General features: G+C 33.7%; 56 protein-coding genes and 1 pseudogene (2 of these 57 cut by a window edge). 16 read left to right on the plus strand and 41 right to left on the minus strand.

Annotated elements, in window-relative coordinates:
- The 9 genes and pseudogenes from kdpC to ACLL8X_RS02015 form a co-directional block, all read right to left on the minus strand.
- On the minus strand, window positions 1-404 hold the 5' portion of the coding sequence (gene kdpC / locus ACLL8X_RS01975) for a potassium-transporting ATPase subunit KdpC (protein ID WP_411989281.1). 205 nt of this gene lie to the left of the window's left edge; the window shows 404 of its 609 coding nt (coding positions 1-404); the start codon lies at window positions 402-404; the stop codon falls past the left edge of the window.
- Between the two features lies 1 nt (window position 405).
- Window positions 406-2,451 carry a potassium-transporting ATPase subunit KdpB gene (kdpB, locus tag ACLL8X_RS01980; protein ID WP_411989282.1) on the minus strand — a complete coding sequence of 682 codons (2,046 nt, stop codon included), beginning with the start codon at window positions 2,449-2,451 and terminating at the stop codon, window positions 406-408.
- Complete coding sequence (gene kdpA, locus ACLL8X_RS01985) at window positions 2,444-4,153, minus strand: potassium-transporting ATPase subunit KdpA (RefSeq protein WP_411989283.1); 1,710 nt, start codon at window positions 4,151-4,153, stop codon at window positions 2,444-2,446. Before kdpA ends, kdpB begins: the two co-directional genes overlap by 8 nt.
- Window positions 4,154-4,162: 9 nt before the next feature.
- Window positions 4,163-4,350, minus strand: a pseudogene (locus tag ACLL8X_RS01990) (potassium-transporting ATPase subunit F).
- A 139-nt stretch (window positions 4,351-4,489) separates the two neighbouring features.
- Window positions 4,490-5,914: an anaerobic C4-dicarboxylate transporter gene (locus ACLL8X_RS01995; protein WP_411989284.1), complete on the minus strand. Its 1,425-nt coding sequence runs from the start codon at window positions 5,912-5,914 to the stop codon at window positions 4,490-4,492.
- 160 nt (window positions 5,915-6,074) lie between these two features.
- Window positions 6,075-7,325, minus strand: a complete 1,251-nt coding sequence (locus tag ACLL8X_RS02000) for an RNA polymerase factor sigma-54 (protein WP_411989285.1) — start codon at window positions 7,323-7,325, stop codon at window positions 6,075-6,077.
- Window positions 7,325-8,053 (minus strand): LPS export ABC transporter ATP-binding protein, encoded by a 729-nt coding sequence (gene lptB, locus ACLL8X_RS02005; protein ID WP_411989286.1) that lies wholly within the window; start codon window positions 8,051-8,053, stop codon window positions 7,325-7,327. The genes ACLL8X_RS02000 and lptB overlap by 1 nt, the downstream gene beginning before the upstream one ends.
- Window positions 8,046-8,453 (minus strand): tRNA (adenosine(37)-N6)-threonylcarbamoyltransferase complex ATPase subunit type 1 TsaE, encoded by a 408-nt coding sequence (gene tsaE / locus ACLL8X_RS02010; RefSeq protein WP_411989287.1) that lies wholly within the window; start codon window positions 8,451-8,453, stop codon window positions 8,046-8,048. Before tsaE ends, lptB begins: the two co-directional genes overlap by 8 nt.
- A complete protein-coding gene (locus tag ACLL8X_RS02015; protein ID WP_411989288.1) occupies window positions 8,450-8,695 on the minus strand; it encodes an RNA-binding S4 domain-containing protein in 246 nt (81 codons plus the stop codon). Before ACLL8X_RS02015 ends, tsaE begins: the two co-directional genes overlap by 4 nt.
- Before the next feature lie 153 nt (window positions 8,696-8,848).
- On the opposite strand from ACLL8X_RS02015, the gene ACLL8X_RS02020 reads away from it, so the two are divergent.
- The 9 genes from ACLL8X_RS02020 to ACLL8X_RS02060 all read left to right on the plus strand — a co-directional run bounded on the left by ACLL8X_RS02020 (window position 8,849) and on the right by ACLL8X_RS02060 (window position 18,275).
- On the plus strand, window positions 8,849-10,069 hold the full coding sequence (locus ACLL8X_RS02020; RefSeq protein WP_411989289.1) for an argininosuccinate synthase: 1,221 nt from the start codon (window positions 8,849-8,851) through the stop codon (window positions 10,067-10,069).
- A 15-nt stretch (window positions 10,070-10,084) separates the two neighbouring features.
- On the plus strand, window positions 10,085-10,528 hold the full coding sequence (gene rplI, locus ACLL8X_RS02025; protein WP_411989290.1) for a 50S ribosomal protein L9: 444 nt from the start codon (window positions 10,085-10,087) through the stop codon (window positions 10,526-10,528).
- Window positions 10,528-11,070, plus strand: a complete 543-nt coding sequence (gene hslV / locus ACLL8X_RS02030; RefSeq protein WP_411989291.1) for an ATP-dependent protease subunit HslV — start codon at window positions 10,528-10,530, stop codon at window positions 11,068-11,070. Before rplI ends, hslV begins: the two co-directional genes overlap by 1 nt.
- The gene (hslU, locus tag ACLL8X_RS02035; RefSeq protein WP_411989292.1) at window positions 11,067-12,386 is read left to right on the plus strand and encodes an ATP-dependent protease ATPase subunit HslU; all 1,320 of its coding nucleotides are present in this window, start codon (window positions 11,067-11,069) and stop codon (window positions 12,384-12,386) included. The genes hslV and hslU overlap by 4 nt, the downstream gene beginning before the upstream one ends.
- Complete coding sequence (gene era, locus ACLL8X_RS02040; RefSeq protein WP_411989293.1) at window positions 12,383-13,258, plus strand: GTPase Era; 876 nt, start codon at window positions 12,383-12,385, stop codon at window positions 13,256-13,258. Before hslU ends, era begins: the two co-directional genes overlap by 4 nt.
- The gene (locus ACLL8X_RS02045) at window positions 13,248-14,339 is read left to right on the plus strand and encodes a hypothetical protein (protein WP_411989294.1); all 1,092 of its coding nucleotides are present in this window, start codon (window positions 13,248-13,250) and stop codon (window positions 14,337-14,339) included. The genes era and ACLL8X_RS02045 overlap by 11 nt, the downstream gene beginning before the upstream one ends.
- The gene (locus ACLL8X_RS02050) at window positions 14,332-14,874 is read left to right on the plus strand and encodes a hypothetical protein (protein ID WP_411989295.1); all 543 of its coding nucleotides are present in this window, start codon (window positions 14,332-14,334) and stop codon (window positions 14,872-14,874) included. The genes ACLL8X_RS02045 and ACLL8X_RS02050 overlap by 8 nt, the downstream gene beginning before the upstream one ends.
- 93 nt (window positions 14,875-14,967) lie before the next feature.
- Window positions 14,968-16,482: a peptide MFS transporter gene (locus ACLL8X_RS02055; RefSeq protein ID WP_411989296.1), complete on the plus strand. Its 1,515-nt coding sequence runs from the start codon at window positions 14,968-14,970 to the stop codon at window positions 16,480-16,482.
- A gap of 2 nt (window positions 16,483-16,484) precedes the next feature.
- Window positions 16,485-18,275 (plus strand): aminopeptidase P family protein, encoded by a 1,791-nt coding sequence (locus tag ACLL8X_RS02060; RefSeq protein ID WP_411989297.1) that lies wholly within the window; start codon window positions 16,485-16,487, stop codon window positions 18,273-18,275.
- 12 nt (window positions 18,276-18,287) lie between these two features.
- On the opposite strand, the gene mrdA is transcribed toward ACLL8X_RS02060, so the two are convergent.
- The 12 genes from mrdA to ACLL8X_RS02120 form a co-directional block, all read right to left on the minus strand.
- Window positions 18,288-20,093 carry a penicillin-binding protein 2 gene (mrdA, locus tag ACLL8X_RS02065; RefSeq protein WP_411989298.1) on the minus strand — a complete coding sequence of 602 codons (1,806 nt, stop codon included), beginning with the start codon at window positions 20,091-20,093 and terminating at the stop codon, window positions 18,288-18,290.
- Window positions 20,093-20,587, minus strand: coding sequence for a hypothetical protein (locus ACLL8X_RS02070; RefSeq protein ID WP_411989299.1), 495 nt, complete (start codon window positions 20,585-20,587; stop codon window positions 20,093-20,095). The genes mrdA and ACLL8X_RS02070 overlap by 1 nt, the downstream gene beginning before the upstream one ends.
- Entirely contained in the window at window positions 20,584-21,180 is a 597-nt protein-coding gene (yihA, locus tag ACLL8X_RS02075; RefSeq protein WP_411989300.1) for a ribosome biogenesis GTP-binding protein YihA/YsxC, read from the minus strand. Before yihA ends, ACLL8X_RS02070 begins: the two co-directional genes overlap by 4 nt.
- Window positions 21,177-21,638 carry a lipopolysaccharide transport periplasmic protein LptA gene (gene lptA, locus ACLL8X_RS02080; RefSeq protein ID WP_411989301.1) on the minus strand — a complete coding sequence of 154 codons (462 nt, stop codon included), beginning with the start codon at window positions 21,636-21,638 and terminating at the stop codon, window positions 21,177-21,179. Before lptA ends, yihA begins: the two co-directional genes overlap by 4 nt.
- A complete protein-coding gene (locus tag ACLL8X_RS02085) occupies window positions 21,620-22,135 on the minus strand; it encodes a hypothetical protein (protein WP_411989302.1) in 516 nt (171 codons plus the stop codon). Before ACLL8X_RS02085 ends, lptA begins: the two co-directional genes overlap by 19 nt.
- Window positions 22,126-22,614: an HAD-IIIA family hydrolase gene (locus tag ACLL8X_RS02090; RefSeq protein WP_411989303.1), complete on the minus strand. Its 489-nt coding sequence runs from the start codon at window positions 22,612-22,614 to the stop codon at window positions 22,126-22,128. Before ACLL8X_RS02090 ends, ACLL8X_RS02085 begins: the two co-directional genes overlap by 10 nt.
- A gap of 2 nt (window positions 22,615-22,616) precedes the next feature.
- Window positions 22,617-23,444: a septal ring lytic transglycosylase RlpA family protein gene (locus tag ACLL8X_RS02095; RefSeq protein WP_411989304.1), complete on the minus strand. Its 828-nt coding sequence runs from the start codon at window positions 23,442-23,444 to the stop codon at window positions 22,617-22,619.
- A complete protein-coding gene (locus tag ACLL8X_RS02100) occupies window positions 23,404-24,522 on the minus strand; it encodes a lytic transglycosylase domain-containing protein (protein WP_411989305.1) in 1,119 nt (372 codons plus the stop codon). The genes ACLL8X_RS02095 and ACLL8X_RS02100 overlap by 41 nt, the downstream gene beginning before the upstream one ends.
- On the minus strand, window positions 24,522-25,337 hold the full coding sequence (locus tag ACLL8X_RS02105) for a TatD family hydrolase (RefSeq protein ID WP_411989306.1): 816 nt from the start codon (window positions 25,335-25,337) through the stop codon (window positions 24,522-24,524). The genes ACLL8X_RS02100 and ACLL8X_RS02105 overlap by 1 nt, the downstream gene beginning before the upstream one ends.
- Window positions 25,328-26,572 carry a bile resistance response regulator CbrR gene (gene cbrR, locus ACLL8X_RS02110; protein WP_411989307.1) on the minus strand — a complete coding sequence of 415 codons (1,245 nt, stop codon included), beginning with the start codon at window positions 26,570-26,572 and terminating at the stop codon, window positions 25,328-25,330. The genes ACLL8X_RS02105 and cbrR overlap by 10 nt, the downstream gene beginning before the upstream one ends.
- Before the next feature lie 91 nt (window positions 26,573-26,663).
- On the minus strand, window positions 26,664-28,187 hold the full coding sequence (locus ACLL8X_RS02115; RefSeq protein WP_411989308.1) for a DNA repair protein RecN: 1,524 nt from the start codon (window positions 28,185-28,187) through the stop codon (window positions 26,664-26,666).
- Window positions 28,187-29,047, minus strand: a complete 861-nt coding sequence (locus ACLL8X_RS02120; protein WP_411989309.1) for an NAD(+) kinase — start codon at window positions 29,045-29,047, stop codon at window positions 28,187-28,189. The genes ACLL8X_RS02115 and ACLL8X_RS02120 overlap by 1 nt, the downstream gene beginning before the upstream one ends.
- Before the next feature lie 90 nt (window positions 29,048-29,137).
- Here ACLL8X_RS02120 and aspS point away from each other — a divergent pair, with 90 nt between their 5' ends.
- Genes aspS through msrA form a run of 5 tightly spaced genes read left to right on the plus strand, consistent with a single transcriptional unit; the run spans window position 29,138 to window position 33,008 of the window.
- Window positions 29,138-30,889, plus strand: coding sequence for an aspartate--tRNA ligase (aspS, locus tag ACLL8X_RS02125; RefSeq protein ID WP_411989310.1), 1,752 nt, complete (start codon window positions 29,138-29,140; stop codon window positions 30,887-30,889).
- Window positions 30,886-31,464 (plus strand): adenylate kinase, encoded by a 579-nt coding sequence (locus ACLL8X_RS02130; protein WP_411989311.1) that lies wholly within the window; start codon window positions 30,886-30,888, stop codon window positions 31,462-31,464. Before aspS ends, ACLL8X_RS02130 begins: the two co-directional genes overlap by 4 nt.
- A gap of 46 nt (window positions 31,465-31,510) precedes the next feature.
- Window positions 31,511-31,948 (plus strand): DUF4410 domain-containing protein, encoded by a 438-nt coding sequence (locus ACLL8X_RS02135; RefSeq protein WP_411989312.1) that lies wholly within the window; start codon window positions 31,511-31,513, stop codon window positions 31,946-31,948.
- Window positions 31,949-31,958: 10 nt separating this feature from the next.
- The gene (ppa, locus tag ACLL8X_RS02140; RefSeq protein WP_411989313.1) at window positions 31,959-32,477 is read left to right on the plus strand and encodes an inorganic diphosphatase; all 519 of its coding nucleotides are present in this window, start codon (window positions 31,959-31,961) and stop codon (window positions 32,475-32,477) included.
- A 33-nt stretch (window positions 32,478-32,510) separates the two neighbouring features.
- On the plus strand, window positions 32,511-33,008 hold the full coding sequence (gene msrA / locus ACLL8X_RS02145) for a peptide-methionine (S)-S-oxide reductase MsrA (RefSeq protein WP_411989314.1): 498 nt from the start codon (window positions 32,511-32,513) through the stop codon (window positions 33,006-33,008).
- 174 nt (window positions 33,009-33,182) lie between these two features.
- Here msrA and ACLL8X_RS02150 read toward each other — a convergent pair whose 3' ends face one another.
- From ACLL8X_RS02150 to ilvC, 5 genes are read right to left on the minus strand one after another with little or no spacing between them, the layout of a single operon-like run.
- Window positions 33,183-34,061 (minus strand): RsmB/NOP family class I SAM-dependent RNA methyltransferase, encoded by an 879-nt coding sequence (locus tag ACLL8X_RS02150; protein WP_411989315.1) that lies wholly within the window; start codon window positions 34,059-34,061, stop codon window positions 33,183-33,185.
- Window positions 34,051-34,431, minus strand: coding sequence for a Holliday junction resolvase RuvX (gene ruvX, locus ACLL8X_RS02155; protein ID WP_411989316.1), 381 nt, complete (start codon window positions 34,429-34,431; stop codon window positions 34,051-34,053). Before ruvX ends, ACLL8X_RS02150 begins: the two co-directional genes overlap by 11 nt.
- Window positions 34,428-35,201, minus strand: coding sequence for a DNA-processing protein DprA (locus ACLL8X_RS02160; protein WP_411989317.1), 774 nt, complete (start codon window positions 35,199-35,201; stop codon window positions 34,428-34,430). The genes ruvX and ACLL8X_RS02160 overlap by 4 nt, the downstream gene beginning before the upstream one ends.
- The gene (locus ACLL8X_RS02165) at window positions 35,191-36,243 is read right to left on the minus strand and encodes a divergent polysaccharide deacetylase family protein (RefSeq protein WP_411989318.1); all 1,053 of its coding nucleotides are present in this window, start codon (window positions 36,241-36,243) and stop codon (window positions 35,191-35,193) included. The genes ACLL8X_RS02160 and ACLL8X_RS02165 overlap by 11 nt, the downstream gene beginning before the upstream one ends.
- Before the next feature lie 3 nt (window positions 36,244-36,246).
- Window positions 36,247-37,269, minus strand: coding sequence for a ketol-acid reductoisomerase (ilvC, locus tag ACLL8X_RS02170; protein ID WP_411989319.1), 1,023 nt, complete (start codon window positions 37,267-37,269; stop codon window positions 36,247-36,249).
- Between the two features lie 118 nt (window positions 37,270-37,387).
- Between ilvC and ACLL8X_RS02175 the strand changes: the two genes are divergently transcribed.
- Both ACLL8X_RS02175 and ACLL8X_RS02180 read left to right on the plus strand, forming a co-directional pair.
- The gene (locus ACLL8X_RS02175) at window positions 37,388-39,322 is read left to right on the plus strand and encodes an RNB domain-containing ribonuclease (RefSeq protein WP_411989320.1); all 1,935 of its coding nucleotides are present in this window, start codon (window positions 37,388-37,390) and stop codon (window positions 39,320-39,322) included.
- Entirely contained in the window at window positions 39,315-40,280 is a 966-nt protein-coding gene (locus tag ACLL8X_RS02180) for a DNA polymerase III subunit delta (protein WP_411989321.1), read from the plus strand. The genes ACLL8X_RS02175 and ACLL8X_RS02180 overlap by 8 nt, the downstream gene beginning before the upstream one ends.
- Before the next feature lie 2 nt (window positions 40,281-40,282).
- Here the strand turns inward: ACLL8X_RS02180 and ACLL8X_RS02185 are convergent, their stop codons facing one another.
- The 15 genes from ACLL8X_RS02185 to ACLL8X_RS02255 form a co-directional block, all read right to left on the minus strand.
- Window positions 40,283-42,838: a DEAD/DEAH box helicase family protein gene (locus ACLL8X_RS02185; protein ID WP_411989322.1), complete on the minus strand. Its 2,556-nt coding sequence runs from the start codon at window positions 42,836-42,838 to the stop codon at window positions 40,283-40,285.
- Window positions 42,831-44,786: a site-specific DNA-methyltransferase gene (locus ACLL8X_RS02190; RefSeq protein WP_411989323.1), complete on the minus strand. Its 1,956-nt coding sequence runs from the start codon at window positions 44,784-44,786 to the stop codon at window positions 42,831-42,833. The genes ACLL8X_RS02185 and ACLL8X_RS02190 overlap by 8 nt, the downstream gene beginning before the upstream one ends.
- 9 nt (window positions 44,787-44,795) lie before the next feature.
- Window positions 44,796-45,140 (minus strand): hydrogenase maturation nickel metallochaperone HypA, encoded by a 345-nt coding sequence (gene hypA, locus ACLL8X_RS02195; RefSeq protein ID WP_411989324.1) that lies wholly within the window; start codon window positions 45,138-45,140, stop codon window positions 44,796-44,798.
- Window positions 45,140-46,114: a hydrogenase expression/formation protein HypE gene (gene hypE / locus ACLL8X_RS02200; RefSeq protein ID WP_411989325.1), complete on the minus strand. Its 975-nt coding sequence runs from the start codon at window positions 46,112-46,114 to the stop codon at window positions 45,140-45,142. Before hypE ends, hypA begins: the two co-directional genes overlap by 1 nt.
- The gene (gene hypD, locus ACLL8X_RS02205) at window positions 46,111-47,202 is read right to left on the minus strand and encodes a hydrogenase formation protein HypD (RefSeq protein ID WP_411989326.1); all 1,092 of its coding nucleotides are present in this window, start codon (window positions 47,200-47,202) and stop codon (window positions 46,111-46,113) included. The genes hypE and hypD overlap by 4 nt, the downstream gene beginning before the upstream one ends.
- Window positions 47,186-47,467, minus strand: coding sequence for a HypC/HybG/HupF family hydrogenase formation chaperone (locus ACLL8X_RS02210; protein WP_411989327.1), 282 nt, complete (start codon window positions 47,465-47,467; stop codon window positions 47,186-47,188). Before ACLL8X_RS02210 ends, hypD begins: the two co-directional genes overlap by 17 nt.
- A complete protein-coding gene (gene hypB, locus ACLL8X_RS02215) occupies window positions 47,467-48,207 on the minus strand; it encodes a hydrogenase nickel incorporation protein HypB (protein ID WP_411989328.1) in 741 nt (246 codons plus the stop codon). The genes ACLL8X_RS02210 and hypB overlap by 1 nt, the downstream gene beginning before the upstream one ends.
- A gap of 64 nt (window positions 48,208-48,271) precedes the next feature.
- A complete protein-coding gene (gene hypF / locus ACLL8X_RS02220) occupies window positions 48,272-50,458 on the minus strand; it encodes a carbamoyltransferase HypF (RefSeq protein ID WP_411989329.1) in 2,187 nt (728 codons plus the stop codon).
- Entirely contained in the window at window positions 50,439-51,959 is a 1,521-nt protein-coding gene (locus tag ACLL8X_RS02225; protein ID WP_411989330.1) for a hypothetical protein, read from the minus strand. Before ACLL8X_RS02225 ends, hypF begins: the two co-directional genes overlap by 20 nt.
- 90 nt (window positions 51,960-52,049) lie before the next feature.
- Window positions 52,050-52,694 (minus strand): M48 family metallopeptidase, encoded by a 645-nt coding sequence (locus tag ACLL8X_RS02230; RefSeq protein WP_411989331.1) that lies wholly within the window; start codon window positions 52,692-52,694, stop codon window positions 52,050-52,052.
- On the minus strand, window positions 52,670-53,986 hold the full coding sequence (locus ACLL8X_RS02235) for an MATE family efflux transporter (protein WP_411989332.1): 1,317 nt from the start codon (window positions 53,984-53,986) through the stop codon (window positions 52,670-52,672). The genes ACLL8X_RS02230 and ACLL8X_RS02235 overlap by 25 nt, the downstream gene beginning before the upstream one ends.
- A gap of 477 nt (window positions 53,987-54,463) precedes the next feature.
- Window positions 54,464-55,204 (minus strand): phosphate ABC transporter ATP-binding protein PstB, encoded by a 741-nt coding sequence (gene pstB / locus ACLL8X_RS02240; RefSeq protein WP_411989333.1) that lies wholly within the window; start codon window positions 55,202-55,204, stop codon window positions 54,464-54,466.
- Window positions 55,201-56,289 carry a phosphate ABC transporter permease PstA gene (pstA, locus tag ACLL8X_RS02245; RefSeq protein WP_411989334.1) on the minus strand — a complete coding sequence of 363 codons (1,089 nt, stop codon included), beginning with the start codon at window positions 56,287-56,289 and terminating at the stop codon, window positions 55,201-55,203. The genes pstB and pstA overlap by 4 nt, the downstream gene beginning before the upstream one ends.
- Window positions 56,286-57,200 carry a phosphate ABC transporter permease subunit PstC gene (gene pstC / locus ACLL8X_RS02250; protein ID WP_411989335.1) on the minus strand — a complete coding sequence of 305 codons (915 nt, stop codon included), beginning with the start codon at window positions 57,198-57,200 and terminating at the stop codon, window positions 56,286-56,288. The genes pstA and pstC overlap by 4 nt, the downstream gene beginning before the upstream one ends.
- Window positions 57,201-57,209: 9 nt before the next feature.
- Window positions 57,210-57,671, minus strand: the final stretch of a protein-coding gene (locus tag ACLL8X_RS02255; RefSeq protein WP_411989336.1) for a substrate-binding domain-containing protein. It continues 534 nt past the right edge of the window; 462 of the gene's 996 nt are visible here — the last part of the coding sequence; its start codon lies beyond the right edge, outside the window; the stop codon is at window positions 57,210-57,212.

The following is a 57,671-nucleotide window of genomic DNA, read 5'->3' on the forward strand; positions in this document are numbered from 1 at the left end:
CCTGAAGCACTTAATAAATCCAAAGGGATTTGCTCTTTTGAAATTTGGGAATTTTCATCTAAAAATTTTTGCAAATCTTTTTGTATGCGTTCTTTTAGAGCAGGATTTGACATAGCATAATTAAATCCACCTGAGCTTACACTGCTTTGATTTATTTCGCTTGTGTTATAATTTACAGCAGAAATTCTAGAATGTAAAAAATAAGGCTTAGTAAATTCCTGCCCCAAAAGCTTTGAACCTACTGCTTTACTTATATCTAAAGTTACATGACCTTCTTTATCCACTAAACTTCCACTTGATTGATAAGGAAAAATAAATTTTGCAAACGTATTTAAAGCAAAAGGATAAACAAGAGCACACAATATCAACATTACCACAAAAAAACTAAGCAAAGTTCTAAGCATATCACACTCCTAAAATTCCAAGTATCCAAGCTGTAGGAATATCAATTATTTTTATCCCTATAAAAGGTGCTATCATACCACCTAAACCATAAATGCTCAAATTTCTTAAAAGCAAATGTTCGCTTTTCATAGGCTTAAATTTCACTCCACGCATAGCAATAGGTATAAGCAAAGGTATGATAATAGCATTAAAAATAAGTGCCGATAAAATAGCACTTTGCGGGGTAGCTAAATGCATAATATTTAAAATTTGCATTTGGGGCAAAACCACACTAAACATAGCAGGTAAAATAGCAAAATATTTAGCTATATCATTTGCCATACTAAAAGTTGTAAGACTACCTCTAGTGATGAGCAAACCTTTTCCTATCTCAACTACTTCCAAAATTTTAGTAGGATTAGAATCAAGGTCTATCATATTCGCCGCTTCTTTGGCTGCTTGAGTGCCTGAATTCATAGCTATACCCACATCAGCTTGTGCAAGTGCGGGAGCATCATTGGTCCCATCTCCTGTCATAGCCACTATCTTGCCTTGAGCCTGTTCTTTTTTAATCGCTTCTATTTTATCTTCAGGTTTGCATTCTGCTATAAAACCATCAAGACCTGCTTCTTTGGCTATAGTGGCCGCTGTTAAAGGATTATCCCCAGTGCACATTAGGGTTTTTATGCCCATTTTTCTAAGCTCATCAAAGCGTTCTTTAAGACCCGGTTTTATCGTGTCTTTTAGATAAATCACTCCTAAAATTTTTTCATTTTTACATACTACTAAAGGAGTGCCACCAAGATTTGAAATTTCCATCACTTTAGCTTCCAAATCACTAGGAATTTTTCCATTCATTTTACTTACATAGGCTCTTATAGCATCAAAAGCACCTTTGCGAATTTTTGTATCATCTTGCAAATCCACACCGCTCATTCTATTTTGAGCGCTAAATTCGATAAATTCTTTAATATTATTATCTTCTAGTTTATAACCCATTTTTTGAGCCAATGCAACTATGCTTTTACCCTCTGGAGTTTCATCTTTTAAAGAAGACAAAACACAAGCTTGTATCATTTCTTCCTTGCTGGTATTTTGAATTTCATAAAATTCACTTGCTAAACGATTCCCAAAAGTAATTGTTCCTGTTTTATCTAAAATCATAGTATCCACATCACCACAACTTTCAACAGCCTTACCTGAAAGTGCAATAACATTAAAACGTGTAACCCTATCCATACCTGCTATTCCTATAGCTGATAAAAGCCCTCCTATGGTTGTAGGAATGAGACATACAAGCAAGGCTACCAACCAAGAAATAGGCAAATTTACCCCTAAAAACTGCATAAAAGGACATAAGCTTACAACTACTACTAAAAAACTCAAACTAAGAACAATCAAAAGAGTATTTAAAGCGATTTCATTTGGGGTTTTTTGACGTGCAGCACCTTCTACAAGCTTAATCATTTTATCCAAAAAACTTTCTCCAGCTCCAACTAAAATTTTAATTTTTAAAAAATCAGTTAAAACCATAGTCCCACCCGTAACCGAAGAAAAATCACCACCTGCTTCACGCAAAACAGGAGCGCTCTCGCCTGTAATAGCCGACTCATCAACACTTGCAGCACCTTCTATAATTTCTCCATCATTAGGTATAAGCTCTCCTGCTTTAACTAAAACTATATCGCCTATTTTTAACTCGCTAGAGTTAAGCATTTCTTCACTGCCATCGCTTTTTATGCGTCTAGCCTTAGAGTCTTTTTTGCTTTGTCTTAAGGTAGCTGCTTGGGCTTTACCTCTCCCTTCTGCAATACTTTCTGCAAAATTTGCAAAAAGCAAGGTTATAAATAAAATAAAAGTGATTAAAACATTGTAAATTCTTTCATCAGAATTCCCATTAAACAAAGTAGGAAAAATACTTAAAATCAAAGTAAGAATAAACCCAATCTCCACCATAAACATAATAGGATTTTTTACCATAAAGCGTGGGTCAAATTTTAAAAATGCTCCTTTTATGGCATTATGTAAAATTTCTTTTGTAATGAGTTTATTTTGTTTTTTAGACATTGACTCTCCTTAAATGCCATAAAGATAAATACTCCGCAATGCCTGACAAAGTAAGCACAGGAAAAAAAGTAAGTGCGGAAAAAATATAAATAATACAAACAAGCACAAACATAAAGGTTAGGTTATCGGTTTTTAATGAATTTGCAGTGTTTTCTTGAGTGTTTTTAGCCAGAAGCGAACCAGCAATGGCAAGTTGAGCTATTAAAACCCAATAACGCCCACAAAACATAACAAAAGCTGTGCTTAAATTCCAAAATAAACTATCATCTTTTAAACCTTCAAGCCCTGAGCCATTATTTGCAGCTGAAGAGCTAAATTCATACAAAATTTGAGCCAAACCATGAAAGCTAGGATTGCTTATGCTATCTTTTGCAAAAACGACGGCTAACGCACTAAAAACAAGAATTAGCAAAGGATGGATAAGAATAACTAAAGCTATAAGCTTCATTTGTGTGCTTTCTATTTTTTTGCCTAAAAATTCAGGAGTTCTGCCTATCATCAACGCACAAATAAAAACACTTAAAAGCACATAAATCATCATATTCATAAGTCCTACCCCCTCGCCACCAAAAACTACATTTAACATCATATTTAGCAAGGTTACACTCATACTTAAAGGGTTTAAACTATCGTGCATATTATTTACGCTTCCTGTGGTAAAAGCAGTAGTTACAGCACTAAACAAACTTGAACCATCTGTGCCAAATCTTATTTCTTTTCCTTCCAAATTCCCCAAATTTGCATTTAGACCCAAAGAATTCAAATTTGGATTTGACATTTTTTCAGCAAAATAAATTAAAAGTAAAGAAAGAATAAAAATAATACTCATTGCACCAAAAATAACTCCCCCTTCTTTTCCCATAAGAGTAAAACCCTGTCTTTCTTTTTTATGATAAATCATCAATCCAAAAGCTACAACACAAGCACTAGGAATAAGCATCATTGATAAAATTTGTAAAAGATTTGTAAGCGAAGTAGGATTTTCAAAGGGCATACTCGAATTAGCTCCAAAAAAACCGCCCCCATTTGTCCCTAAGTGTTTGATAGACTCAAGAGCTGCAACAGGACCTGTGGCAATACTTTGAAATTTATTTTCCAAAGTAAGCACACTAAAATTCGCATGATAATTTTGCACCACACCTTGAGAAACAAAAATCACAGCCAAAATAAAACTTAAAGGCAACATCAAACGCGTAATAATACGCGTAAAATCTTCATAAAAATTTCCCATACGCATACCACATAAAGCACGACAAAAAGCCATACAAGCAGAATATCCACTCGCACTTGAAACAAACATAGCAAGCAAAATGCCCGTATTTTGCGAAAGCAAACTCAAAGCACTTTCTCCACTATAATGCTGCAAATTTGTATTTGTAATAAAGCTAATTGCGATATTTAAATTTAAGTCCCCTTTTACAGAATCGATAAAATTAGGATTTAAAAAAAGCTTATCTTGCAAATAAAAAAGCATAAAAGAAAAAAGAGCCACCAAAGCATTAAAAGCGATTAAATGCAAAGAATATTTTTGCCAAGTCATATTTTTTCTATCAATTGCACAAATTTTGTAAATTAAATTATCAATAGGATTAAAAATAAAATCAAAAATCGTTTTTTTACCACTTGCAATTTTATAAAGATAATGCCCAAAGATTATAGCCAATACAAAAGCTATAAGCAGCGTTATTAAAATTCCTAGCATATCTTTCCTTTAAAATTTTTCAGGATATAATAGAGCGTAAAATAAATAAAAAGCAAGTATTAAACTCAAAAATAGCAAAAATATCATCCACGTGTCCTAGTTTGATTTTCACAAAAACGGATAAAAAACCATAAGCTACTAAAAGTCAAAAGTAGAAGCAAAGCAAAGACAATATCCATAAAATAGACCTTTTTCATTGATTCGAATGGGATTTATTCTATCCTTGTTAAGCTTATATTTTAATTAATATTAATTTTATAATTTGTTTAAAATTTTTTAGCTTTATTAAATAAAAAGTCAAAAGAAAAACCTAACAGGAAAATTCCTGCTAAGTTTTTAAAGATAGCCAGCGGCCATAGCGATAAAATAACCCGCTATACAAGAAGAAATCACACCAATTAAACCCGGTAAAATGAAGCTATGATTGATGACAAATTGACCTATGCGAGTAGTGCCAGAGCGGTCAAATTGTATAGTTGCTAAGTCGCTTGGGTAAGTTGGTAAAATATAATACCCATAACAAGCCGCTGCAAAAGCCACAATTACGCCCGGTTCAACACCAATTCCTAAAGCCAAAGGCACAAAAGCTGAAATAGCCGCTGCTTGAGAATTTACAAATTTAGAAATTAAAAGAAGCATTACAGCATAAGTCCAAGGATGCTCTTTGACTATATCTCCAAGTGCTGCTTTCATCATAGGAGTATGAACAGCAAACATAGTATCTGCCATCCAAGAAATTCCAAAAACCGCAACAAGTGCTATCATACCGGATTTAAAAATTTCATTAGAGCCGATTTTTTTCGCTTCGGTTTTGGTAAAGATGATAATCAAAGAACCCGCTAAAAGCATAAACATTTGAATAACAGAAACCATAGACAAAACATCTATTTTAGGATTACCCAAAGCATCAACTTGCGGAACACCATTTTTTACAATTTGCCCCCAATTTGGACGCAAAGAATCAAACACACCTAACAAAGCCACCAAAGTAACAGCTCCTAAGAAAATCCACATTGCAATCCAATTGCTTTTTGGAAGCTGAACACCTAAGAGTGTTTTGGTCTCTCCATAAACATATTTTTTAAATTCAGGGTCTTTAAGTTTTTCTTGAAAAATTACATCTTTATCCAAATCTTTCCCCCTAAACCAAGAAAAAATTCCTATACACAACACACCAAACAATGTGCTAGGTATAGTGATTTGAAGAAGATTAATATAACCATCAAATCCAGCTAATTTGTGTTCAGAATTTAAAAGCAAAGCAGTTAAACTTACAACAGCCACAGACACAGGAGAAGCGATAATGCCCATTTGAGAAGACACAGAAGCTGCCGCCATAGGACGCTCAGGACGAATACCATTTTTTATAGCAATATCATAAATAATAGGCATAATTGTATAAACCACATGCCCCGTCCCACAAAGTATAGTCAAAAAGCAGGTTACAAAGGGTGCTAGTATGGTTAAAAATTTAGGATTGCGTCTTAAAATTCTCTCTGCGATTTGAAGCATAACATCCAAACCACCACTTGCTTGCAAAGTTGCACTCGCAACCACCACTGCTAAAATCGTAAGCATAACATCTATGGCAGGTTTTCCCGGTTTTATATGAAAGGCAAATACAAGCATCAAAATACCTATACCACCGAGCAATCCAAGTGCTATACCACCCTTTTTTGCACCATAAAAAAGACAAATTAAAACAATAATGATTTGGATTGCAAACTGCCATCCTTCACTAAGGCTAGTTAAAAAGTCCATTTTAACTCCTTTAAAAAATTAAATATTTAAAAATAGTTATTATTGTATCACATTTTTAAATTAAAAAATAATATTTTTAAAAATAAAATAATAGTTTTTTAAATAATTTAAATTAAAATTAAATGTTAAAATAAAAAAATGAGTGCATTTTAGGCAAAATTTAGCCTTCCAATTCATATAGCTTTTTTCTATCTGTGGAGCTTGCTATGTTAAGATGTTTGCGGTATTTTGTGATGGTTCTGCGTCCTATATCGATTTTAAATTCTTCTTGGATTAATTTAAGAATTTTACTATCGCTTAAAGGCTTGTTGCGGTTTTCGTTTTTTATTAAATTAGCGACAAATTCTTTAACGCCAACATTGGAAGTCTCGCCTTCTTCATCCAAAGCAAAGGCAAAAAAATCACGCAAAGGGATAAGCCCCCTTTCACAGCTTAAATATTTATTTGCCACAGCCCTTGAAATAGTAGAAGCATTGCGTTCTAAGTCAAACGCTAAGTCTTTAAAAGTCATAGGTTTTATATCTTTTCCCATAAAAAAATCATATTGATATTCTACAACCATAAGCCCTATTTTATAAAGAGTTGCCTTTCTCATCGCTAAAGCATCGACTAAATTTTTCGCTTCTTTAATATAATGGCTTAAAAAATCATGTTCTAAACCATCTGTTTGGATTGAAATTTCAGGGTAATAATCATCATTGATTTTGACTTTGATTTCGCCGTTTTCCTTATAAACAAAAATATCAGGGATAATCACACGAGAATCTTCAAAATATTCCAAAAAAGGCGGGGTGCTAAAACGCTTAAGTATCGCCAAAGCTTCTTTATATAAGGGTTCTTTGGTGTAATTTTGTATATTTTCAAAATCCATAATAAGCACCCTACAAAACTCATCAAGTTCTTCATCAAGTTCTACATTTTCAAGGGCAAATAAAAAAGCTTCTTTGTAATCCTTAGCCCCCACGCCCACAGGTTCTAGGAATTTAAACCTTGCTCTTACACGCTCAACCTCTTCTAAAGCATACTCTTTTAAAAATTCTTCATCATACTCAAAATATCCTTCTTCATTTAAACACTCTACAATCTTTTTTGCGAGTTCTTGGGATTTGCTTGTAGGAAAAAGTGGGGGAAGAATTTGCTCCCCTAAAAGCTCATAAACGCTTTTTTTGGCAATTCCTTTGCCATCAACGAGAGCTGAATTGACATTGTGCTTGTAAAACGAATCAAAATAATTTTTACCATTAGCCTGAGTTTGTATAGCGTCCTTGACATTTAAAAAAGGATTTTCTTCTGCAAATTTGTCTAAATTTTCTTTTAAATCTTCTATATTTGCTTGTAAAATCGGCAACCAAGAGCGTAAGGTTTGAGAAATTTTACTCTTGGGTGCTTGGGTAATTTTTTGTTTTAACATCAATCAAGGAGTTTAAACTCCGCTCCTAAATAATACTTTTTCACATCTTTATTATTCGCAATTTCATCAGCATTTCCACTGGCTAACAAAGAGCCTGCCCTTATAACATAAGCCCTGTCGCAAATGGCTAAAGTTTCTCGCACATTGTGGTCTGTAATCAACACCCCAATACCTAGCCTTTTAAGCTCCTTAATCAAGCTTTGAATTTCAGCCACTGCAATAGGATCAACCCCAGCAAAAGGCTCATCAAGAAGTAGAAATTTAGGCTCACACATCAAACTCCTTGCAATCTCACAACGCCTTCTTTCTCCCCCGCTTAAACTCAAACCCTTTCTTAAACGAATAGGCTCTATGCTTAAAAGTTCAAGCATTTGCTCAACTTTATCATGTAAAATTTTTTTATCTTTATAAAAAATTTGAGCCGCCAAAAGCAAATTATCTTCTACACTCAAATCCTTAAAAATACTGCTTTCTTGCGGCAAATATCCTATCCCCGACCTTGCTCTTTTATTCAAAGGGTCTTTTGTTAAATCCAAACCATCTAAAAGAACTTTTCCACTACTTGGAGCAATAAGTCCGCATATCATATAAAAAGTTGTCGTTTTTCCAGCCCCATTTGGACCTAAAAGTCCAACAACTTCTCCGCTATTAAGCTCTAAAGAAATTCCATGTATAAGCTTAGTTTTTTTAATGATTTTTTCTAAATTTATAATTTCTAATTTACTCATCAATCTCATACTTTCTTTTATTGTCTTCAATGCTAATTTTAATTTGAATGCTAGAAATTCCAAATTTCATCAAAGTCTTTTTCAAATTTTCATCCCCCCATTCAACCAAATGCAAAGCTTTTTCAAAAAAATTTTCAAACAAACCATTTTTTAAAAGCCCTTCCAAACCAACTTGATAAATATCATAGTGATAAATACAGATATTTTGATTTTCATATTTTTGCATTATAGAAAAAGTTGGAGAATCCACCTTCTCATCAAGACCAAGAAATTGAACCCAAGCTTGAATTAAGCTTGTCTTTCCACTAGCTAAATCCCCTTGAAGCAAAACAACACCCTCTTTAGGTAGCACTTCAAGCATTATCCTAAGCTCTTCCTTGTTTAAAATAAATTCTTTCATAATTTTATTACATATTCATTTTGTGCGTTTTTAGGAATGCTTTTGGTATTAGGCAAGGCTAACACTTTATATTTTTGAGTGTATTGGGTAAAATGTAAAGTGATAATATCGCCTATTTTAACCTCTTTACTCGCCTTAACAATCACACCATTAATCCCTACCACACCACTTCTACACATATCTTCAGAAATAGCTCTTCTCTTTGTGATATTCACTACATTTAAAAATTTATCCACTCTCATAAAAGCAATTTTAGCAAAAAAAATCAACTTTTGGAACAAAATTTGCTTATAGCTTAACTTTATTTTTTAAGAACTTAGCAAGAAAAACTTTTCTTTAATGAAATTTAGATACAATTTAAAGCTTAAAATCAATTTTAATATAAGGATAGCTCTATGAAAAATGAAGTAAAAAAAGTAGTTTTAGCCTATTCTGGGGGGCTTGATACGAGTATTATTTTAAAATGGCTTCAAGATGAATATAATAGTGAAGTCATAACCTTTACAGCCGATATTGGTCAAGGCGAAGAGCTTGAACCTGCCAGAATCAAAGCCCTTTCTTTAGGCATAAAAGAAGAAAATATTTTCATTAAAGATTTGAAAGATGAATTCGTTAAAGATTATGTATTTCCTATGTTTAGAGCTAATGCTATTTATGAAGGAGAATATCTTTTAGGCACAAGCATAGCACGCCCTTTAATAGCCAAAACTCAAGCACAAATTGCCTTACAAACGGGTGCTAATGCCCTAAGTCACGGCGCCACTGGCAAAGGTAATGACCAAGTGCGTTTTGAGCTTGGCTATCTTGCCTTTGCACCCCACTTAAAAATCATAGCTCCGTGGCGTCAGTGGGATTTAAACAGCCGTGAAAAGCTCCTTACTTATGCACAAAAACACGGCATTGATATTTCTAAGAAAAAAGGCAAATCGCCCTATTCTATGGATGCAAATTTACTTCACATTTCTTATGAAGGACTTGTTTTAGAAGACCCTGCACACGCGCCTGAAGAGGATATGTGGAGATGGAGCAAAAGTCCAAAAGACGCCCCTAATGAAAGTGAAATTATAGAGCTTGATTTTGAAAAAGGGGATTTAGTAGCGATAAACGGAGAAAAACTAAGCCCTGCAGGACTTTTAACTAAACTAAACGAACTAGGTTGCAAACACGGCATAGGACGCCTTGACATAGTAGAAAATCGCTATGTGGGAATGAAAAGCCGTGGTTGTTATGAAACTCCGGGTGGGAGCATACTGCTAAAAGCACACAGAGCGCTTGAAAGCATTACGCTTGATAGGGAAGCAGCACATTTAAAAGATGAGCTTATGCCAAAATACGCTCATTTAATTTACAATGGCTACTGGTTTTCGCCTGAAAGAATGATGCTTCAAGCTTTAATCGATGAATCACAAATTCACGCTAATGGTAGAGTAAAACTCGAACTTTATAAAGGCAATGTGATGGTTATAGGACGCGAAAGTGCCAATGATAGCTTGTTTAATGCAGCTTATTGCACCTTTGAAGAGGATGCAGTGTATAATCAAAAAGACGCAGAAGGCTTTATCAAGCTTAATGCTTTGCGTTTTATCATCGCAGGTAAAAATGGAAGAAAATTTTAATATCAAGGAATATAAATGAAAGTTTTATTAATCAAAGATGTAAAAGCACTTGGAAAAGCAGGTGAAATAAAAGAAGTAAAAGATGGCTATGGTCAAAATTTCTTAATCGCCAAAGGCTTTGCAAAAGCAGCCACTAGTGAGGTTTTAAGAAAATATGAAAGCGATAAGTTAAAAGAGGCTGAAAATTTACGCTTTGAAATCGCAAATTTAGAAAAATTAAAAGAAGAGCTTAGTAAAATCACTCTTGAAATTTCAAAACCTGTGGGTGCTAATGGCAGTTTGTTTGGGGGTGTAACCAAAGATGAAATCGCAAACGCTTTAAAAGAACAAAGCCATATAGAAATTGACAAAAAAAGCTTAGAATGCGATACCTTAAAAAGTCTTGGAATTCACGAAATTAGCGTAAAGCTAGGACACGCCATTCACGCTAAATTTAACATAAACATAAAGGCAGAATAATGTTTCATGCAACAACGATTTTAGCCTACAAGGGCAAGGATAAATCCGTCATTGGAGGTGATGGTCAAGTAAGCTTTGGAAACACGGTATTAAAAGGCAATGCTGTGAAAATTCGCAAACTCCATCACGGCAAGGTTTTAGCAGGTTTTGCAGGTAGCACGGCTGATGCTTTTAATCTTTTTGATATGTTTGAGAATTTGCTCCAAAGTGCAAAGGGCGATTTGCTTAAAGCGGCTATTGATTTTTCAAAAGAATGGCGTAAAGATAAGTATTTAAGAAAGCTTGAAGCGATGATGTTGGTGCTAAATAGAGAGCATATTTTTTTACTTTCAGGCACGGGCGATGTGGTTGAGCCTGAAGATGGAATGATTGCAGCCATAGGAAGCGGGGGTAATTATGCTCTTTCAGCCGCTAGAGCCTTAGCCAAACACGCCAATATGGATACAGAAAAGCTTGTAAAAGAAAGCCTGCAAATCGCTGGTGAAATTTGCATTTATACCAATACCAATATCAAAACTTATGTAATCGAGGATGAGAAATGAACCTAACCCCAAAAGAAATCGTTAAATTTTTAGATGATTATGTTATAGGACAAAAAAAAGCTAAAAAAATCATAGCCATAGCCCTAAGAAACCGCTACCGAAGAATGCAGTTAAGCCCTGAGTTGCAAGATGATATAGTGCCAAAAAATATCTTAATGATAGGTTCTACAGGTGTGGGAAAAACAGAAATTGCCAGACGCCTTGCTAAGATGATGGGCTTTCCTTTTATCAAAATCGAAGCAAGTAAATACACAGAAGTGGGCTTTGTAGGACGGGATGTAGAGAGTATGATAAGGGATTTGGCTAATGCGGCTTTAAATTTAGTCAAAAACGAACAAAGAGAAAAAAACAAGGATAAAATCGATGAATTTATAGAAAATAAAATTTTAGAAAAGCTTCTGCCTCCCTTACCCAAAGGCGTAAGCGATGAAAAACAAGAAGAATATAAAAACAGCCTTGAAAAAATGAGAACCAAACTAAGAAAAGGCGACCTTGATGAAAGCATTATAGAAATAGAAATTTCGCAAAATATGTTTGATACCAATCCTAACCTACCTCCTGAAATGGGGGCTATGCAAGATATAGTCAAGGTCATAGGCGTAGGCAGTAAAAAAGTCAAAAAAGAAATGAAAATCAAAGACGCCAAAAATGCTTTAAAAAACGAGGCAGGAGAAAAAATCCTAGACCAAGAAAGTATCAAAAATGAAGCTCTTAAAAGAGCAGAAAATGAAGGCATAGTCTTCATAGATGAGATTGATAAAATCGCTGTTTCAAGTAGTAATTCAAATCGCCAAGACCCAAGCAAAGAAGGGGTGCAAAGGGATTTATTGCCCATAGTAGAAGGCTCAAGCGTTCAAACAAAAATCGGCACTCTAAAAACAGACCATATACTTTTTATCGCAGCGGGAGCTTTTCATCTTAGCAAACCAAGCGATTTAATACCCGAGCTTCAAGGACGCTTTCCTTTAAGAGTGGAGCTTGATAGTCTTGATGATAAAGCACTTTATGAAATTCTAACCCGTCCAAAAAATTCACTTCTTAAACAATATGCCGAGCTTTTAAAAACCGAAAATTTAGAGCTTGAATTTGATGATGAAGCCATTAAAGAAATAGCAAAAATCGCTTCAAGGGCAAATGAAGAAATGCAAGATATAGGTGCTAGGCGTTTGCACACGGTAATTGAAAAATTGCTTGAAGATTTAAGCTTTGAAGCTGATGAGTATGCGGGTAAAAATTTCAAAGTCGATAAAAAAATGGTAGAAGAAAAACTTGGAGACATTATAGAAAATAAAGACCTTGCAAGGTATATTTTGTGAAAAGTGGCTTTGTGAGTGTCATAGGACGAACCAATGCGGGTAAAAGCACGCTCATTAACTCCTTGCTAGAAGAAAAAATCGCCCTAGTTTCTCACAAGCAAAACGCCACAAGGCGTAAGATTAAAGCCATAGTAATGCATGAGAAAAATCAAATCATTTTCATCGATACTCCCGGACTTCACGAAAGCAGTGCTACACTCAACCAGCTACTTATTCAAAGTGCTGTTAAATCCATGAGTGATTGCGATGTGATTTTATTTGTGGCTAGTGTTTTTGATAGCACAAAAGACTATGAAAATTTTCTTAGTCTTAAGCCCCAAGTTCCCCACATCATCGCTTTAAATAAAGTCGATTTAACCGACAATGCTACGCTTTTAAAAAAACTGAGTGAATATGCAAAATTTAGCGAACATTTTAAGGCGATTATTCCTTATTCTTCTAAGAAAAAAAGCTACAAAAAAGGCTTACTAGATGAAATGCTAAAATATTTGCCACAGCACGAGTATTTTTACGAACCTGAATTTTTGAGTGCAAGCAGTGAAAAAGAACTTTATAGGGATTTCATACTTGAAAGTATTTATGAAAATTTAAGCGATGAACTTCCTTATAGCAGCGAAGTGCTGATAAAACGCACCAAGGATACGCCTAAGCTTTTAATCCTAGAAGCATCCATCATCACCGACACAAACTCTCACAAAGCTATGCTCATAGGAAAAGATGGCGTGGCTCTAAAAAGAATAGGCAAAGATGCTCGCTTTAAAATTTCAAAACTAGCACAAAAAAAAGTCTTGCTAAAGCTCTTTGTGCAAGTGAAAAAAAACTGGCAAAAAGATGAAGAATTTTTAAAAAAACTCTTAGGCTATGAAGATTAATTTTTCACGCAAATTTGATTTTTTACCCTCTTCTTGTCTGCTTTATATCCAAAAAATAGGCTCGTATAAAGAAGATGCACTTTTTCAAATTCTAAGTAGCGATTTTAAACTAGCAAAGCCTTTTGATTATCAAATGGCGTTTTTTAAAAATAATGAAATTTATCATTGCTTTTTAGCCCCTATTTCTAAACTAAAAAAGAGTCGTTTTTGCTTTCCCGAACCTTTAATTTTTCAGGCTTTATTTGATGAAAGATTGATTGAAGAAAGGGATTATTGTATTTTGAATTTGTATGATAAGACTTTATATTTATGCTTTTACCAAGAAGGAAAATTTAACAATCTTAAAAAAATTGAAAATTTCAACCCAAATAATATGGATTCATTTTTTAAACAAAATCGCTTTATAGAACTTTTAAAACACTATGAAAGCAAAGTGCTACTTTATAGCGATTTAGATATAATCAAACCCTACTTCTCATCTCAAATAAAATGCCTGAATTTAAACGATATTCTTCATAAGAATAGTTTGCTGAAATTAAGTTCATACAGCATAAAAAATTTAGATAAAAATTGTAATTTTATCAAGCATAACAAAATAAAAATATCCTTTTGGGTTAAAATTATATTATTATTTATTTTTAGCCTTAGTCTTAGTATGATGGTTTTATTATTTAAAGACTTTTTAGAATATAAACAAAACAAAGAACTTCAAAACAAAAATCTCATTTTACAAAAAGAACTCAACAAATTAGAAGATGAAAAACAAGAACTTTTAGCCCATTTAGAAAATTTAAACCAAAATCTTGTGAAACAAAATAGCACACTTTTAAAGCAAGAAGAGCTTTTAAACAGGCTTAATAAGGAAGTTAATAAAAACAAAGCTTCTATGCTTTATAAAATCCTTTTAGAACTTAAGGGCTTAAAAATTTCAGCTTTAAAACTTGAAAATTCTAAATTTAGCCTTGTTTTTAACGAACAAGCAGACTATGAAAACGCCTTAAACAAACTTTTAACTCATTTTCGTCTTCTTAAAGAAGATAAAACGCTTTATACTTTAGACTTGGAGTTTTTAGATGAATGAATTTAAGCTAGAAAATTTAAGCCTTAGAGAGAAAATTCTACTCTGCCTTGCTACTTTTTTACTGGCAATTTTTCTATCCTTTCACTTTTATCAATATTATTTAAAAGACTTTTTTACTTTGGAATTTTTTAGCTTAGATGAAAATATTAATGAAAAAATAGTCTTTAATCAAAATTTAAAAGCTCAAATAAAAAAGCTAAGACAAGAATTAAACCAAAGCCGTGAAAAAAGCTTAAGCTATGAAAATTATCTCTCCTTCTTTGATAAAAATAGCCAAGAATACATCGCAAAGCTCTATGATTTAGCCCTTGAGAATAAGCTTAAAATCCAAAAACTAACTCAAAACTCACCCAATCAAGTTTTACTAGAGCTTGAAGGGGATTTTTATCCCTTGCTTTATTTTATAGCCAAAGTAGAAAATTCCAATTTAGCTTATCAAATTCACAGCCTTGAAATGAATAATGCTAAAAATCTCCATCTTTATCTTAAGCTAAAAATATCCTTCATCACTCTAGAAAATATAGATAAATTGTAACACATAGTAATCAAAAATAAAAAATATCCCATCAATAAATAAAATTTATATGATTTTTCTGTTATAGTAATGAAAAATCAACAAGGAGATAATATGAATACAAAAGAAAACGCACTCGATAAGGCTTTTATAGGACATCCCAAGCCCTTATTTAGCCTATCCATCGTGGAGCTTTGGGAAAGGTTTTCTTATTATGGCATTAGACCCCTACTCGTGCTTTTTATGGCAGCAGTAGTTACTCAAGGGGGGTTAGGTTTAGAAAGAACAGACGCAGCTGCCATTGTGGGAATTTTTGGGGGTTGTTTATATCTTGCAGCCTTGCCGGGTGGCTGGATAGCTGATAATATACTGGGGCAAAAAAGAGCCGTTTTTTATGGGGCTTTTATCATAGCCTTAGGACACTTAAGCATAGCCCTTTCAATCTTTAATTCCCTTATGTTTTTTATAGGACTTGCACTTATAGTCATAGGCACGGGACTTTTTAAAACTTGTGCTTCTGTAATGGTCGGTATGCTTTACAGACAAAATGATGTAAGAAGGGACTCAGGCTTTACTATTTTTTATATGGGGATTAATATAGGAGGCTTCATAGCTCCTTTAATTTGTGGCTTTGCCCAGCAACAATACGGCTGGCACATAGGCTTTGGTATGGGTGGTATAGGTATGCTTATTAGCTTACTTATTTTTTATTTTAAAACCATTCCAGATTTTGATGAATTTAAAAATAAGGTCGGTATAGAGCAAAATTGGGACGCTCCTTTACACCAAAATAAAAACGCCAAAACCATACTCCTAGCCGCTGTTGCTATTGCTATTGCTATATTTGGTTTAATCGCAGCAGGATTTATAGACCTAAGTCCCGTATCTTTAGCTAGAAAAATGGTTATGATTATTATCGTTTTTACGGCTATTTATTTTCTTTATCTCTTCTTTTTCAACAATCTTAGTCTTAAGGATAAAAAAAGTCTTGGCGTTGTCCTTATACTCTTTGTAGCCTCGTCATTTTTTTGGTCTACTTTTGAGCAACAACCCACTTCTTTTAATCTTTTCGCTCAAGATTTTACCGATAGAATAGTCTTTGGCTTTGAAATTCCTACCACTTGGTTTCAAGCAGTAAATTCCCTTTTTATCATACTTTTAGCACCCGTTACAAGTGCTTTGTGGATTTTCCTTGCTAGAAAAAATCTTGAAGTTAGCTCCATAGCCAAATTTATCATCGGTCTTTTAGGGGCTGCGGCTTGTTTTGGTATTATGCTTCTTGCTTCTAAACTCATTATCGCAAATGGCGGAGGTCTTGTTTCACCTATGTGGATAGTGGTGAGTCTTTTTTGTCTAACCATAGGCGAATTAGCACTTTCACCCATAGGTTTATCCATAATGACCCAAATCGCTCCAAAGGCTATAAAAAGTCAAATTATGGGCTTATTCTTTGTTTCCATAGCCTTAGGCAATGTAGTAGCGGGCTTAGTCGGCGGCGAAGTTAGCATAGAAAATATCGATGTATTGCCAAGTGTCTTTGGGCAAAGCGTTTGGGTCTTACTCATAGTAGCTGCTGTGCTTTTCATCATCAAAAATCCTGTGATGAGAATGCTTAAAGAAAAGGAGTAAATATGAACACTTACGCACAAAGAGTTGAAAAACTAAGAGCCTTAATGCAAGAAAATGATATAGACGCTTATATTGTTCTTAGTGCAGACCCTCACTTAAGCGAGTATTTACCTGAATTTTATCAAAGCAGGGTCTTTATGAGTGGCTTTAAAGGCTCTGTTGGAATCCTAGTCTTTACCCAAAAGGACGCCTTTTTATGGGTAGATGGAAGATATTGGCTTCAAGCCCAAAAGGAGCTTGAAGGCAGTGGCATTATACTTCAAAAGCAAGATACAAAAAATACCTTCATACACTGGCTTGAAACTCATCTTAATGCAGAGCAAACTTTGGGCGTGGATTTTTGCGTTTTATCCCTAGCCTTGCAAAAGGATTTGCAAACAAAATGTAAGGCGAAATTAAAACATATGGATTTGATTGCTCCCCTATGGGAAAATCGTCCAAGTCTGCCTAAAAATGAGATTTATGAACACGAAGCAAGCTACTGCTGCCTTCCACGCAAAGAAAAATTAACCCTATTGCGTCAAAAAATGGCTGAGTTAAAAGCAGAAAATCATCTTATTTCTAGCCTAGATGATATAGCTTATCTTACGAATTTAAGGGGAAGTGATGTGGAGTATAACCCTGTGTTTTTAAGCCACTTACTCCTTAGAAAAGACGAAACTTTGCTTTTTGTAGATAGGCAAAAAATTTCTAAGGACTTAGAAGAAAAATTACAAACAGATGGAATTATTCTTAAAGACTATGAAAGTCTTGCAAAAGAGCTTAAAAAGCTTCAAAACACCACCTTACTCATCGAGCCTTTAAGGATGACAGCCTTTTTTATTTCTTGCTTGGAAAAAAGCGTTACTCTCATAGAAGAGCTTAATCCTAGCACCCCTTTAAAAGCTGTTAAAAACGATAAAGAAATCGCTCACATACAAGAAGCTATGATAGAAGATGGAGTGGCTTTGTGTAAGTTTTTTGCTTGGCTTGAAGAAGCAATAAAAAATGAAGAATCAATAAGCGAATTAGACATCGATACTAAGCTAAGCGAATTTAGGTCGCAAAGTCCTTATTATATCAGCAATAGTTTTGCTACCATTGCAGGCTTTAATGCCAATGCCGCCCTGCCTCATTACAGAGCCACTAAAGAGCATCACGCCTATCTTAAAAAAGATGGACTTTTACTCATAGACTCAGGAGCTCAGTATAAAAATGGCACCACAGACATCACAAGGGTCGTTCCTATTGGGAAATTTAGCCAAGAGCAAATTAGGGATTATACCCTTGTTTTAAAAGCCTATATCGCTATGTCAAGCACTATTTTCCCTAATCACATCGCTATGCCCTTGCTTGATGCTATCACTAGAGCACCCTTATGGAAAGAACAGCTTGATTATATGCACGGAACAGGACACGGAGTGGGATATTTTTTAAATGTGCATGAAGGTCCTCAAGTGCTTTCTTATTTTGCTCCTGTTCTTGAAAAAACTAAGGCTAAAGAAGGTATGCTAACTTCCATAGAACCGGGAATTTACAGAAGCAATCAATGGGGAATAAGACTTGAAAATTTAGTCTTAAATGCAAGGGTTGAAAATCCTAAAAATGAAGGATTTGGCGAATTTTTATATTTTAAGGTTTTAACCCTTTGTCCTTTTGAAATAGCAGGTATTGATACAAAAATGCTAAATGCTGATGAGAAAAAATGGCTCAATAGCTATCACAAAGAAGTCTATGAAAAACTAAGCCCTCGCTTACAAGATGAACCAAAAGCTCTAAAATGGCTAGAGCAAAGAACAAAAGAGCTTATTTAAATAAGCTCTTTGCTATTTAAAATAATTTAGCTCTATCATTTTTTTATAAAGCTTAGAGACTATTTCGCCAGAGGTTGTGGTTCTACCTCCGTGTTCTAAGAGTATGGTTACAACATAACGAGGCTTAGAATACGGAGCATAAGAAGTAAGCCAAGAGTGAGACCTTGTATAATACTGAAATTGTTTTTCATCTACTCTATTTTTATCCGTCTGTGAAAATCCTATGACCTGAGCCGTGCCTGTTTTAGCTGCAATTTTAACACCTACATTGTTTAAATAGCGATACGCAGTGCCTCCTTGCTCGTTTGCTACTGCATACATAGCGTCCCTTATATAAGGCAATTGGCTCTTTTCAAATAAAGTAAAAATTTCTTTTTTATTTTCGCCCATTTGATTTTCTATATTTGTATTATTATTTTCTATGCTTTTTAAAAAATGGGGTATCAGCTCTTCGCCTTTTGCAATTTGGGCTGTATATCTAGCAATTTGCATAGGCGTTGTAAGAAAATTACCCTGTCCTATGGCTGTATTTAAGGTATCGCCTTGAAACCAAGCTTGTTTATATCTTTGCATTTTCCATTCCCTACTTGGCAGAGTGCCTACAAATTCATTAGGCAAATCCACACCCGTTTTTGCTCCAAAACCTATACGAGCTAGGGTTTGGCTGATTTGGTCAATTCCCACTTGTAAGCCACCATTATAAAAATAAACATCGCAGCTGTATTTAATGGCGTGCTTTAAATCCACAGGTCCATGACCTGATCTATTCCAGCACCTAAAAAATCTATCTCCAAGTTCAATACTACCATTACATACATACTGAGTTGAAGGGCTAATTTCTTTTGAATTTAAAAAAGCAAGTCCTACACCCATTTTTACAACAGAACCGGGCGGATAATAGCCATTTGTAAGTTTGTTTGTAAAAGGATGATCAAGACTATTAGAAAGCTCATCCCAATCCTTAAAAGAAATTCCCGTTACAAAAGGATTTAAATCATACTCAGGAAAGCTACCTGCTGCCATAATCGCCCCATCTTCTATATCCATAATAATAGCAGCTCCCGCATTACCTTCAAAGAGTGAAGTCAAATAAGCTTGAAGTTCTATATCAATGCTAAGTTCTATATCATTCGACATAGGTGGCGTGTAAGAAAGCTGTTCGACTTCCTGATTTAGAGCATTTACCTTGTAAATTCTAGTGCCTTTTTCGCCTTGCAAAACATCATTATAATAGCGTTCTATACCACTTTTTCCTGTGTAGTTAGCAAGTTTTGCTATTTCATTTTCTTGTATATCTTGCAAATTTGCCTTGCCCACATAGCCTATGATATGCGAAGCTAATTTCCCAAAAGGATATTTTCTTTTTACCACGGGATTTATTTTAATACTGCTGTCTAAATTTAAGGTTGAATAATGGGGGATAATATCATCATAAGATATGAAATCTACAACCTGAATAAAATCTTGATTATAGTAAGAATCGTTTCTTTTATAAAACTCGACTAATTTAGTAGCATTTAAATCAGGCAACAAACTCTCAAGCTGGGATAATTTTTCTTCTAAAATACCCCGCTTTGCTTTCTTAAGACTTAAATAAGGCTCAATAGAAATGCTAAAACCCAAATCATTAATGGCTAGCAAAGTCCCATTTCTGTCGCTGATTTGCCCCCTAACTGGTGCTAAAAATTCTGTTTTTATAGCGTTTTGCTTGGCAAGTTCTTCATAATACACATTGGATTTTATACTCAAATAATACACGCGGCTTAATAAAAATATAAAAAACAGCAGTATAAAGCCCACAACCAAACGCATTCTCATTAAATTTTACCTTTAAAAAACACATAAGCTAAACAACATTCTATAAAAACTGAAATGAAATAGACCCAACCTAAAATTTTGATTTTTTCATCCCCAATATAAGCCAATACAACATCCAAAAATAAAATAATACCATAAGCACAAAGCACAAAAATAACAGGGACAAATTTACCTATTTTTAAATTCGTCTTAATCCAATCCGCACAAAAATAATAAAAAATAAAAAAAGCAAGCCAAGAAGAAAAAATGAAAAAATTATAAGTTGCATCAGTGAAAAATAAAAAAAATAAGGCAAAATACCATCTAAAATCAAGCTTAGAAAAACTTCTTTTTCTCTCTTCCAATAAGCAAAACATATAACAAAAAAAAATCCCATAAAGCAAAGGAGCATATATAAAAATAGAACCAAGAATTTGATAAATAAGAAAAAAAAGCCCTAGAATAAAATAACTACCATTAAATTTTACCTTATAAGCACTTAAATTTCTTCTCATTTATCAAAACCTAAAGTTTGAAAGATGATGATATTTTCTAAGTCTTGCAAACCAAAGCCCTTTAAATTTGAAACCAAAAGAGCATCTTTAAATTCATTTTTTAATTTGGCTTTTTGGCTTTGATTTAACTTATCACATTTAGTAAAAACTCTTAAAATCTTTTGGTCTGCTCTTAGAAAAGTTTTTAAATACTCTTGCAAATTCATGTCAATATCCAAATGCGTATGCCTTGAGTCTATTAAATGCACAAATAATTTAATGGAAGTTCTAAGTCTTAAAAATTCATCTAAATTATAATTCCATATTTCTTTTAAATTTTTTGAAACCTTAGCATAACCAAATCCGGGCAAATCTATAAAGTGGATTTTAAATTTTTCTTCATTTTTTTTGCAACTTACTTCAAAAAAATTGATAAGCTGAGTTTTACCCGGAGTGGCTGAACTTTTGGCTAAATTTTTTTGCTTGCATAAGGAGTTGATTAAGGAGCTTTTGCCTACATTTGAACGCCCTAAAAAAGCCACTTCGCTAAAAGTTGAAGCTAAATTTTCATCAAATTTCGCCAAAGAAGTGATAAAGTTAGCACCAATTATCATTGCTCTTCTAAGTCAAACACAAAACGAGCAGGCTTTTTATCCTTGCTCTCAACGCGGTAAATATTAGCCTTTCTATCCACCACTATCCTATCGCCAAAAAGCTTTTGATTGCTTTGAAGTTCATTTATATAAGCATTTCCATCGATTTCATAAGTATCCTTAGCCACATTATAAATAAATTTATCCCCACTACCCTTATAAGTTTTACCTTTTAAAACGATTTTAAACCTAGCATTTTGCATCGCCTCATAACGAATGGGCTTGCGATTTTTATCCGTATAAATGATAAGTTTGTCTGAATTTAAAACATCTTCTCCTTTTTTTATCTCTACATTGCCACTAAGCACACTTTCGCCCTTGTTTTCATCTGAATAAAAATTCAAAGCTCTCACTTCGATTTGCTGGGCTATAAGCACAGTGCTAAAAAATAAAAATAAAATTATTTTTCTTCCAACCACGCATTCACTCCTTGAATGTTTAAAATTTTATTTTTTGTATCGTAGTTTAAAGTATTTCCATTAACAATACTTCCATTAACCAAAGCCTTAAAAGGAGTATTTGTGTGCAAAATTTTATCCTTGGGCTTATATTCTACTTCCTCAGAAAAAATTTGCACCCCATTAGCACCTCTATAAATAACATTACCTTCAAACACAACCCTACTTGTATCTTTACTGAAAAATTCCAAACGATTTGCACTGAGATTAAAATCTAAATTTAAAGCAACAAAGTCCTTAAACTCATCCTTATCTTCATATCTTATCCAAAAATCAGCCTTGTAATAAGCCTTAATCAAACTCGCATTACTCTCAAAAACTTTTAAATTTGAAGCTTCAATATTTTTAAAATCCAAAGCCTTGCTTTGTAAATTTAAAGAATAAGGGTCTTGCAAACTCAAAATTGTAAAGGTAATCGTAAAAAGAGCAATCAAAATCCCAAAAATCTTTATAGCCAAAGCTTATCCCACTCTTCTTTTAAGTGATTTTTTTCTACTAGAATTTCTATCATCTGTGCTACTGCACCCTTACCGCCCTTTTTGCCTAGCATTATATCTACAACCAAATCCTTATGTGCGTCTTTGGGCTTAAAGCTAAGTCCTACACTTTCAAGTAAAGCCTTATCATTAAAATAATCTCCAATAGCCGCACAGCAAGAAAAATCTAAATTAAGTTTTTGCAAAAGTTCTTTTGCACAAGTTAGCTTGTCTTTAACGCCTTGATACAAAAACTCAATTTTTAAATCCCTAGCTCTTTTTTCAACACAAGGACAGGTTCTGCCTGTAATGATGGCGATTTTCTTGCCAAGTTTTAGCCAAGCTTCAATAGCCGCTCCATCTTTGACATCAAATTCTTTAATAAATTCCCCCTTTGAAGTATAAATAATCTTCCCATCTGTTAAACAGCCATCTACATCTAAAAAAACAAGTTCTATCATTTTTACTCTCTTACAACAAAGGCTCCCGCAAAGGCTCCACTTGCAGCAAAATCCCTTGCCTCATCTTCACTTCTAAAACCTGTTAAGAAAACACGGTTAAGCCCATCGACTGAGCTTGTGCGTATGGTGGAATGATAGCTTCTATAAGTTTTATATCTTGCTGCTATACTCTGGGCTCCAGCTGGATTTTTAAAGGCTCCAATTTGCACCATAAAATTCCCGCCTTCATAAAGCAGCCCATTATTAACAATTTCACCACTATTTCCATAATTGACATTAGAATGGACTATATTATTGCCCGAATTCTTTGAGCCAAATCCTATAACTTCAAGTCTTACCGGGGCTGTTCCTGAAGCTATCATATCGATTTTGCTTGCTGCACCTTTAGATAAATCTATGATGCGATTTCCCACAAAAGGACCCCTATCATTAACACGCACTGTTACTTGACGGTTATTGTTAAGATTGGTTACTTTTAAAATAGTATTCATAGGCAAGGTTTTATGGGCTGCGGTTAGTCCATTTTGGTCGTAAGTTTCTCCATTGCTTGTTTTTTTGCCGTGAAAACCCGGTCCATACCAACTGGCTATGCCATCAGCTGTTTCACCTACGGCTACAACGGTGGGATAATAGGTCTTGCCATTGATGGTATAAGGCTTCATCGTTCCTTTTGTGCCTGAAGAACTAGGACTGCTTTTAAAATCATTACTAGGATAATACACACTAGCATTATCAAAACTAGAAAAAAAACTGGTCCCCAAACAACCACTAAAAAATAAAGCCCCTAAACTAACGGCTGACAACTTTAGTGTAATTGTTTTTATTTGCATTTTTATTCTCCTTAATGGGTATAATTAATTTTTGATTGATACTAAGATGATTTTTTGTGATTTTATTAAATTGGCGAATTTCATCAACGCTAGTGTTAAAATTTCTTGCAATTTTATACAAAGAATCACCCGACTTAACAACATAAGTTCTTGTCATAGGTATAGTTGTATCGACTTTGGCAAGTTTTTCTGCTTGGAAATTTTTCTCAAAAAATGCCACTTTATTAAGGGGTATATACACATAATATCCCTTACCCGGTGGGGTAAAATTATGCTTAAATTGGGGATTGTATTTTTTAAAAGTCGTAAAATTCATATTTAAATTTTTAGCTATTTCCTTTAAAGATGCAGAAGAAGGCACATCAACTTTTGCAAATTCATTACTTAGAGCATAATTCATTAAAGATGCATCTTTATCCAGTAAAAAATCCCTATCATTGGCTAAAAAAGCAAGGGTTAAAATCTTTCTTATAAAATTTCTAGTTTCTAAAGAAAGATATTTTTTATCAGGGTCAAGCAAAATACTTAAATCATCACTTTTTGCTTTCTTGATAGCTTGGCGTAATTTACCATTGCCACAATTATAAGCCAAAAGTGCTAAATACCATTTGCCAAATTCTTCTTTTAATTCTTTTAAATAATTTGTAGCCGCATAGGTTGATTTCACAGGGTCTCGCCTTTCATCCACATAGGCATCAATTCTTAAACCCAAATTTCTAGCCGTTGGCTGCATAAATTGCCAAACCCCCACAGCCTTAGCATTAGAAACACTATGGGTTTTTAGTCCTGATTCCACCATAGCCAAATATAAAATCTCTTCAGGAACGTTCTGCTGAGCCAAAATTTTTCTTATCATAGGTGTAAGCTTTGAAAAATTTTGCATACCATCTATTAGGGTTTGAGTATGTTTTGACTTTAAATCTTGCTCGGTTTGCATAAAAATCAAATCACTAATAAAACTTGGACTTATGTCTAAATTTCTTAAAACATTCATTTGTCTTTCATAAAATTCGGGGCTATTTATTTGTGCAAAAAGAAAGTTAAAACCTATTAAAAAACACAATAAAATTTTTTTCATTAATAACCTTTAAAAAATAATTTTTCAGAATTGCTAAAACAAATTTCTAGCAGCTCTTTCCTTGATAAATTCAATACTTCACACATTTTATTTGCTACAAATTGAGTTAGCAAGGGTTCATTTCTTTTACCACGATAAGGCTCTGGGCTAAGATAGGGCGCATCAGTTTCTATGAGCAATCTATCTTTGGGAATTTTAGGCAAAATTTCAACTAAGTTCTTGGCATTTTTAAAAGTTAAAACTCCCCCAATACCAAAATAAAAGCCCTCTTCATAAAGACTTAGCAAATGCTCACTCGCATTAAAACAATGCAAAACGCCACCTACAAGCTCCTTAGAATACTCGTGCAAAATCTCATAGGTATCATAATTTGCTTCTCTTGAGTGAATAATCACAGGTTTTTTAAAAGAACTAGCAAGCTCAAGCTGCAAGGTAAAAATCTTTTTTTGATTTTCCTTTTCCTTTTGAATTTCTTTAGGCTCATTACTTTTAAAACGAAAATAATCAAGCCCACATTCACCCACAGCTACGCACTTTTCATCGCATAAATACTGCCTTAAAATTTTCTCATCATAATTATCAATTTCGTAAGGATGCACCCCTGCTGCGAAAAAAATGTTTTTATATTTATGGGCTATTGCGGCTGCGTAAGGCAGGTCTTTTATATCAGCACCCGGGATAATGATTTTTTCTATACCATTTTTAAAAGCACGGTTTAAAGTCTCGTCCAAATCATCTTTAAATACTTCACTATCTAGATGGCAATGCGTATCAACAATCCTTAAACCATCTTGAAAATCAAGATTTAAGAACATACTTCAACTCTATCCTTGCCATTATTCTTTGCTTGAGTTAATACCTCGCCCGCCTTATCAATCAGCAGGTCAATCTTATCTCCACTTTTTCCAAAAACCACGCCTATGGAAGCTGTAAAAAATATCTCGTCTAAATTGACCAAAATCCCTGCTTTTTTAATATTAACGCGTATATGAGAAAAGATTTTAATGGCTCTTTCTTGGGATATATTTTTAAGCAAAATGCAAATTTTTTCCGCACTATATCTACCTACAATATCTCTTCCTTTGGTTTCATTGACAATCTCACTAGCACAAAGCCTAATCACTTCATCGCCCACTTCACGACCATATTCATCATTAATCGTTTGAAGATTATCCACATCCAAAAAAGCGAAGGCAAATTCTTCTTCTTTCGTGGCTATTTCATTAAAATAATCATCTATTCCATCCATTAATGCATTATAGTTTTTAACCCCGGATACAGAATCTAAAACATTATAAGTATTTAAGAATTTTTTATCATCCATATAAGATAAACATCGGTCTAATCGACAATTAAAACTCTCTTTACTTAAAGGCTTTAATAAATACTCATTAGCACCATTTTTTAAAGAATTTGCCTCAAAAGAATCATTAGGCTCTCCTAGAAGAATAACCCCTAACTCATCATCACCAAAACGCTCTCTTATTTGAGTTAAAAGTTCAAAACCACTAATTACTGGCATATTAACATCCGCTATGATGAGTCTCACATCATTATTATCGTTTAAATAATTCATAGCTTCTTCTCCGTGAGCAGCAGCTAGGACGTTAAATTGCCTTTGGTTAAGTATTTTTTTGATTTCATTACGCTCAGGTAATTTACTCATAGCCAAAATAACTTTAGTCTTTGCGTATTGATTAAGCTTTACAATAGAACTAATAATCTCATCAATACAACTTTCGCTTTCTTTAAAAATATAATCTAATATATCTTTATCCATAAATTTTTCTTTAGTGGCTTTATCCCCACTAGCCGTAAGAACAATAGCAGGAATTTTCTTTTCTATAATATAATCCACCACTTCGCCATTAGGTGCATCGGGCAAACACAAATCCACAAAAGCTAGAAAATATCCCTCTGTTGCCAACTCCTTAGCTTCAGCAAAACTAAAAGCAATATCTACTTCATAATCCAAAGTCGTTTGAATTTTTTTAGCTAGTAATTTACCTAGCATTTTATTATCTTCAATGATTAAAATTTTCTTATCCATAGTGTAAAAATACCTTTATCTAAAAATAATTTTTAATTTCCGAAAAAATCTCACAACCGCCCATTCTAACACAATAAAATAAAAAATCCGCTTAATTTTTAAACAAAGTCTTAGCAAACTCAATAGCCTCATCACTCACAAGCTCCCCACTTACCATTCTTGCAAGCTCCTTAATCCTCTCATCTTGATTAAGCTTTTTGACCCTGCTTTCTTCACCCTTTTTTTCCACCAAAAAATGATTGTGTGCCTTAGAAGAGAGTTGAGGCAAATGCGAAATGGCAAAAATTTGATAAAAGCTTGAAAGCTCTTCTAAAACCTGGGCTATACTCATAGCTTCTTTTCCGCTTAAATTCGCATCAATTTCATCTAAAAATAATATCCCCTTACCCGCATTTAAAATTTTGCACTCCACAGCAATAAAGGCAAGTCTTAGACGGTTTAATTCACCCGAGCTTAAATTTTTTAAATGGGCTAAATTAATATCCAATACAAGCTCATCTTTACCTAAAGGCGAAATTTTTTCATTTTCTTTAAGTGTCAAGCTCACATCTTTCATATAAAGTTCTTTAAGATAATCATTTAAGCATTTTTCTAGTTTTTTAAGATTTTTCTTTCTTGTTTGACTTAAAATTTGTGCTTTTTCTTCTAAAATTTGTTTTAAATTTTTACACTTTTTCTCAAGCTCTTTCTTTTCAAAACTTAAATTTTCATAATGCTCTAATTCGCGTTTTTTTTGCGTTAAAACTTCCAAAGCATTTTCTATACTCTCATAACGCTTGATAAGATAGGATAAATTTTCAATGCGATTTAAAAGACTTTCCACATCAAAGTCGCAATCTTCCATTTTTTGATTTTCGCAAATCACTCGCAATTCATTTAAACATTCACTAAAAAAACTCGCATCCACTTCGCTTAAATTCAAAGCCTCCACCACAACTTTTTCAAGCTCAAAAATACGCTCTGCCCTACTCCAAGCTTCTTCTAATTTATCTTTTTTAGAAAGCTTTTTTTTAAGCATTAAAAGCTCTTCATATTCGCCTATTTTAGGATTAATGCTTGAAATTTTTTCAATCTGCACTCTGGCTAATTCTTTTAATTCTTCGACTTTCTTTTCTTCTTCCAAAACCACACCCAATTCGTTAAAAACTTGAGTATAAGCATTAAAATCTTTCTTAAATTCTTCTAAAAAAGAGCTAAAATTCGCATTTTCTTGCACTTCTAAGGCATCTAAAAGATTTAGAAATTTCTCATTGGAAAATTCATTATTTTCCTTAGCACCTAGATATTTGATAAAGGATTTGCTTAAATTTTGCAAGCTTTTTTTGCCTATGCTTTGATTGTTGATAAAATACTTTGTGCTTTTTTCTTTTAGAAGTTTAAAGACATTTTCTTCTTCGCTTTCTATACCAAAACTCTCTAAATCAAGCTCATCATCAAGCTCTATTTCAACTAGCTTAGCCTCACTTTCACTTAAAGCAAATGCGGATAAAATTCCTTTGAATAAAATCGATTTACCCGCCCCGCTAAGTCCGGTAAAAATCGTTAAACCCTTAGAAATTTCAAGTCTAGCTTCTTTAAAACTAAGATTTTCTTTCATAAAAATTCTATTTATCATCAATATCCCCAATGTAATTTTTCTTTTAAAATTTGAAAATAATCCCTATCTTTAGGACGAATTAAAGCGACATTTTTATCACTCAATCCCACTTTTATACTTTTAAAATCCTTCATTTCATAATTTTCTTGCCCGTCTATACAGAGCATACAATCCTTTGCCCTAATTTCTATCTCAAAACCCTTAGGCAAGACAATAGGGCGTTGCGTTAAAGAATGAGAACAAACAGGAGTGAGTATAAAAGCCTCTGCTAGGGTATAAACTATGGGTCCATTTGCACTTAAATTATAAGCCGTTGAACCCGCTGGAGTTGCAACAATAAGACCATCGCCAAGATATTCGTTAAATTTTTTAGCCTTTCTAAAAACTTCTATATGAGCCATAGAAGCCTTGCTGTCTTTAGCAATAACCACATCATTAAAGGCTAATTTTTCTAAAATCTTTCCTTGTCTGTTTTCCAAAAAGACGCTGAGCAAATAAGGCTTTTCTATTCTAAATTCCCCTTGAAAAAAAGCCTTGAAAAAATTTTCAGCTTCATCCACTTTAAAATCTGTCAAAAAACCCAAATGTCCAGCGTGAATAGCCAAAACAGCCTTATCATACTCACAAGCCTTGCGACACAAAGAAATCAAAGTCCCATCCCCACCCAAAGAAATAACAAAATCACAAAATTCAAATAAATCATCGAGTTTGTATTGAGGCAGGGTTAAATTCTTAGAACTCTCTTTAGCCAATACAAGTTCAATCTTATAGGAAGATAAGATGGATTGAAGTTTTAAAATTTCATTATCCAAGCTCAAATTGGGTCGCGTAAAAAGTCCGATTTTTTTAATATTTTTATAAGCTAATTTATTTTGCATAAAAAATTATATCAAATCTTAGCAAAGCAAAAGAATAAAAATACTATAATTTCGTTTTTATCTTAAAAAAATCTTTTTCAAGGAATGAATTTGCGAAGTCATTATAATACAGACTTAGGGATTTCTCATATAGGTCAAAGCGTTAAACTTTGTGGTTGGGTCAATAGCTACCGCGACCATGGTGGGGTTATTTTTATAGACTTAAGGGATAGAAGTGGGATTATCCAACTTGTTTGCGACCCAAAAGACAGCAAAGAAGCCCACGAAATAGCCTCTAGTGCAAGGAATGAATTTGTGCTTATTGCCAAAGGCACTATACGCCCACGCGGCGAAGGACTTGCAAATCCTAAATTAAAAACAGGCGAAATTGAAGTTGTAGTTTCCCAACTTATAATAGAAAACGAAAGCCTTGTGCCTCCTTTTGCTATCGCTGATGAAAGCGTGAATGAAGAATTGCGTTTAAAATACCGCTTTTTAGATTTAAGAAATCCTAAACTTTATGAAAATTTTGCCTTGCGTTCTAAAGCTTGTATAGCGGCTAGAAATTCTTTGGCAAATATGGGTTTTTTAGAAGTTGAAACCCCTATTCTTACTAAGGCTACTCCTGAGGGTGCAAGGGATTATCTTGTGCCTTCTCGTGTGCATAGGGGTGAATTTTACGCTCTTCCACAAAGCCCTCAGCTTTTTAAGCAACTTTTAATGTGCAGTGGCTTTGAGCGTTATTTTCAAATCGCAAAATGCTTTAGAGATGAAGATTTAAGAGCAGACCGCCAACCTGAATTCACACAAATTGATGTTGAAATGAGTTTTTGCGAGCAAAAAGACATCATAGCCGTAGCTGAAACTTTTTTAAAAGATATTTTCAAAGCTTGCGGTAAGGAAATTCAAACTCCTTTTAGACAAATGCCTTATAGCCAAGCGATGGAGTGCTATGGTTCTGATAAACCGGATTTGAGATTTGAGCTTAAACTCATCGATGTGATTGATATTTTTGCCAAATCAAATAATGAAATTTTCGCAAATATTGCCAAAGATACAAAGAAAAATCGTATCAAAGCCTTACGCGTTCCAAAGGGCGATACGCTCTTTTCAAAAAGACAAATGCAAAGATTTGAAGAATTTGTGCGTCAATTTGGTGCGGAAGGCTTGGCTTTCATACAGGTTAAAGAAGACGCACTCAAGGGTCCGCTTTGTAAATTCTTTAGTGAAGAGGACTTAAATGCCCTAAGTAAGCGTTGTGAGCTTGAAGTAGGAGATGTGGTATTTTTTGGTGCGGGAGCTAAGAAAACCGTGCTTGATTATATGGGAAGATTTAGAATTTTCTTAGCCAATGAGTTAAATCTTATAGATTCAAATGCCTTAGAATTCTTATGGGTAGTTGATTTTCCTATGTTTGAGCAAAACGATGATGGAAGTTATTCAGCCATGCACCATCCCTTTACTATGCCAAAAAACATTGAAGCCAATGATTTAGAAGACATTAGCTCTATCGCTTATGATGTCGTATTAAATGGCATTGAGCTTGGAGGGGGTAGTATAAGAATTCATAAAAATGACATTCAGCAAAAAGTATTTAAACTTTTAAATATCAATGAAAAAGAACAAAAAGAAAAATTCGGCTTCTTACTTGATGCTTTAAGCTTTGGTGCCCCACCGCACGGGGGTATTGCCATAGGTCTTGATAGACTTATTATGCTAGTAACGGGGGCAAATAGCATAAGAGAAGTGATAGCCTTCCCAAAAACACAAAGAGCGCAGTGTCTAATGACAGCTGCCCCGTCACCTGCTAGCAACGAAGCAATGAGAGAACTAGGAATCAAACTAAGGGAGAATATAAAATGAAAGAATTGTTTTTAATCATAGGCGCACCCGGAAGTGGAAAAACTACCGATGCAAGCTTAATCGCACAAGCGGATATGGCAAATATCACGCATTATTCCACAGGGGACCTTTTAAGGGCTGAAGTGGCGAGTGGAAGTGAGCTTGGAAAAACCATAGATAGCTTTATCTCTAAGGGCAATCTTGTTCCTTTAGATGTGGTTGTAAATACTATAGTTTCGGCTCTTAAAGCTGCTCCTACAAAAACCATTATCATAGATGGTTATCCAAGAAGCGTAGAGCAAATGATGGAATTTGACAAGGTTTTAAACACACAAAACGAAATCTGTCTTAAAGCTGTCATAGAAGTAAGGGTAAGCGAACAAGTCGCAAAAGATAGGGTTTTGGGTAGAAATCGCGGCGTAGATGATAATGAAGAAGTGTTTAATAACAGAATGAAAGTTTATACCGAACCTTTAAATGAAATTTTAGACTTTTATCAAAAGAAAAAACTTCATTTCATCATCGATGGAGAACGCACCATAGAGCCTATCGTTGCAGATATGAAAGAACTGATTAAAAAAATTCAAAGCATATAACTTAATTTAAAAGGAGACACAATGAAAAAAAATTTATTATTTACACTTGCTGTGGGGGGGGGTCTTACTGACCGCTTGTAGCACAAGTCAAATTCAAAACATTCAAACTCAAGGCGAAATTCAAAAAGAATTTTTATATGCTTACGCACAATGTGGAAAAAGCAATGAAGAGCAGTATTTGGAGCAACAAATCACTCAGCAATTAAAGCTAAATAATATTTATGGTAGGGATTTAATCATCAAGTGTAAAATCTTAGACTATGATGAAGGCAATCGCTTTGCAAGATATATGGTAGGCTTTGGAGCAGGTGCTGCAACATCTACAATTAAAATAGAATTGGAAAATTCTAAAAATGAAAAGATAGGAGAATTTGAAGTGAGTGCTGAAATGAAAATGGGAGTGCTTGGCGGTTCAGCCCTTAACACCCTAGAAGAAAGTGCTAGGAAAATTGTAAATTATCTTAATAAAAATTACATTAAATAAAGGAGAAAAAATGGATTTAAGTAAAATCAAAATAGGAACTATTCCAAACAAAATCAATGCCGTAATCGAAATTCCATACGGCTCAAATATCAAATACGAAATTGACAAAGATAGCGGTGCTATATTTGTCGATAGAATGATGGCTAGTGCGATGTTTTATCCTGCAAACTATGGCTTTATCCCAAATACCCTAGCCGATGATGGTGATCCTGTAGATGTTTTACTCTTAAACGAATATCCTGTTCAAGCTGGAGCTGTGGTTCCTTGCCGCTTAATCGGCGTTTTGATTATGGAAGATGAAAGCGGAATGGATGAAAAGCTTTTGGCTGTTCCTCATTCAAAAATAGACGCAAGATATGACAATATAAAAACCTACACCGATTTGCCACAAGCCACTTTAAATAAAATCAAAAATTTCTTTGAAACTTATAAAATTTTAGAGCCAAATAAATGGGTTAAAGTTCAAGATTTCAAAGATGAAAAAGCTGCCATTGAAATTTTAGAAAAAGCGGTAAAAAACTACAAATAAAAGCTCTTTTAAGGGCTTTTTGAAGGAAATTTAATGAAAAGCATTATTTTAGGTGGGGGTTGTTTTTGGTGCGTTGAAGCTGTATTTGAGCGTGCAAAAGGCATAAGCTCTACTGAAGTGGGTTATAGCGGTGGAAAAGCAAATCCTAGCTATGAAAGCGTGTGTAAGAACGATGGCAATATAGAAGTTGTAAGGCTTGAGTATGATGAAACACAAAGCTCCCTGCTTGAAATTTTAACACTCTTTTTTAAAATTCATGATCCCACAAGCTGGGATAAACAAGGCGCGGATATTGGCATACAATACCGCTCTGTGATTTTTTATGAAAGCGAAGAAGATAGAATTTTGATTGAAAAATTCATTGAAGAAAAGCAAAAAAGCTTTGATAAAAAGATAGTAACCCAAATTTCCAAACTAGAAAGCTATTACAAAGCAGAGCCTTATCATCAGCATTATTTTGCAAAAAATCCTAATCAAGCATACTGCCAAGCTGTCATTGTGCCAAAACTCCAAAAAATACAAGCTGAGTGATTTCATCTTTTTAAGCTTTAAAAAATTTCAACTTTATTCACAGCCTTTTCACGCTGTGATTTTCTTTTCAAAGCACTGAAAAATAGCACTTTAAGCTTTAAAATAAGCAAAAAAATATTTATTGTTTTTTAAGTTTTTTTGTGAATTTGCTTTTTGATGTGAATAAGTTCGCTTTTAAGAGCATTTTCTAAGCTTGGCTATGAAAAATCCATCATAATCAGCACTTGGCAAAATCCGTCTGCATTTTGAAATTTCAGCAAAATTTTCGCTTTGCCCTGCTTTAGCCTTGACATTTTCTAAATCAATATCTAAAAGTTCTAGCTTAAACTCGCTTTTTAAAGCATTTTCTATCACTTCTTCATTTTCTTCCCTAGTGAAGGTGCAAGTGCTATACACAAGTTCCCCGCCTATTTTTAAAGCCTTTAAGGCAGAATGCAAAAGTTTTTTTTGAGTTTTAGCAAGATTTTTGATTTCTTTATAACTTTTTTCCAAATCAAAACCTATTTTAGCAAAGGTCGAGCAAGGGGCATCCAGCAAGATTTTATCAAATTTCAAAGGACATAACTTGCCTATATTTTTACCATCTTTCATAAAAATTTTAGCATTCACACCATAATTTTTAAGATTTTTTTGCAAAGTAAAAAATCTATCCTTGCTTAGCTCATTGCAAGCTAAATAGCCTGTATTTTGCATAAAATTGGCAAGATTAATACTTTTACCACCCGGAGCTGCACACAAATCAAGCACACTTTGCCCCGCTTTGACTTCTAAATTTAAAGCACACAGATAAGAAGAATAATTTTGTATATAAAATTTAAATTCACCAAAAGCCTTCATAGAGCTTAAAATGCTTTTATCTTGTGCCTTAAACAAATAACAATAAGCGTTGATTTTTCTAAATTCCAAACCCTGCCCTAAAAATTCTTCTTCTAAATCCTTAGCACCCGATTTTAAGGCATTTAAAAATACACAGACCTTTTTTTGTGTGTGAAAAGAGCTTAAAATTTGCTCCCATTCGCACGGGGTATAAAGGCTCTTGATTCTAGAGAGCAAAATAGTCCTTTATCATAATCAAAGCCGCTAGGGAGTCTAATTTCCCATCTTTCTTTCGCGACTTTACCACAGCTAATTCCAAAGCCTCTTTACTTGTCCCACTTTCATCTACAAAGCGAATTTCCTTATCAAAGTCCAGCAAAGATACAAAATGTTTAATGCGTTTTGACATTTCTTCTTCGCTAGAACCCCCCTTAGGAATGCCTACGATAAGCAAAGAAATATCATAATATCCAAGCAAATTTTTAACTTCTAAAGCGGCTTGATTGCGATTCTTTCTTAAAATCGCAGCTAAGGGCAAGGCGATATTATCCACGCAAAGTGCTACGCCTATGCGTTTTAAACCCACATCTAAAGCCAAAGCTCTCATACTAACACCCTTATAAAAAGTCCTTCTATAGAAATTTTTCCCTCCAATTCATACTCATAAATTTTTTGTCCGTAAATTTTCAAAGCCTCATCCACACTCACGCCTTTTTTACAAAACTCCAAAATTTCATCTTCTTTTGTCTCTACACTTGCAAATTCACTCACAAAATCTTTAAAATCACAAATTAATTTTGCTTTGTTTTCTTTTAAAAGCAAATTAGTCCCCGTGCTTTCATTTAGTCTTTGGGGCAAAACATACAAGGGCTTATTAAGTTCTAAAGCCAATTTTGCACTTTGCATAGAGCCACTTTTAACATCAGCTTGTGCGATTACAACGGCTTTAGCTAAGGCAATAATCAAGCGATTTCTCAACAAAAAATCATAATTTTTTGGCAAATAATCATCATCATATTCACTCAAAGCCAAAGCTTTTTCATAAATTTGCTTGATGGTTTTTTCATTGCTTTTTGGATAAATTTGCCCCAAACCATTAGCAAAAATAGCTATGGTATTTGGCATAGCCCCGCTACTTGCGGTAATATCCACGCCCAAAGCACCCCCGCTTACTACGCAAAGCTTGGCATTTTTAAGCATACTAGCCAAAGAAAAAACACAATTTTTCGTATAAACACTCATACGCCTTGAGCCTATAATGGCGATTTTGTCTTGTTTTAATAAAGATAAATTTCCCTTATAAAATAATTTTTTAGGAAGCTTTTTTAAATCCTTAAAAAGCTCTAAAAATTCATCAGGCAAAATTTCACTTGCCATAAATTTCACTCAAATACACAAGCTCCACACCTTGTAACAAATCCTTACTTTGCTCTAAAGCCTTGAAAGTATTTTTCTTTGGATGGGCTATGGCGATGGCAAAACCTTTTTTTTGTGCGAGTTTTACCGCACTTTGAATTTGCTTTTTGATATAAGCTAGCTCATCTTCATTATCCAAAAAAATATCCCTTTGTATGTAAGGCATATTCAATTCACCGGCCACCTTACTTGCCTTAGAATTTCCTATGGTCTTAGAATCCACAAAAAATATATTTTGACTTTTCAAAACCTCATAAAGCTTTCTCATCGCCTCTTCATTGCTTGTAAATAAGCTTCCTGTGTGGTTATTGATAAATTTTAAATCCTTAAAATCTTTTTTGATTTCTTTGATTTTTTTTAAAATTTTTTCCTTACTATCGCTTGGATTTAAGGTATCAAGCTCAGGTTTATTATAATTTAATGCTGCTAAAGGCAAATGCACCATATAAAAATCAAACTGCGAAGCAAGTTTTGGCGTTTGGCTGTGATTTTTATCGGATGGGAAAAAAGAAGGATTAAGCTTTAAATTTAAAGCCTTTAGACCCCTAACCTGACTTGCATTTGCTATATCATCAATGATAATGGCAAGTTTTGGCTTGGAAGTTTTGATAGCCCCAACATTTTCTTGCGGGTTTGAGCTTTGCTCTTTAGTTAAATTTTCTTCTGCAAAAATTACATTTTGTTTCTTGCTTAAATTCTCTTCCATAAAAGTTAAATTTTGCTCTGCAAGGCTTAAATTTTGCTCATTTAAGCTTAAAGCTTCTTGCATTTTCTGCTCTAAAATGCTTTGATTATTTTCAATCCATTCATTTTCTTTAAAAATATTAGGCTCATTTTGTTCTTTACTAGTTAAATTTTGCTCCCTAAGAACTTCCACACTAGAACTTGTATTTTGGGAATTTTGATATTTCACTAAAATTCCCAAAGCCAAAGCTATACAAAGCAAAAAAAGTATAGCTATGATTAAATAGCGTTCAATTTGAACTAATTTTTTCTTTGACAAGGCTTAGTTCTTGTCTTTATCTACTAGTTTTTTAGCACTAATCCAAGGCATCATCGCACGCAAATTGCGTCCTGTTTTTTCTATCAAAGAATCATTCATATTTTTACGCTCTGCGTGCATTCTTGCAAAGCCACCGCGGCGTTCTAGTATAAAATCTTTAGCAAAAACCCCATTTTGTATATCTTTTAAAACAGCTTTCATCGCTTTTTTAGTCTCTTCGGTAATGATTTTAGCTCCTGTGATATAATCGCCGTATTCTGCTGTATTTGAAATAGAATAACGCATATCCGCAATGCCTCCTTGATAAATCAAATCCACAATAAGCTTCATCTCGTGCAAACACTCAAAATAAGCCATCTCAGGCTCATATCCTGCTTCGACTAAGGTTTCAAATCCTGCTTGAATTAAAGCACTAAGCCCCCCACAAAGCACGGCTTGTTCGCCAAAAAGGTCTGTTTCTGTCTCGGCTTTGAAACTCGTTTCTATAATACCTGTGCGTCCGCCCCCAATGGCACTTGCATAACTTAAAGCCAAATTTTTAGCATTTTTACTTTCATCTTGATGAATGGCTATCAAACAAGGAGTTCCACCGCCTAGGGTAAATTCATTTCTTACCGTGTGTCCGGGTGCTTTAGGTGCTATCATAATCACATCAACGCCTTTTGGAGCGACAATTTGCCCATAGTGGATATTAAAGCCGTGTGCAAAAGCTAAAGCTTTGCCTTCGCTTAAATTGGGTTTTATTTCAGCATTAAAAATATCAGCTTGAATTTCATCAGGAGCTAGTATCATAATCAAATCTGCCTTTTTTGAAGCTTCACTTACACTCATCACTTCAAAGCCCGCATTTTTCGCTTTAGCAGCACTTGTACTACCTTCGCGAAGTCCTATAAGCACTTCAACCCCATTATCTCTTAAATTCATCGCATGCGCGTGTCCTTGCGACCCAAAACCTATAATCGCTACTTTTTTTGACTTAATCAAATTTAAATCACAATCTTTATCATAATACACCACAATAGCCATAAACACTCCTTGAAAAATTTAAATTAAAGGCAACATTATAGCAATTTAAAGTATAAATTTCATATTTTTTTTATAAACTTTATGTAAGAATTTTATAAAAACTTATAAAGCATTGAAAGTGAAAGAATTTTTAAATCATTTAAATTATGGCGTAAATGCCCATGAAATTAACAATGAACTTAAGCAAATTTTAAGAGAACTCTTAGCCAATCGTATCATCAAAGAGCATAAAAACAAATACTATCTTAACAACGGCTTTGCCTTTGGAGTGCTTGATATTTCAGCCCGGGGCACGGGCTTTGTAAAATGCTTTGATGAGAGTTTTAAAAAAGACCTTTTAATAGAAAATAAGAATTTAAAAGGGGCAAATTATAAGGACTTAGTTGCGGTAAAACTCCTTCCTTTGAAGAAAAAACGCCCGAGTGCGAAAGTGGTTTTAGTTCTAAAAAGAGCCCATGAAACTTCCTTAGTCATCACTCAAAAATACGGCGAAGCTGTGCTAGGAATGAATATCAAAACAGGACTTAGCACAGCCTTAAAAGCCTCTCAAAAATCCTTAAAAGCTTTGCCTTTAGGAACAATTTTAAAAATCGAAAATGAAAATAACAATATCATAGAAGTTTTAGGACATATAGATGATGAAAGCGTGGATGAAAAAATTTCTTTAGCCCTTTTCAACAAAAACAGCGAATTTAGCCCCACTTGTATCCAAGAAGCCCTAGCTAATGGCGATAGTGTGGATGTAAGTATGTATGAAAATCGCAGGGATTTAAGAGCTTTGCCTTTTTGCACCATAGACCCTATTCACGCAAAAGACTTTGATGATGCGATTTATTTTGACGCACAAAAGGGCGAACTTTATGTCGCAATTGCCGATGTAAGCGAATATGTCTATGCTTATAGTGCCATAGATAAGGAAGCTAGGAGTCGTGGATTTTCAATTTATTTTCCCCATCTTGCTATACCTATGCTGTCTCGCCCTTTAAGTGAAAATATTTGCTCCTTAAAGCCCCATTTAGACCGCTTAGCTTACTGCTTTAAAATCACTTTAGATAAACAAGCTAAAGTCATAAAAGAAGAGCTTTTTGAAGGTATTATCAACTCAAAACGCCGTTTTAACTACGATGAAGTCGATGAGCTTTTGGCTAAAAAGCCGCCTTTAAAAGAACTCTCGTGGCTTTATGAACTTTATCCCATCACTCAAGCCTTACGCAAAATGCGTCTTAAAAATGCTTTTGAATTTCGCACTGAAGAGCTTAGAATGACTTTAGATGAAAAATTAAGTCTTAAAAGCACTATTTTTGAAAAAGACACGCCCTCGCACCAACTCATAGAAGATTGTATGCTTTTGGCTAATAAAGCCGCTGCCAAGCTTATAGATACAGGCGTTTTTAGAAACCATTTAAGTGCGGACGCAAGAAAAATAGCTAAACTTTTAAATGAATTACGCGAACTTGGCATTGATGTTAAACTTAAAGCCAATCTTGTAGAACTCATACGCGACATACAAACCTTAGCCAATGAGTTAAATTTAAGAGCACAAGTGGATAAACTCATCATCAAAGCACAAAAAAAGGCTGAATACTCTAGCCTTAATGCAGGGCATTTTGGCTTGGGTTTTGACAAATACTCGCACTTTACAAGCCCTATAAGAAGGTATTCTGATCTTATTTTACACAGGCTTTTAAAAGCTAAACAAAAAAATGATGAAAAACTTTTTAATTATCTGCTTTTAAACATACAAAGCACTTGCGAAAGCCTTAGCACACTTGAAAGAGAAGCCGATAAGGTTGCTTTTGATTTTATGGATAGGAAATTCGCAAGGTGGGCGGCTAAAAATATAGGCAAGAAATTCAAAGCCTTAGTGGTGCAAAATGATGGAGTTTGCATAGCTAAACTCGATGATGAAATCAAAGGAGCTGATTTTATTCTTTATGATACGCGTGTGAATTTGTTTCAAAGCGTTGAAGTGCAGATTATACAAGCGGATATAATTATGGCAAAAATTTATGCCAAAATTACCCAAAGACTTACAAAGGAAGAAAATGTATAGAAAAGAGCTTCAAACCCTACTTTCTAAGGGAAGTGTGCCTAATTTTTTCTTTCTTTATGGAGCGGATAATTTTCAAAATGAGCTTTATGCTGAATTTATAAAAGAAAAATATAAGCCAGATGAGACCCTAAAGCTTTTTTTTGAAGAATATAATTTTAGTGTGGCAAGTGATTTTTTAAGCGGGGGTTCGCTTTTTAGCGAAAAAAAACTGCTAGAAATTAAAAGTTCTAAAAAAATTCCCACAAAAGATTTGAAAATTTTAGTCGAACTTTGCAAAAACAATGCGGATAATTTTCTTCTTTTAGAGCTTTACGATGAAAGCTCTAAACAAAGCGATATAGAGAAAATTTTTTTTCCTAATTTTGCAAGATTTTTTAAGGCTAATGGGGTTAGAGAAGGGGTGGAGCTTTTAAGCATAAAGGCTAAACAACTTCGGGTTGAAATCACTCAAAATGCTTTATTTACCCTTTTTACAAGCTTTGATGAGAATTTATACTTAGCCGCTAGCGAGCTTAATAAATTTAGCGGCTTAAGCGTGGATGAAAAAACCATAGAGCAGTATTGTTATAGCCTAAATATAGGGAATTTTGAAGATTTTTTTGAAAAGATTTTAAAAAAACAAGATTTTAAAAAAGAGCTTGAGAAAATTTTGGATAATTTTAATGAAATCGCTTTGATTAATTCCTTATACAATTCTTTTTACCGTCTATTTAAAATCGCTCTTTATGCTAAGATTAATGGCAAGGTGGATTTTAAAGAGCTTTTGGGTTATACCCCGCCTCCTCAAGTGGGACAAAATTTAAGCCAACAAGCCTTTAGCTTAAAAATCGAACAATACAAAGAAATTTTTACCCTCTTGCTTAAAAGCGAATACGAGCTAAAAACCAATTCTAAACTCGTAAAAAAAGAATTTTTAATTTCAAATTTGCTTAAACTCGCAAGGATTTTAAAAAGCTAAAGCTAATTTTCTTTTTTCTCGCCCTTAAAGCTTAAAAAACCATTAAAGCTTTCCATAAATTTATCATTTATCTTAACATCTTTCTTTATAAAAAAGGGCAAAGCTTGAAGAATTAATTTTTTATTATCCTTAGTGCTTATTGCTTTTCCTTTTAATAAACTTTTTAAAAATTCTTCCTTCCAAGCATCCTTACCCACCGCTAAGTGTTCTCCTTTTGTCTCTATAAAGCATTGTATGCTTAAAAAATTATCATCATCTTTATTTTTCTTTCCAAAGAAAACAAAATCAGGTTCAAAGCCCATCGCATAACTTAGCTCATCTTTTCTATTGTCATAAATTTTAAATTCTTCAAAACCTTCATTTCTTACAATAAACCACCTAGAAAATATCTTATCAATATCACCTTTCCTACTATCTACAAATTTTAAAAAATCTTTTTCTAATTTACTATCAAAACAAAGGGTTTTATGATAAAGCCATTCGTAATTCAATTCTTCAAATTTATCCTTATTTTTAAATACCATTTTATTGGCTATATCCAGTTTATGAGTTTGAAAATCAAGCACTTCGTATTCTTGTTTAATGCTTTGCTTAAGGGAATGAAAATTTTTTAAAATATATTTAGCTATTTCAAGATTATTGCTTGGATTAAATTCTTGTCGTTTTGAAAAACACACCTCTATATTTTTCAAGCAATTTTCTATAAAATCTTTTTTACCCTTAAAATCAGAATTTTCATTGACCTTATTAAAATCAAACTCCAATACATTCATAGCCTTTAAAAAATATATATTAGCTAAATGTTGAAGAGTAGAGAATTTTTGAAAATCATATTCTTCTTTAAGTTCTTCAAATTTTTCTTCACTTTCTTTTATAGAATGTGAAAAATAAGGAATTTGCAAGCCTTTTATTTTTTGCTCCATCTCAGTTCTTGTAAGGCTAAAATTTTTCAAATCACACTTTTTAACTCTTTTATTATTCGCATAATAAATTTTGTTATTTTTAACAAGTTCTTTTATTTTTTCATTGACTATTAAATCCACGCGTGTTTTTTCTTCTTCGACCAACAACCCTTCTTTACGCATACTTTCATTAAGCTGCTTGATAAACTCAACTTCATTTCTAGTATGATAAGTCAATCTCTCTAAAGCGTTTAACTCGTTTTGAAGATTATTATCATATTTTCTTCTTAGTTTAAACTCTTCATCAAAATCAAGCAAAGCACTTTCAAAAGGATAATACCTAGCCCCTCTTCCTATGAGTTGTGCTTCTTTGGTGCTTACTTTTTTACCTGATTTTTTATCTTCAAGTCTGACTATATCAAAAAGATTTAAAACATCCCAACCCTCATTAAGCTTATCTACACAAAAAATAATTCTTATTGTATTGTTTTTTTCTTCCAAGCTATTGAGTAAAATTTGATTTTTTTCAAGCTCTTTATCATTATTGGTATTGAGTATATAAAGTGTTTTGAAATTATTTTTCAAAAATTTTACAAGGGTATTTGCATAAGTATTTTGATATTCTCTTTTAAAAAATTCCAAACTTTTATTCAAAAATTCACTTTCTTCATTGATATTTTGATAAAATTTTTCTATTTGCAAAGCTTGTAAATTTTCTATGAAAGCTATAAATTTTTCTTGATTTTCCAAAGACTGCTTTATACTTTCGCTTTTAAATAAAACAACAGGTTTTAAAACAATATCATATTTTTGAGCTAACAATTCCCTATAAAGACTTAAAAGCACAGCTCCTAAAAATCTATATTCTAAACTATCATTATCATATCTAACCAAAAATATACGCTTAGAATACCCTTCATTACAAAATTCTCTTAAAGCGTATTCATAAATGATTTTATCTTGGTATTTTTTTAAGACCTTCTCTTCTTGCGGAATTGTAGCACTGAATTCAAATAATAAATTTTCCTTCTTCTCATTACTTTCATAAGCTTTATCTATAATGGTTTCCCAATTTTCCTTAGTCTCACTTTCATTTTTGTTCTTAGTATCGCTATTTAAATGATGTGCCTCATCAGCCAAAAACACAAGCTTTTTATCTTTTAAATCTTCAAAATTTAAAGAATTTTCTCTTTCATTTTTAAAAAGAGAAAACAAAGCCTGTATAGTAGTAAAATAGATATTTATACTTTCGTCTTTGCTTTCAAAAAGATTAGAGATGATGTTAATTTCTATATTTTTAAAATCTATAATGATATTTTCTTTAAAAAGATATTTACTTGAATAAACATCGGCAAAATTGGCTTTGGTTTTTTCTAAAATAGAAGTAGAATTGACAAAAAATATAAAATTTCTATATCCTTTTTTGTAACAATCTAGCATTAAAGCAGCCATTATAAGAGTTTTCCCACTTCCTGTTGCCATATTAAACATTAAATGATTTGTGTGTGGATTTTGCCGTTGCAAAAGATAATGTTTTAAAGCACTACTTTGATATGCTCTTAACTCCTTGCTTAGATTGTCTTTGATATAACTTGGTATTTCCACATTGACATATTTTAAAGCGTTTTTTAGCTCATCACTTAGCTTTTCACTCATCTTTGCTATCCTTATAAAAGCTTTGATTAAGCTCCTTTAGCTCCTTATCAAACCCCAACTCTTCATCATCTATATCCCCATACAAAACATAGTCCATATTAGAATCTAAAGCAAGTCTTAAAATTTCTTTTTTGTTTTCTAAGCTTAAATTCTCAAATTCTTTATCTTTTAAAAATTCTTTTATATCCACTCTATAATCTAAAAAAGCTTTAGTTTTTAGCTCTTGATAAATTCCATCTAAGTCTTTTTCATCTTTTGATTTTTCTATTTTTTCTTTATAACTTGCATTAAGTGGCATAAATTCAGCATAAACAAAACTTCCACCCCCACTCCACTGCACTGCCTTGCTAATGCCACCTTGTTCGCCATCAACGACTTTTTTAAGTCTTTCTTTTGTAATATCTTTTATATAGTCCATTTGTTCAATCCCTATCCACCGCCTTTTCATCTTATGAGCTACGGCTAAAGTCGTCCCACTTCCTGCAAAAAAGTCCATTACCAAATCGCCCTCGTTCGTAGTAGCTTTTATAATATCCATAATCAATCGTTCAGGTTTTTGTCCTTGCCCAAAGCTCGTAAAAGCTTCTTTGTTGATATTCCCCATATCGCCATCATATTTACAATCCCAAAAATCCCCTCGTAATGAAATTATTTCATTTTCATCATTCATTTTCCACTCCAAAGGCTCTAATCGTCTAAAGCCACTTGCTGAGTCAAAAAGCAATTCAAATTCTTCTTCATTACTAGGATTATGAATTTTATAAACATAATTTCTAGAATTTTGTTTTTCTTTTCTTTCAAAAATTGGCTTTTGTTTGTCTATATCCTTTAGAGACCATTTGCTTGGCGGATGGTCTCTAAACACATAATTCTTATGTGTTTGGAGAAAATGTTTTGTTTCTGGTATAGAAAAATATAATTCTTTAGGTATCCCACTTAATTTAATTCCGCTATCTTTCATTTTTTGACTAATGGTTGTAAATTCTTTTCCATCAAAATAAATTGAATAGTGTGGGTCATAATTGTTAATCACATCATAAAGCGGATTAAGCTCAATTTCATTTTTTTTATAAACTAATATAAATTCTTTGTTTTTAATAAATTTGATATTAGCAAAGCGTCTTTTCACGCCGCTTGAAGGGGTCATTTTAACAGCTACGCAAGCTACAAAATTCTCCCGTCCAAAAAGCTCATCGCATAGCACTTTTAAATAAGCTTGCTCATTATCATCGCACTGGATAAATATCACCCCATCTTCTCTTAAGAATTCCCTAGCAATTTCAAGGCGATTTTTCATAAAAATAAGCCAAGTAGAATGAGTAAATTTATCATTATAATTAAAGCTGTCATTACCTGTATTGTAAGGTGGGTCTATGTAGATAAGTTTGACTTGTTTTGCAAATTTCTTTTTTAAACTATGTAAGGCTAATAAATTATTGCCCTTTAGAAGTAGATTAAAATCCTCTTTTAAAACTTTTTTTAAAAGCCCCCCCCCGTATAGCTCAAAAAAATTTAAAGCTTTCCTAGCAAATAAAACATCTCTTTCATCACGAGCTAAAATATCATTAAAAAATATTTCTTGACTTTTTTGCTCGTCCTTGCTTTGTCCGCCTTTGATAACCCCATCTTTAAAAGCAAAATTCAATACCACTTCATCATTTGTTTTTAAAAAAGCTTTTGCTTTATTTGCAAGTCCTATTTTGTTGGCATAACTTGTAAAACTACCCGCTAAATTTCTAAGTTCTAAAAAATTTAAAAAATCATCGAGTTTAAAAACCAAAACTTTTTTGCTAAAAAGAAAAAATCTATTTTTAAATTCTTCTTTATATTTACTTTCTTCTAAAAGATAATCAAACAATTTCTCATCATAATTTTGTGCCAAATTTCTAACCCGTCCTAGAGTTTCAAAGCCTTCTTCTAAGTCTTGTAATAATTTATTTTTTAACATTTTTTTATCCTATTGCATAACAAGTCGCATCAAATGCAAATCCTCGCCTTGTGTGATTTTATATTCTATACTTTTACAATGCGGACATTTAAAGACATTTTCTTCTAAAATGCTTGTTTTATCACAATTTAAACATAAAATTTCAAGAGGGGCAAGTTCTATAAAAAGTTTAGCGTTTTTGCAAAGTTTAGAATTTTCCTTAAAAGTTTCAAAACAACGCGTAAAAAGCTCCACTTCAATCCCACTTAAACGCCCAATTTTTACATAAATTTCTTGCACACTCTTAGCTTGATTATGAAAGGCATTTTCTTCACAAAGCTCTATTAAAGACTCCACTATACTAAGCTCGTGCATTAGCAAATTCTTGGTAAAAGTTCGCCCTTAGGCACTTCTAAAAAGCGTTTTGCCCCATAAGCGTTTTGTAAAATCACTCGTGCTTTTTTCTCTTCTAAAACTTCGCCTATAATGCTAGCATTGACATTGTATTTTTTTAGAATTTCTAAGGCTTTTAGCTCATCTTCTTTTTCTACGCAAAGTATGAAAGTGCCTTCATTGGCAAGCTCATACGCTTCATAACCAAAAAGCTCACAAAGTCCTAAAACCTCATCTTGAACGATGATTTTTTCTTCAAAAATCAAAAAATCATTCCCGCTTTGCTTCGCCCATTCGTTTAAAACCGCACTAAGTCCCCCACGAGTGGCATCACGCATAGCTACGACTTTTATATTTTTCTCTAAAAGTTCCAAAACTTCTTTATCCAAAGCCTTACAATCGCTTTTTATATTCGCTTCTAAAGCATTTCTTTGAATCAAAACACTAGCGCCGTGCCTTCCAATATCGCCTGAAAGAAGTATGCTAAGTCCTGCTTTGATATTTTTGCTTTCTTTTTTAGCAATGATTTCGCCTAAGGCTGTGGTGTTGATATAAAGCCCATCGCCCTTACCCTTTGGCACGACCTTAGTATCGCCACAAACTAACAAAACTCCGCATTTTTCGCATTCTTCTTTAATGCTGTGTAAAATTTTCTCAAGCTTTGCCATTTCAAAGCCTTCTTCTAAAATCAGCCCCAAGCTAAGATATTTAGGCTTTGCTCCTACCATCAAAACATCATTAACAGAGCCACAAACACAAAGTTTGCCTATATTGATTTCATCATCTAAAAACAAAGGACTTAAAACAAAAGAATCCGTGCTTAAAGCCAAAGTTCCCAAAATCGCAGCGTCATTATTTGCGTTTAAAATTTCATTATCAAAAATTTTAAAAAGCTGGGTTAAAAACGCATTCATTTCTTCTCCACCACCCCCGTGGGCTAAGGAAATATTTTTCACGCATTTACCTTTGAGTATTTATAATACGCCGCACAGGCTCCTTCGCCTGAGACCATACAGCTTCCTATGGGGTTTTGCGGAGTGCAAACCTTAGCAAAAACCTTACAATCATAAGGCTTGGCTAGACCCCTTAAAATTTGTCCGCAAATACAAGCCTTGCTTTCATTTTTGCTTTGCACAGCACAATCAAATTTCTTACTCGCATCAAAGCTGCTAAATTCTTCTTTTAATTCTAAGCCGCCCCCTTTGATAAGCCCTAAGCCACGAAATTCAAAATCACATACTCTAAAGTATTTTTTGACTAAATTTTGTGCTTTGACATTGCCTTCTTTACTCACGGCTCTTGTGTATTGGTTATAGACTTTAAATGTGCCATCACTCATTTGTCTAACTATGTTTAACACACTTTCTAAAATATCCACAGGCTCAAAGCCACTTACGGCAATAGGGGTTTTAAACTTTGCTGCCAAAGGCTCATACACGCCATAACCTGTAATCACACTCACATGAGAAGGACCTAAAAAGGCATCAATTTGCACCTTTTCATCACTCATAATCGCTTCCACAGGTGCTGGAACCGTGATATGATTGATATGAAAAAAAACATTATTTAATTTCTCTTCTATAACTTTTTCAAGAAGTAAAGCACTCATAGGCGTGGTAGTTTCAAAACCTATGGCAAAAAAAATGATATTTTTGTTTAAATTTTCTTTAGCAATCCCTAAAACCTCAAGCGGAGAATAAAGCGCTCTAACATCAGCTCCCTTAGCTCTTAAATCTAGTAAAGAAATTTCACTCCCCGGCACTCTTAATAAATCGCCCAAGGTGCAAAAAATAGTGTCTTTCATAGAAGCAAGTTTGATAGCTGTATCAATGCGGTTTCTAGGCATAACGCACACAGGACAGCCCGGTCCGTGAATGAAGTTAATTTGCTTTGGCAGTATGGAAGGCAGGGCGTATTTCATAATGCTATGCGTATGACCGCCGCAAATTTCCATAATATTAATGGGATTTTTAAGTTCTTGTTCTATGAGTTTTTTTAAAGCTAAAATGCTTTGCTTGTCTCTAAATTCATCGATGAAATTCATTTAAACCCAAATCCCCCTCATCGCTTTTTATCTCTCCACTATTCATTTTTTCTACTATTTCTTGGTAGGTTTTAATGCTTTCTAGTGCGGCTTGTTTGTCGATTTTTTCCATAGCAACGCCCACATGGATTAAGACATAATCGCCTTGCTTTAAAGGCTCACTAATCAAATCCAAATTCACTTTTCTTTTCACGCCCAAAGTTTGCACTAAGGCATTATTTAACTCATCGATTTCTAAAATTTCAGAAGGTATAGACAAACACATTAAAAAAGCTCCTTTTTGAATTTAAGCATCTTATACCAAAGCTCCATATTGGTGCCATTTTTCGCATCAAGTGCGATAATATCAGCTCTAGGACTTAGCTCCTTAATCAACTTGCTTGCCTCTTTTATATCAAAGTCAAAATGATGGGCTAAATCTGCTTTTGTGATTAAAACTATATCAGCCTTTTTAAACATCACAGGGTATTTTTGCGGTTTATCGCTTCCTTCAGTTACGGATAGCAAAACCACATTTAAATGCTCCCCTAAATCATAACTTGCAGGACAAACTAAATTTCCCACATTTTCTATAAAAAGCAAATCCACATCATCAATGGCTAAGTGATGCAAAGCCTCATGCACCATAAAAGCATCCAAATGACAGCTCTGTCCTGTGGTGATTTGATAAGCTTTAGCTCCCACAGCTTGTATTCTTTTTGCGTCATTATTGGTCTCTAAATCCCCTTCTATCACGGCGATTTTAAGCTCATCTTTTAAAGCCTTAACCGTGCTTTCTAAAAGCGTGGTTTTACCACTGCCCGGAGAACTCATTAAATTAATACAAAGCACTCCTGCATCGTTAAAATGAGACCTATTGTGCCTTGCTTCTTCGTCATTTTTACTTAGAATTTTACTAAGCACTTCTAGGGTTTTTCCTTCTTTCAAACTTGGATTTTCGTGATGGTGTTCTTCGTGGGTGTGCGAGTGGTTTGAAGTTGCTGAACAGCCGCAGTCTTTACACATTTTCTTTCCTTTATAATTTTTGTTTCATTTTAGCCTTAAAAGCATTAAAAAATATTAAAAATTTTCACTCTTTTTTCAAAAAATGCACCATTTGACCTAAGGCTATGGAACTATCATTACAAGGATATTTCAAAGGCACAAAAAAATCAAAATTTTTAGCTTTTAAAATTTCAAGCAAGGTTTTGTTTTGAAAAACCCCGCCACTTAAAAGCACTTTTAAATCATAATCCTTGCTAAAGTCTATGATAAAATTTGCCAAAGCATTAAATAGCCCTGTAACCGCCTTGCTTTTTTCATCTTGCAAAGCTCCTAAAATCAAATTTTTAAAAGCAATCTGATCTTTTTCTACAAAAAGCTCGTAAGAAAAATTGAGATTTTTATCATACAAAGCTTCACACATCAAGCCAACTTGAGCTTCGTAAGAGCTTTTTTCTAAGCCAAAAACTATACTTCCAAAAGCATCTATAATGCGTCCTAAAGAACTTGTTTGCAAACTAGAATGCGAATAAATTTTTTTAAGATTTTCAAGTTTTATTTTGGGAATTTTTGCTAAAAATTCTTTGGCTTCTTCTTCTAAATTATAATGCCAAATCAAGCTTAAGGCTAAGTTTTGTATGTTTTTAATATCGCTATTGATAAGAGTGAAATTCTCAAAATGGGCTATTCTTTTATATTTTTTTAAATTCCCTATAAAAACTTCCCCGCCCCAAATTTTAGCGTCCTCTCCATAGCCTGTTCCATCGCATATAAAAGCCAAAGCCTTTTCGTCTTTTGCAAATTTTTCTTCATATTCAAAATAAGCCGCACAAAAATGCGCATAATGATGAGAAATTTTAATAGGCTTTTTAAAGTCCTTGACATAAGAAAAATGGGGGTGTTTATCGCAAAGCACAGCATCAAAGTTTAAATCATAATTTTGTTTAAAAAATTCCAAAAGCTTAAAAAATCTCTCATACACATCAACACTTTTCAAATCGCCTATATAAGGAGAAATTAAAAGCTTATTTTCATAAAAAATCACAAATTCATTTTTAAGCTCCGCACCCAAAGCCAAAAATGAGCCTTTTTTATCAAATTTTCCTTCCAAATAAAAAGGATTTAATCCCCTTGAAGTGCGTAAAAACATAGTTTCGCCCTTGATTACATAAGCTATGCTATCATCACTTGCATTTAAAATTTCCCTATCATAATCCAAATAAAAATCAAAAACCCCATCAAGTTTTTGACACAAATTAAGCTCATCTTTAATGATACTTTCCCCGCTTAAATTCGCACTCGTTGCCACAAGCACTCCTTTAAAATACTCAAAAAGCAAAAGATGTAAAGGGGTATAAGCTAACATAATGCCTAAGCTATCTACATCAGGAGCGATTAAGGGAAGCTTTTTTTTTGCCTTTAAAATCACAATGGGCGCTAAAACTCCGCCAAGCAAAGCCGCTTCACTCTCATCTATAAAGGCAAGTTCTTTAGCACTTTGCAAATCTTTACACATCAAAGCAAAGGGCTTGTGGGGGCGGTTTTTTCTAAGTCTTAGAGTTTTTAAACTCTCTTCATTTAAAGCATCACACATCAAATGAAAGCCGCCCATACCCTTAATAGCCAAAATTTTCCCTTCTTGCAAAAGCTTGGCACAAAGTATAAAAGCTTTCTTATCTTGAGCTAAAATTTCTCCTTTTTGATTTTTAAGAAAAACGCTTATCTTGCACTTAGGACAGCTTATGGGCTGGGCGTGAAAACGCCTATTTGAAGGCTCTTCATATTCGCTTTTGCAAAACTTGCACATCATAAAATCAGCCATAGTGGTATTAGCCCTATCATAAGGAAGGCTTTTTATAATGCTAAAACGCGGACCACAATGCGTGCAAGTGATGAAAGGATACAAAAAACGGGGATTTTTTTCATCAAAAAATTCTTTTTTGCATTCCTTACAAAGTGCAAAATCACTAAGCATAGGCGTGCTTTTGGCATTGCAAAGCGAAGGAGTTATGCTAAAATTTGTGTAATTTTGTATGGAAGTTTTTACAAATTCGAGCTTGTCTATTCTTGCTAGGGGTGGAAGTTTGTCTTTTAATGCTTTTATAAATTCTTCGCACTGCTTATGCGTGCAAGCAAGAATGATTTCCACTCCAAAACCATCATTTCTTACTTCTCCAAAAAATTTAAATTTCAAAGCCAGTTCAAAAACTAAGGGTCTAAAGCCCACGCCTTGAACCAAGCCTGAAATTTTGATTTTATATCCTAAGTGGCACATCGCTTAACTGACAATTTTTAAGATGTTTTAAAGTATTTTTAAGCAAAGACTTATGCTTAAACAAAGACCCGCTAATAAGCGCTAAGTCGCTTTGCTTTTTTTCTCTTAGCTCATCATAAACATCACGCAAGAAATAAGCCAAGCTCTCAACCGTCCCATAAGCTATATTAGCACTATCAACCCCTGCTAGCATAAAACTCATCGCCGAACGCAAGGTGCGGGTATAATCAAAGCTTTTATCTTCTTTCAAACGATAATCAATCTTCACCCCACGAGGCATTTTAGACTCATCAGCAATCCTTAAAAGCTCTTCGCCTGCTTTTTGTAAATTTTCGCCCAAATTAAGCACCCTACCCACCAAGCACAAAAGTGAATAAAAATTGTTTTGAAGCTCAAAACTTTCATCTAAAAGCGGGAATTCTTTGGCAAAATTTTCTAAAAGTTTCGCACCTGTTTTATCGCTTTTTATATCCGCATAAAGCTCTTTGCTGTGCTTTGGCAAAGAAAGCTTGAGTAGATTAAGCTCTTTGTTGATAAGCAAAATATCTTCATAGTTTTTACTAAGCTCCAAGACAAAGGATTTTTCTTCATAGCGGCTTAAAAGATAAGAAATTCTTGCCATATTTTTATCTTCTTTAGAAAAAATAAGCTCTCTTGCCTTAGCATTGATAAATTCAAAACCTTCCAAAACCACCACTTGCTCATCTAAGGCACTGATATAAAAATCTTTTTGGTATTCTTCTATTTTTTTGACGCTTAAAAATTTGTATTCATTTTCAAAGAGCTTTAAGCCTAAGGCAAAACTAAACAAATCCCTAGCAAGCCTTATTTTAAAAGCATTAAAATCAAGCTTATGATTTTTTCTAAACATAGCATTAAGCCTTAGTTTCATCAAAGGTTTTTCTAAACTTGCAAGAAATTTTAGATTTTCATTAGAACAGACAAAGACTGAATTTATAGCCTTAATATCACAAGGAAGTAAAAAATCTCCCCTAAATTCGTTCTTAAACAAAGAAAATTCATAAATACCATTTTTATCCTTCAAATAAAGCTTTTTTTCTTGACTTAGCAAAGCAAAAGCCTCTGCTAAAAGGGGGTTAAAATTCTCTTCATCGATTTTTTTAAATTCACTCAAATCGCTTGAAAATTCACACTCACAAAACACATTCCATTCGTTTTTACTCAAAAGCTTTTTTTCTTGATAAACACTAGAATTTAAATGCGTGATATAAGAAAACTTTGAAAATTCTTTATCTTCTAGTATGCAAGGACTAAATTCCTGTCCCGCTCTTACATCAAATTTTTTCAAAAAAACACTATGACTCATTCCGTTTAAAGAATCGCAAAAAGTCTTTAAACTCTCTTCATTAGAATCGATGATGAAGTGGTATTTTTCCTTTTGTTTTTCTAAACTATAAGAATAATTTTTTGCATAAAAACGCAATAAATACTCAAATATATCATTATCCGCACTATAAATAAAATCAAATTCTAAAGTCATTTTGTGCCTTTTTTTGAAAATAATACGCTAATATAGCATTTTTAAGTTAAATTTAACATTTATTTAAGGGGTGATTTAAAAAGCTTTTGCTTAATTTTTAAATTCCATTTCCCTTTGCCTAAAATCGCTCATATTAAGCCCGATAAAAGCGTAAAATTCTTGGCTGTGATTGGGGTGTTTGATGTGGGCTAACTCGTGCAAAATCACATATTCAATCGCCCTTAAACTCTTGCTTAAAAGCCTTAAGTTAAGATTAATATAGCCTTTTTTAGCATTGCACGAACCCCAACGCGTTTTCATATTTTTAATGCTTAAATGCGTAAAAACAAGTCCTGTTTTTTGGCTCCATTTTTTAAGATAAAAGCTAAAAATCTTTTTGGCATTGTGTTTTAAAAAAAGCTCTAAATGCTCTTTTGATGGGCTTTTGATGGAGTCTTTTTCAAAATAAGTTTTCTTAGCCTTTTCATCAAAAATAATTTTATAGCTTTTATTTAAAAAAATAAGTTCATTTTCTTGCCCTTTTAAAGGCTTGAATTTTGAGTAAGTTTTTCTAATCCACTCTTCATTTTTAGCTAAAAATAAAAGCACAAAGTCCAAGGAGTAAAACTCTGGCACACTAAGATAAAATTGACCCTCTTTAAGCCTTAAGCGTAAATTTTTCACAGGCTTTTTTTGGTAAAAAAATTCCCATTCTTTCCACTCAAAGCTTTTTAAACTAGAGCCTTGCCTTGCCATTTTTTACTTTTCCATCTATAAGAATTTACAAGTCCCCTTAAAAACTCATCCGCACAAAATCCTATCCAAACCCCTAAAATTCCAAGTCCAGCGTAAAAACATAGCACATAACCCACAGGCAAGGACACCCCCATCATAAAAACAAGCCCGGTAAAAAAAGGAAATTTCGCATCGCCACTAGCACGCAAGGAATTGACCATAACTATATTGAAAGTGCGTGAAATTTCAAGGAAAATTGAAAGGGTAAATAAAGGTATCATTAGCTCTCTAAGCCCTTCTTTTAGTTCTAAAATTTCCATAGTAAAATCCTGACAAAGATAGCTTAAAATAGCCACCAAAGCACTAGCTACCACACTAAAATACAAAGCACGCCAAGTGTGTTTATAAGCTATGCTTTCATATCTTGCACCCACGAGCTTACCTATGATAATCTCATTGGCTATGCTAATAGCCTGACCTATGAGCATTATAAGCATAGAAAGTTGAAAATAAATAGTCTGCACACTCAAATTTTCCTTGCCCAAACTTGCTACGAAAGCGAAAGCTATGGTGTATTGCACTATCCAAAGTAAATTTTCTCCGGCTGAAAAGCCTCCTATATTTAAAACTTTTTTTAAAACTTCCTTTTCTAAGGCTATCATTTCTTTAAACTTAAGATGAATTTTAAGTTTGTAAAAAAGTATGGCTAACAAGGCAAGTATAACAACAACACGTGCTACGATATTACTCAGCCCCACTCCAAAAAGCTCTAATTTTGTAAAATGCAAGACATAATAATTTCCACCCAGCACCACTATATCCATCAAAAAGCCTATAAACATAACCCAATAAGCCATATTATAAACCCTAACAATAGCAGCTAAAACTATACCTATGGCGTCAAAAAAAAGACAAATAGCAAGCATATGCAAATAAATTTCACTATCTCTAAGCAATTCTTGGGGAATTTTTAAAAGATAAAGTAAATATTCACCATGCCAGAAAATAAGCACCCCACATACAAAACCCAAAAAGGCATTTAAAAACAAACTCTGATGAATGACCTTTCTTGCCAAGATGAAATTCCTAGCCCCTAAAGCCTGAGCGATAACCACACTACAACCCACACTTAAAAAGCTAAAAATAGTGATAAAAAGATCTAAAATTTGATTGCCCGCTCCCATAGCACCCACAAGGAAATTGGAGTATTGCGACACCATAGCTGTGTTGATAATCAAGGTTAAATATTTAGAAAGTAAGTCCCAAAATATAGGAATACTCAGTCTAGTTAGGGAAAGTTGTTTTTTTGCCATAAATATCTCTTCATAAACCCAAAATAAAAAGGGCATTTTACTCAAAACTTGCTTTTTGAAAGCTAAAAAATTGAGTTTGATTTTACAATAGCTCTACATTATAGCAAAGTATAGTCGTCATTGCGAAAGGCTTTAATCTTGAAGCAATCTTACTCCTTGTTTCAAAAAATGGATTGCTTCATTTCACTCGCAATGCAAGACTCTTGAGAACCAAAGCAATCCCCTTAAATCCTAGATTAAATTGCTTCAACTCTAGCGAGTTTCACAATGACAAGAATAGAGATTTGGGATAAAGAATGAAATTTAAAGGTAATTTTGATTTTTTAATAACCTTGCCTTTATTATCTTTCTCATCAAAAAACGCCTCGCTAAAAAATCAAATTGATGGGCTCTAATTGCTTAAGAAGTTTTAAAAACTACTCACTTTTGTGATTGCTAGGCGTTTTACTTTTTACAAACTAAAAATTGTTTTAAGTTTTATCCAAAGGCACCGCTTAAGTAAGCTTTGGTTTTTTCTTGTTTAGGGTTTTCAAAAAATTCCTTACTTTCGCCAAATTCTATAAGCTCACCCAAATGAAAAAAGGCTGTAAAATCCGCCACTCTTTTACCTTGCTGCATATTGTGCGTTACCATAATCATAGAAAGATTATGCGAAAGCTCTTTTAAAAGCTCCTCTATAACACCTGAAGATATAGGATCAAGTGCTGAAGTAGGCTCATCTAAAAGCAAAAGTTTAGGCTTTATAGCCAAAGCTCTAGCTATGCAAAGGCGTTGTTGTTGTCCGCCTGAAAGAGCTAGGGCATTTTGTCTTAATTTATCCTTTACCTCATCAAAAAGCCCTACTTTTTGCAAACAATCAACCACCAAAGCTTCTTCTTCATCTTTGTTTTTAATCATGCCGTGAAGTTTGGGTGCGTAAGAGATATTATCATAAATGCTTTTAACAAAGACATTAGGCTGTTGAAAGACCATACCCACATCCTTACGCAGTGCCACGACATCTTGATTTTTTACATCTTTTCCTTCAATTTCCACTAAACCATCGATTTTTGCGATTTTATCATTCATTCGGTTAAAACAACGCAAAAAAGTCGATTTTCCACAACCTGAAGCACCAATTAGGGCTGTAATTTTGTTTTGCTCTATTTGCATGTTAATGTCAAATAAGGCTTGTTTTTTACCATAAAATAAATTTAAATTCGTTGTTTTTGCTATCACTTTAATTTTCCTTGAAAATATTTTCTTAAAAGTATGGCGGCTAAATTAAGCACCACCAAAAGAGCTAAAAGCACGATAATACCCGCTGCAGTCCTTTCTAAAAATGCACGCTCTGGCATAGCCGACCAAGAATAAATTTGTGCGGGCAAAACACTAGTTGGGGTAAAAATAGAGTTTGCCACATCAGGAATGAAGGCTATCATACCGATTATCATCAAAGGAGCTGTTTCGCCGATAGCCTGAGCTAAAGTAAGAATAGAACCTGTTAAAATCATAGGCAGGGCTAAGGGTAGCATAATGCCCTTTACCATTTGCACCTTAGTCATACCTAAGGCGTAAGCGGCGTTTTTCATATTAATATCCACACTTTTTAAGGCTGCCTTAGTAGAAACTATGATAATAGGTAAGCTCATAATGGCTAGGGTAAGCCCACCCACTAAGGCACTTGAGCGGGGCATTCCAAAAAGATTGATAAAAACCCCAAGTCCTAAAAGTCCAAAAAGTATGCTAGGAATACTTGCAAGATTATTAATACACACTTCTATAAAATGCGTCAAAATATTTTGCGGGGCAAATTCCTCCAAATAAATCGCCGCACACACACCAATAGGAACGCTTACAACCATACAAACTAGCATTACAAGCAAGGTCCCCACAACTGAAGATAAAATCCCTGAATTTTCAGGCGATTTTGAATCCCCGTTTAAGAAAAAATTGCTATTAAATTTAAGCTCTATTTCATTTTGTTGCACGAGTTTATCTACTAAAGCCTTATTTTCATCGCTTAAGCGATTATACTTTTGCTTCATATACTGATCCACTTCTGAATTCGCTAAAAGCCAAGATTTTTCAGTGATTTGCCCTGTTCTTATCTTTCTTTGCTCTGCACGCGATAAAAGCTCATAAGCACCAGAATTTCTATCCGCTTCGACAAAAATATAAGTTTGCTTAAAAGCTCCCATTCCCAAATAAGCCACACTTCCTAAAAAGATACATAAAAAAACAAGATTGATATAAAGCCCCATTTTGCAAAGTCTCATAAAGGACTTTGAAGCCTTTTTTCTTTGCTTAAAAAGTTTTTTCATAAATTTTTCCTTTTGTGAAAGCGGTTGATAAGATAAACGCTAAACATATTGATGATTAAGGTAATGATAAAAAGAACTAGCCCCAAAGAAAAGGCACTAAGAGCTAAGGAGCTATCAAAGGCTTGGTCTCCACTTAAGGCTTCTACGATTTTAACCGTTACTGTGGTCATATCTTCTAAGAAATTTAGTGTCAAATTAGGACGCAAAGAAGCTGCCATTACCACTATCATAGTTTCGCCTAAAGCTCTTGAAAGCCCTAGCAAACAAGCTGCTACTATACCCGGCACCGCTTCAGGTAAAATCACAGCAAAAACCACTTCTTTTTTTGTCATTCCCAAAGCATAGGCTCCATTAATGCGTTTCTCACTCACAGCTTCAATACAATCTTGCGATAAAGACGCCACAATAGGCACTATCATAATACCCATAATAAACCCTGCTCCTAAGGCACTTTGAAAACTAGCTTGCAAACCAAAAAGAGCAAAAAACCACACAATAAAAGGCGCGACAACGATGGCTGCAAAAAATCCAAAAACCACTGTGGGAATTCCTGCTATGATTTCTAGTATAGGCTTTAAGTAATTTTTAGATTTTTTACCGGCAAAAACGCCAAGATAAATCGCACACATCACCCCTAAAGGCAGGGCTGTTAGCATAGCGATTAAAGAAATATAAAAGGTTCCCCAAAAAAGCGAAGCCGCACCAAAAACACCCTGTTTGCTCGTGCCATCTGCATTCATAAAAGCCGCATCTGCTGCCCACTGAGAAGAAAATAAAAAGGTGCTAAGACTTTCTTTTTGAAAGAATTTTAAAGCTTCAATTAAAATCGTAAGCATAATGGCAAAGCTTACCACTACGCTTACAAAGGCACATAAGAAAAGTGCGAATTTGATTATTTTTTCTTTTAGCAAAATTTTTCCTTAGAAAACTCTACCGGCTTTTACAAGCTCATCGTTTAAGATTTTTCTCTCTTCTATATGTTTTTGAGAGGCTTTTAAATTTGCATCACTTAAAGGCACAAGCCCTATTTTCTCAAGCTCTCCACCACTTTTTGCCAAATCATCACTCATATAAATTTTAGCAAATTCAAAGGCTTCTTGTGGGTTTTTCTTTGCGTTGATATAGATAAACAAACTTCTTGCGAGTTCGTATTTGCCCTCGGCTATATTTTTTTCATCTGCTTTTACCCCATCAATGTCAGCTGCATTGATTTTATCTGTATTGCTTACCAAAAAACCATAGCCAAAAAGCCCAAAAGCGTCTTTATCGATGGTAAGTTTTGAAACGATTAGATTATCATTTTCCCCACTTGGAATATAAGCTCCATCTTGGCGTATAGTCTTATACCCACCCTTATATTCAGGGATATTTTTAGAAATATC

The organism is Campylobacter parajejuni, from assembly GCF_046764905.1.
Lineage (GTDB): Bacteria > Campylobacterota > Campylobacteria > Campylobacterales > Campylobacteraceae > Campylobacter_D.

Excerpts from the sequence above, each read along its gene's own strand:
- ACLL8X_RS02050 (WP_411989295.1), top strand. The coding sequence starts at position 14,332 with ATGAATGAATTTAAGCTAGAAAATTTAAGCCTTAGAGAGAAAATTCTA.
- pstA (WP_411989334.1), bottom strand. The coding sequence starts at position 56,289 with ATGAAAAAACTTTTTAAGCAAAGAAAAAAGGCTTCAAAGTCCTTTATG.
- lptB (WP_411989286.1), bottom strand. The coding sequence starts at position 8,053 with ATGAGTAAATTAGAAATTATAAATTTAGAAAAAATCATTAAAAAAACT.
- kdpB (WP_411989282.1), bottom strand. The coding sequence starts at position 2,451 with ATGTCTAAAAAACAAAATAAACTCATTACAAAAGAAATTTTACATAAT.
- ACLL8X_RS02045 (WP_411989294.1), top strand. The coding sequence starts at position 13,248 with ATGAAGATTAATTTTTCACGCAAATTTGATTTTTTACCCTCTTCTTGT.
- ACLL8X_RS02070 (WP_411989299.1), bottom strand. The coding sequence starts at position 20,587 with ATGAGAAGAAATTTAAGTGCTTATAAGGTAAAATTTAATGGTAGTTAT.
- ACLL8X_RS02100 (WP_411989305.1), bottom strand. The coding sequence starts at position 24,522 with ATGAAAAAAATTTTATTGTGTTTTTTAATAGGTTTTAACTTTCTTTTT.
- tsaE (WP_411989287.1), bottom strand. The coding sequence starts at position 8,453 with ATGAAAGAATTTATTTTAAACAAGGAAGAGCTTAGGATAATGCTTGAA.
- ruvX (WP_411989316.1), bottom strand. The coding sequence starts at position 34,431 with ATGAGAGCTTTGGCTTTAGATGTGGGTTTAAAACGCATAGGCGTAGCA.
- ilvC (WP_411989319.1), bottom strand. The coding sequence starts at position 37,269 with ATGGCTATTGTGGTGTATTATGATAAAGATTGTGATTTAAATTTGATT.
- hypF (WP_411989329.1), bottom strand. The coding sequence starts at position 50,458 with ATGTGCCACTTAGGATATAAAATCAAAATTTCAGGCTTGGTTCAAGGC.
- ACLL8X_RS02060 (WP_411989297.1), top strand. The coding sequence starts at position 16,485 with ATGAACACTTACGCACAAAGAGTTGAAAAACTAAGAGCCTTAATGCAA.
- ACLL8X_RS02015 (WP_411989288.1), bottom strand. The coding sequence starts at position 8,695 with ATGAGAGTGGATAAATTTTTAAATGTAGTGAATATCACAAAGAGAAGA.
- yihA (WP_411989300.1), bottom strand. The coding sequence starts at position 21,180 with ATGATAATTGGTGCTAACTTTATCACTTCTTTGGCGAAATTTGATGAA.
- cbrR (WP_411989307.1), bottom strand. The coding sequence starts at position 26,572 with ATGGATAAGAAAATTTTAATCATTGAAGATAATAAAATGCTAGGTAAA.
- ACLL8X_RS02000 (WP_411989285.1), bottom strand. The coding sequence starts at position 7,325 with ATGTTAAAACAAAAAATTACCCAAGCACCCAAGAGTAAAATTTCTCAA.
- ACLL8X_RS01995 (WP_411989284.1), bottom strand. The coding sequence starts at position 5,914 with ATGGACTTTTTAACTAGCCTTAGTGAAGGATGGCAGTTTGCAATCCAA.
- ACLL8X_RS02230 (WP_411989331.1), bottom strand. The coding sequence starts at position 52,694 with ATGGCAAGGCAAGGCTCTAGTTTAAAAAGCTTTGAGTGGAAAGAATGG.
- ACLL8X_RS02090 (WP_411989303.1), bottom strand. The coding sequence starts at position 22,614 with ATGATAGAACTTGTTTTTTTAGATGTAGATGGCTGTTTAACAGATGGG.
- ACLL8X_RS02120 (WP_411989309.1), bottom strand. The coding sequence starts at position 29,047 with ATGCAAAATAAATTAGCTTATAAAAATATTAAAAAAATCGGACTTTTT.
- rplI (WP_411989290.1), top strand. The coding sequence starts at position 10,085 with ATGAAAGTTTTATTAATCAAAGATGTAAAAGCACTTGGAAAAGCAGGT.
- ACLL8X_RS02185 (WP_411989322.1), bottom strand. The coding sequence starts at position 42,838 with ATGAGTGAAAAGCTAAGTGATGAGCTAAAAAACGCTTTAAAATATGTC.
- ACLL8X_RS02180 (WP_411989321.1), top strand. The coding sequence starts at position 39,315 with ATGTATAGAAAAGAGCTTCAAACCCTACTTTCTAAGGGAAGTGTGCCT.
- ACLL8X_RS02160 (WP_411989317.1), bottom strand. The coding sequence starts at position 35,201 with ATGGCAAGTGAAATTTTGCCTGATGAATTTTTAGAGCTTTTTAAGGAT.
- kdpA (WP_411989283.1), bottom strand. The coding sequence starts at position 4,153 with ATGCTAGGAATTTTAATAACGCTGCTTATAGCTTTTGTATTGGCTATA.
- ACLL8X_RS02095 (WP_411989304.1), bottom strand. The coding sequence starts at position 23,444 with ATGCAAATAAAAACAATTACACTAAAGTTGTCAGCCGTTAGTTTAGGG.
- msrA (WP_411989314.1), top strand. The coding sequence starts at position 32,511 with ATGAAAAGCATTATTTTAGGTGGGGGTTGTTTTTGGTGCGTTGAAGCT.
- hypA (WP_411989324.1), bottom strand. The coding sequence starts at position 45,140 with ATGCACGAGCTTAGTATAGTGGAGTCTTTAATAGAGCTTTGTGAAGAA.
- ACLL8X_RS02055 (WP_411989296.1), top strand. The coding sequence starts at position 14,968 with ATGAATACAAAAGAAAACGCACTCGATAAGGCTTTTATAGGACATCCC.
- hypD (WP_411989326.1), bottom strand. The coding sequence starts at position 47,202 with ATGAATTTCATCGATGAATTTAGAGACAAGCAAAGCATTTTAGCTTTA.
- ACLL8X_RS02190 (WP_411989323.1), bottom strand. The coding sequence starts at position 44,786 with ATGTTAAAAAATAAATTATTACAAGACTTAGAAGAAGGCTTTGAAACT.
- mrdA (WP_411989298.1), bottom strand. The coding sequence starts at position 20,093 with ATGAGAATGCGTTTGGTTGTGGGCTTTATACTGCTGTTTTTTATATTT.
- ACLL8X_RS02225 (WP_411989330.1), bottom strand. The coding sequence starts at position 51,959 with ATGACTTTAGAATTTGATTTTATTTATAGTGCGGATAATGATATATTT.
- hypB (WP_411989328.1), bottom strand. The coding sequence starts at position 48,207 with ATGTGTAAAGACTGCGGCTGTTCAGCAACTTCAAACCACTCGCACACC.
- ACLL8X_RS02105 (WP_411989306.1), bottom strand. The coding sequence starts at position 25,337 with ATGTTCTTAAATCTTGATTTTCAAGATGGTTTAAGGATTGTTGATACG.
- ppa (WP_411989313.1), top strand. The coding sequence starts at position 31,959 with ATGGATTTAAGTAAAATCAAAATAGGAACTATTCCAAACAAAATCAAT.
- hslV (WP_411989291.1), top strand. The coding sequence starts at position 10,528 with ATGTTTCATGCAACAACGATTTTAGCCTACAAGGGCAAGGATAAATCC.
- ACLL8X_RS02020 (WP_411989289.1), top strand. The coding sequence starts at position 8,849 with ATGAAAAATGAAGTAAAAAAAGTAGTTTTAGCCTATTCTGGGGGGCTT.
- ACLL8X_RS02210 (WP_411989327.1), bottom strand. The coding sequence starts at position 47,467 with ATGTGTTTGTCTATACCTTCTGAAATTTTAGAAATCGATGAGTTAAAT.
- hslU (WP_411989292.1), top strand. The coding sequence starts at position 11,067 with ATGAACCTAACCCCAAAAGAAATCGTTAAATTTTTAGATGATTATGTT.
- ACLL8X_RS02130 (WP_411989311.1), top strand. The coding sequence starts at position 30,886 with ATGAAAGAATTGTTTTTAATCATAGGCGCACCCGGAAGTGGAAAAACT.
- ACLL8X_RS02115 (WP_411989308.1), bottom strand. The coding sequence starts at position 28,187 with ATGATAAATAGAATTTTTATGAAAGAAAATCTTAGTTTTAAAGAAGCT.
- ACLL8X_RS02235 (WP_411989332.1), bottom strand. The coding sequence starts at position 53,986 with ATGGCAAAAAAACAACTTTCCCTAACTAGACTGAGTATTCCTATATTT.